The organism is Xanthomonas sp. NCPPB 2864 (assembly GCF_056675615.1).
Genome location: NZ_JBWWVS010000001.1, coordinates 915238 through 971176 on the forward strand (window position 1 = coordinate 915238; position 55939 = coordinate 971176).

Here is a 55939-nt window from a genome sequence, read left to right on the forward strand (position 1 = left end):
TGGACGCGCAGTTGAGCGCGCCGCAGCCATTGCCGATGCTGCCCACCCAGGTGCGCGTGGACGATGCCGGCGCCCTGATCCGTCGCCGCCCCGATGTGCGCAAGGCCGAGCGCGAACTGGCTGCCTCCAGCGCGCAGATCGGCGAGGCGTTGAACGGGTATTTTCCGCAGGTGAGCCTGCTGGGCGGCCTGAGCTGGGTCGCCGGCTCGCCCAGCGATTTCAATTCCGATGCCTTGACCACGCTGGCGGTGCCGATGCTGCGCTGGTCGATCTTCGACTTCGGCCGCACCAAGGCACAGGTGGAGCAGGCGCGTGCCGGCAACGCCGGGCGCGAGGCGGCGTACGAGGGCGCGGTGCTGGCTGCGTTGCAGGATGCCAATTCGGCATTGGCGCGCTTCGGCTCGGCGCGCAAGCAGCTGGTGGTGGCGCGGCAGGCCGAAGCCTCGGCCACGCGTTCGGCCGGCTTGATGCAGCAACGGCGCGATGCCGGTGCCACCTCGTCGATCGATCTGCTCGACGTGCAGCGCCAGCAGCTGTCCGCGCAGGACGCCGCCGCACAGGCACAGGTACAGTTGCTGGTGAACTACGTCGCGCTGCAGAAGAGCCTGGGTCTGGGCTGGAGCGCGCCGGTGCCGGAGCCACGCTGATCGATAGCCGTCGCGGCGGGCGTCGGCGCTCCGGTCGCGCCAGGGTGTCGCTCTGTCGTCGCAGACACTGTGCTGCTTCAGCGCCCGCGCCGGCAGGCGGTCACCCGATGTAGCAGGTCGTCGTCGGCTCGCTGCAGGCGAGACGCCTGGACGCAAATGGACGAGTGCTGATGTCGCACCAAGCACTGGCGGCGCCGGCGTCCTGAGGTGCACAGTCGGTGCCGGGCCACGCTTTGCAATCGAGAGGATCCATGGCAGTTACCGAGGCCGCAGTGGCGCCGCTTTCCCCTGGCGACAACGCCTATCTGAGCATCAGCGAGGTCCGCAAGGAATTCGATGGCGTCGTCGCGGTCGACGAGGTCAGCCTGCAGATCCGCAAGGGCGAGATCTTCGCGCTGCTGGGCGGCTCAGGCAGCGGCAAGTCCACCCTGCTACGCTGTCTGGCCGGCTTCGAGCGGCCGACCAAAGGCCGCATCGTGCTCGATGGCCAGCCGATCGACGGGTTGCCGCCGTACGAGCGCCCGATCAACATGATGTTCCAGTCGTATGCGCTGTTTCCGCACATGAGCGTGGAACAGAACATCGCCTTTGGGCTGAAGCAGGAGGCGCTTTCCAAGCCGGCGATCGCGGCGCGCGTGGGCGAAATGCTGGAGCTTGTGCAGCTTGGCAACCTGGCCAGGCGCAAGCCGCATCAATTGTCCGGCGGGCAGCAGCAACGCGTGGCGTTGGCGCGCTCGCTGGCCAAGCGGCCCAAGCTGCTGCTGCTGGACGAACCGATGGGCGCGCTGGACAAGAAGCTGCGCGCGCAGATGCAGCTGGAACTGGTCAACATCATCGAGACCTCCGGCGTCACCTGCGTCATGGTCACCCATGATCAGGAAGAAGCCATGAGCATGGCCACCCGCATCGCGTTGATGGACCAGGGCTGGATCCAGCAGGTCGGCACCCCGGACGAAATCTACGAACAACCGGCCAACCGGTTCGCTGCCGACTTCATCGGCTCGGTCAATCTGATCGACGCGGTGATCGTCGAGGACAAACCCGACTACGTCGGCCTGAAGGCGCCGGCCTTCGACGCCAATATCCGGATCGGCCACGGCATCACCGGTTTCGAAGGGCAGGCGGTGGCGTTCGCGCTGCGCCCGGAAAAACTCCTCATCGGCAAGGACGAACCGGCCCAGGCCTGCAACAAGGCGCAGGGCGTGATCGAGGACATCGCCTATTTCGGCAGCCATTCGGTCTATCACGTGCGCCTGCCTGGCGGTTTCAAGCTGATGGCCAACTTCGCCAACCGTCAGCGTTGGGCCAGCGAAGCGCTGACCTGGGGCGACACCGTCTGGCTGAACTGGGGCGAGGACGACGGCGTGGTACTCACCGCATGAGGCGCCTGATTCGCGCATTGCCGGGCGCGCGCTGGGGTGTGATCGCCGCACCGTATCTGTGGCTGCTGGTGTTCTTTGCGATCCCGTTCCTGATCGTGCTGAAGATCTCCTTCGCCGAGCGCGCCACCGCGATGCCGCCGTACACGCCGCTGTTCGCCGTTGCGGCCGATGGGGCGGTGAGCCTCAAGCTGCATCTGGGCAATTATCTGGTCATGCTGCGCGACAGCCAATACGTGGCGGCGTATGCGAGTTCGATCAGGATCGCCGCGCTGTCGACCGTGTTTGCGCTGTTGATCGGCTACCCGATGGCCTATGTCATTGCGCGTCTGCCGCTGGCCACGCGCAATGTGGCGATGATGCTGGTGGTGCTGCCGTCATGGACCTCGTTCCTGATCCGCGTCTACGCCTGGATCGGCATCCTCGACGGCAACGGCTTGCTCAATCAGGCGCTGCTGGCGCTTGGAGTGATCCGCCAGCCCCTGCAGTTGCTGTACACACCGCTGGCCGCCTACATCGGCATCGTGTACTGCTATCTGCCGTTCATGGTGCTGCCGTTGTACGCCAATCTGGTCAAGCACGACCAGCGATTGCTCGAAGCCGCCTACGACCTGGGCGCACGGCCGTGGCAGGCCTTCGTGCGCATCACCTTGCCGCTGTCGCGCAACGGGATCGTTGCCGGCTGCATGCTGGTGATGATCCCGGCGGTGGGCGAATTCGTGATTCCGGAAATGCTGGGCGGGCCGGACACCTTGATGATCGGCCGCGTGCTGTGGGGCGAGTTCTTCAATAATCGCGACTGGCCGGTGGCCGCGGCGGTGGCTACGGTGATGTTGCTGCTGTTGCTGGTGCCGATCGTGCTGTTCCACCGTTATCAGCAGCGCGAGCTGGAAGGGCGGCTGACATGATGCGCGCCTCTCCCGGCACGCGCCTGCTGGGCGCTGGCGTGCTCGCGCTGGGCTTCGGCTTTCTGTATCTGCCGATCCTGTTGCTGATGGTCTACTCGTTCAACGCCTCGCGTCTGGCGATGGTGTGGGGCGGCTTTTCCACACGTTGGTACGGCGAATTGCTGCGCGATCGCCAGTTGCTGGAGGCGGCCTGGGTCAGCCTGCAAGTCGCGTTCTGGACCGCCTGTGCATCGACGGTGCTGGGGACGATGGCGGCGCTGGCGATGGTGCGCATGCGGCGTTTTCCCGGCAAGACCCTGTTCGGTGCATTGATCACCGCACCGCTGGTGATGCCGGAAGTGATCATCGGCCTGTCGATCCTGTTGTTGCTGGTTTCGATGGGCGGTGTCCTCGGGATCGCACCGCGTGGCGCGGTGGCGATCTGGGCGGCGCATGTCACCTTCACCGTCTCGTTCGTCACGGTGGTGATTTCCTCGCGCCTGCAGGAACTGGATCGCTCGCTGGAAGAGGCGGCGATGGATCTGGGCGCGACACCGCTGAAGGTGTTCTTCCTGATCACCTTGCCGATCATCGCTCCGGCATTGGTATCGGGCTGGCTGCTCGCGTTCACGCTGTCGCTGGACGACGTGGTGATCGCCAGCTTTCTGGCCGGGCCCAGTTCGACCACCTTGCCGATCAAGGTGTTTGCGTCGGTGCGGCTGGGCATCAGCCCCAAGATCAACGCGTTGGCCACGCTGATGGTGCTGGCGGTGTCGATCGCCGCAGTGATCGGCTGGTGGCTGCTGGCACGCGGCGAAAAACGGCGTCAGCGCGATGCGCAACTGGCGCTGCAAGCTGCTTCCTGAGCAGGCACCAACATGGGGGTGGCGAATGCATCGCCACCAGCGGCGGCCAGACGGCTGCGAACCCCGACGCCACCGACATCCACGATGGTTGCACGCCGATTGCGGACGCCTGATGCGGCCACCGGACGCCGGGCACGGCAGTTGGTTGGGCCGCTGTTACCTGGCCGGAGGCGTGTACCCGCTGTCCCAGGGCTGCGGCTTGGTTAGGTAGCACTGATACTCGGCGCTGATGTCGTAGCCCTGTTGCTCGACCTTGGGTTGTTCGTCGGCGCGATCCTTGTCCTTGTTCTTTCCGTCGTCCTTGGATTTCTGCTTGCTCGGATAGATCGTGACCATGTTCGGCGACGAGTGCGCGGTGACGAATTGGCGGATGGCAGTCGCCGAGCAGGCCCGCAGTGCCTGTTCCTCGCAGGGTTGGCTGGGATTGGGCAGCGTGTTGGTGCAGCTCACGGTGACAAATCCGTTCGGACCCGGACGCGGCCCGTGCAGCATGTCCTGCAGGACGGCGCATCCCGGCAGGCAGGCGCCGATGCCAAGTACAACTAGAACAATCAGATCCCGGCGCATCGTGGTGGTCTTCCGTGAATGGATGAAGCTGCCAAGTGCCGAATGCTAGAGCATTTTTGTGCGGTGGGACGGTCGGGACAGGGCAGGGACGCTTTCGTTAGCCTGGCTGGGTGCGTTGTTCCGGTTGCCAGTGATCCGCGAGCGGTGCGATCGAGGTGCGGCATTGCGTCGCGGCGTGGGTAAACACAGCGTTACAGCGATTTGCCGCGGTTGTGACGCGGCTGCAACTTGCCGGCGACTAGCATGGCGGGCCTGTAACAGGAGACCGTCATGTCCTACGACACCGTCAACCCGGCCAATGGCCAGGTCGAACATACCCAGCACACCCTGGACGCCGCCGCCATCGAGGCGCGTCTGGCTGCTTCCGCCAAGGCATTTCCGCAGTGGGCGGCGCTGCCGCTGGCCGAGCGCGGCGCGCTGCTGCGCCGGGTCGGCGAAGAGCTGACCCGGCGGCGCGACGACCTGCAGTGCATCATGACCGCCGAGATGGGCAAGCTGCGCCACGAGGCGCTGGCCGAGGTGGACAAGTGCGCGCAGGGCTGCGCCTATTACGCCGAACATGCAGCCGACTACCTGGCACCGCGCGATATCCCGACCGAGGCGCAGTCCAGCTATGTGCGCTACGAGCCACTGGGCTGCGTGTTTGCGGTGATGCCATGGAATTTTCCGTTGTGGCAGGCGTTCCGTTTCCTCGCCCCGGGTCTGATGGCCGGCAATGTGGCGCTGCTCAAGCACGCCAGCAATGTGCCGCGCTGCGCCGATGCGATGAAGGAGGTGCTGGATGCCGCCGGTATTCCGCCCGGCGTGTTCGATGTGCTGCATATCGACAATGACCAGGCTGCAGACGTGTTGCGTGACGATCGCATTGCCGCAGTGACGCTGACCGGCAGCGAGCGCGCCGGACGTTCGCTGGCTGCAAATGCGGGCGATCAGTTGAAGAAGTGCGTGATGGAACTCGGCGGCAGCGATGCGTTCGTGGTGCTGGAAGACGCCGACCTGGAGCACACCGTCGCCTCCGCCGTGCAGTCGCGGTTCGACAACAGCGGGCAGACCTGCATCGCCGCCAAGCGCTTCATCGTGGTGGACGCCATCGCCGATCGCTTCATCGAACGCTTCGTTGCCGCTGCCTCCCAGCGCGTGCTCGGCGACCCGCAACAGGAGGACACCACGCTGGCGCCCATGGCCCGCGCGGATCTGCGCGACGAGCTGCACAAGCAGGTGCAACACAGCGTGGAAAAGGGTGCCAAGGTGCTGCTGGGCGGCGAACCGGTACCCGGTTCGCATGCAGGCTATCCGGCCACCATCCTCGATCATGTCGCCCCGGGCATGCCGGCCTACGAGGAGGAGTTTTTCGGCCCGGTTGCATCGGTCATTCGCGTGCGGGATGAAGCAGAAGCAGTACGCGTGGCCAACGACACCAGCTTTGGCCTGGGCGGCAGCGTGTGGACCTCCGATGCCAAGCGCGGCGAGCGCGTTGCGCAGCAATTGCAGTGCGGCGCGGCGTTCGTCAATTCGGTGGTCAAGAGCGACGTGCGGCTACCGTTCGGCGGCATCAAGCGCTCGGGCTTCGGCCGCGAGCTGGCCGAGCACGGCATCCACGAGTTCATGAACATCAAGACGATCTATGTGGCTTGAGTGCGGGGATTGGGGATTCGGGATTGGGGATTCGTAAAAGCAGGCAGCCTTCCTTCTCCCTCTGGGTGAAGGTGCCCGAAGGGCGGATGAGGGTAAGTGCAGCAAGCGAGCAGAAGTCAGTCGTCCTGCTCCAACCAATCCCCAATCCCCACTCCCAAATCCCAGCCGCAAAGCGGCCTAAAGCCACCGCGCTCGCTTGAACAGGCGATACAGCACCAGGCACGAGGCGACCACGCCGGCTACCAGCAGCGGGTAGGCATAAGGTTTGTCGAGTTCTGGCATGTGGGTGAAATTCATGCCGTACCAGCTGGTGATCAGGGTGGGCGCGGCCAGCAGCGCGGCCCAGGCGCCCAGGCGTTTGACGGTTTCGCCCTGGGCCAGGGTCACCATCGACAAGTTGACGCTCAGCGCGGTGCCCAGCATTTCGCGCAAGGTGTCGATGGCGTCGTTGATGCGCACGGCATGGTCGAGCACGTCGCGCAGGTAGATGCCGACCTCGTCGTGGATCAGCGAGCCGGGGTTGCGCTTGAGGTGCGAGAGCACGTCCTGCAATGGCGCCACCACCAACCGCATCTTGTTGAGTTCGCGCTTGAGCTCGTACAGGCGCACCACGGTTTCGCGCTTGTAGTTGTCGGCGAAGATGTCCTTTTCCAGGCCTTCCAGCGTGTCGCGGAACTCGTCCATGATCGGAAGGTAGTTGTCGACCACGAAGTCGAGCACGCCATACAGGCAGAACGAGGCGCCCATGCGCAGCATCGCCGGTTCGCGTTCGACCCGGTGCCGCACCGGCGTGTACGACAGCGATGCGCCATGGCGCACCGTCAACAGAAAGCGCGCGCCCAGAAACGCGTGCGTCTCGCCGTAGCGGATGCGCTCGTTGACCAGTTGTGCGGTGTTGACCACCACGAACAAGGAATTGCCGTAGCTCTCGGCCTTAGGACGTTGGTGCGCCTTGAGCGCATCCTCGATGGCCAAATCGTGCAGGCCGAACTCATCCTGCAGCTTGTGCAGCACCGACTCCTGCGGCTCGTACAGGCCGACCCAGACAAAGCCATCCGGGCGCTGCAGCACGTCGCTGATCTGCTCCAGGCTGATGTCGTGACGCTCGCCCTGGCCGTCGTAATAGGCGCAGGTGATAACGCAGGAGGGGTTGTCCGGATGGCGGCCGTGGTGGTTCATGGGCGCATCCTGGATCAGCGCGTGCGGACGGACAAGTCACGCCGCCGCAACGCGATGGCGAGCGCGGCATGGATCGGCAACAGCAGCAGCACCCACTGCAGGTTGTCCTGCGCCTGGAACGACAGCCAGTGGATCAGCAGCGCCAGCAGTGCCGCGGCGGCCACCACCCAGCGCAGCACATCGAACCAGCGCCCGGGCCGGCGCCCGCGCAGCACGGCGATGCCGCCGATCAACAGCAGCACGCACAGCGGGTTGACCAGCAACAGGTTGCGATTGGCCCAGGCCGACTGATGCGCGGTGAAGCCCCACAGATACACCAGCAAGCCGCCGCCGATCGCGCACAGCAGCCAGTACGGCATGGCCAGGGCGGCCAGCACGCGTTGCCGGCGACCGAGTGCCAGCACGCCGGCAGCGACGATCAGCCCGGTCAGCAGCCATGGCCACCAGTGGCGCTGCTGTTCCGCCGGCTCCGGTGCGATGCGATGCGGCAGCAGGACCTGGGTGGACTGCACCAACGGGCGGCCGGCGCCGTTGTGCACCTGGGTCAGGCTGTCGGCCAGGCGCATCGGCACGAAGGCTTCTTCCCAGCGCGACAGCGGGCGGTCCGCATACGGCCCCAGGCCCAGGTCGAAGCCCAGCCACATCCACGGGGCAGGGGAGGCCAGGCGCACCGCTTCGCTGCGGAAGGTGTTGCCGCGCGAGCGCCCGGCCAGTTGCGATTTCAACGCGCCACCCATGGCGCGGTCCAGCGTGTCGCGGACCATGGTGGCGCAGTTGGCCACGAAGTAATCGTAGTGGTAGCGCGCGTTCTCGGGCTGGCTGCGGATCGCCAGCCCGTCAGCCAGCGCGCGCGCCTGGTCCGGTGGCAGGTCCAGCCACTGGATGCTGACGCCGCGGCCGACCGCACGGTACTGCTGCAGGTCTTCTTCCAGCGGCAACGCGACCAGGTAATACATCATCTCGCCGCGCGCAAAGCGGGGGACGAAATCCGGCTCGCCGGGGTCGAAGAAGCCAAAGTTGTACGAGGTGGCCTGCCCGGTGACGGGATCGACCACCACGATGGCATCGTGGCCGAAGCGCTCGAAGAACACCTCGCCCGGCTGCATGGTGACCACGCCAACCCGCGGTGCCGGCACATTGGGCTGGGCAGGCGCCTGCCCGGTGGCCTGGGCCATGGCGGCAGGTGCCACCAACCACGCCAGCAACAGCAGCAGACACGCTGCCGCCCAGCGCCGGATGCTGCCGCGGGCTGGCGCTGCAGCAGTGACGCGGTACCAACGGTTCAAGCGTCGTCCTGCGGGTCTGGCGGCAGAATGGTCACGTGGAAGGCATGCACGCGCCGCGCATCGGCCTTGGCCACACGGAAGGCAAAGCGCCCCAGCGTCAGCTCTTCGCCGGTTTCCGGCAGGTGGCCGATCGCGTCGGTGACCAGGCCGCCGACGGTGTCGTACTCGTCGTCGGGGAAGTCGGCACCAAAGCGCTCGTTGAAATCTTCGATCGGCGTCAGCGCATCGACCACATAACGGCCGTCGGCCTGGATGGCGATCAGCGAATTCTCGTCTTCGGCATCGTCGTGCTCGTCGTCGATCTGGCCGACGATCTGCTCCAGCACGTCTTCGATGGTGACCAGCCCGGCGACGCCGCCGTACTCGTCCACCACGATCGCCATGTGGTTGCGCGACAGCCGGAATTCCTTCAGCAGCACGTTGAGCTTCTTGGACTCGGGGATCAGCACCGCCGGGCGCAGCAGTTCGCGCACGTTGCCGGGGCCGTTGTCGGCAACCACGCCGCGCAACAAGTCCTTGGCCAGCAGGATGCCGAGCACTTCGTCCTTGTTCTCGCCGTGCACCGGGAAGCGCGAATGGCCGGATTCCACCACCTGCTTCATCAGGTCGATAAAGCGCGCCTCTACCGGCAGCGAGACCATCTGCGAGCGCGAGATCATCACATCGCCCACGGTGAGCTCGGACACGGAGATTGCGCCTTCCATCATGCGCAAGGTGTCTGCAGCGATGAGACCGTCCTGTTCGGCGGTCCGCAGCAGCGCGACCAGTTCGTCGCGGGTATGGGGTTCGCCAGAGAAGGCAGCGCTCAGGCGCTCGAGCCAGCTACGGCGTTTTTCGGGTGTTTCTTGGGATTGGCTACTGTCGTCTTCGGACATCGTGACGTGGGACGGCACCCGGCAAACCAGGCGATAGCCGTCAGTCTAACAGGAAGCCGCTAAGGCGCTGTGGACGGGGCCGGGGTGGGCGCTGCGCTTCAGGGCAGGTCCAGGCTGTAGCCGCAGCCGACCACGGTCTTGCCCGGATGCGACTTCACGTTGGAGACGCTGAGCACGATCGATTCGATCATCGCCTCGCCGGTCTTGGGGTTGGTGGTGTCTTCGCTGACCAGCTCGCGGCCATACATGACCTTGTCGGCGTTATCCACGCCCAGTTCCAGGTTCAGCTGTTTGGCCAGCGGGCGCGGGTCGGGCAGGTCCAGCAGCGCCATGACGCTGGCGCCGGAGAACGCGATGTGGGTGGTGCTGTGGCCGAACACGCTGATCGGCGTGTTGAGCGTGTACTCGGTCATGAACAGGTTGGCCTGGTCCAGCGGCGTCCAGCCCAGCGCCACCGCCTTGAGCGGGTCGGCCAGCACCGGTGCCAGCGCGTTGAAGTCGCCAATGCGCTGGCGGCATTCGATCAGGGCCGGCAGATCGGGGCGTGCCGGCGCGGCCTGCGCCCAGGCGCTGGAGCAGGCCAGCAACAGCAACGCGGTGGCGAGGCAGGCCCGCATCAGCGCTCTCCCGCGTACGGGTCGTCGATGCCGAGATCGGCCAGGATCTCGCGTTCGAGTTGCTCCATCGCATCGGCTTCCTTGTCGTCTTCGTGGTCCCAGCCGAGCAGATGCAGCGTGCCGTGCACGGTCAGATGGGCGTAATGCGCGGCCAGCGACTTGCCTTGTTCGGCCGCCTCGCGCGCCACCACCGGCGCGCAGATCACCAGATCGCCGAGCAGCGGCATCTTGACGCCCTTGGGCAGGCCTTCGGGTAAATCGGCCGGGAAGCTCAGGACATTGGTGGCGTAATCCTTGCCCCGGTAATGATGGTTGAGCGAGCAGCCTTCCTTCTCGTCGACAATCCGCACCGCCAGGTCGGCCTCGCGGATGCGTCCCTTCAGCGCAGCGGCCACCCACTTGCGAAAACTCACCGCCGACGGCAGACCGGCGCGCGGCAGCGCATAACTGACAGCGACGTCGAGGCGGACAGGTCCACGGGTCATGGCGAGAGTTTCCTGGGCAGAGGGTCAGCGCGTGCAGGTGATCAGCAGTAGCAACGCAGGCCCGTTGGCCACGCGGTAGCTCGAACTGCCGATCGGGCCCCGCCCGCAGCCGCGATTGTAATCCCGCACCCGCAAGCTTGAAACGAATCCTGGCTGGTCATGCAGCCAGACCGCAGCGATACCGCTTTCCATGAGTCCGCCGACCAGCGACTGGCTTGAGCGATGCGCGTGCTGGATCGGTGAGCTTTCGCAGCCGCGTGCATCCGTGACCGTTCCCGGTAAATCGAGCAGCCAGCGCGCGCTGCGACCTTGCTGCCAAGCACTAAGTCGTACGCGATCGTTCCCTGCCGGCATATCGCCGCGCCCCTGTTCCGCCAGCCTCTGCAAGTGCGCGGTTGGGATGCTGATGCTGGTTTGTTCGGCGGCCAGCGACACACAGGGGGGCGCCACCTGTGTCGCCGGGATCACATCGCGATCTGCGATCGGGATTCCCGGAAGCAGCGGCGCTTCGGTAGCCCCGAGCGATGCCGCCGCGACCAATCCGCTTGCCAACGTCAGGCTGGCAAGGAATAGCCTCATTCAGCGTTGTTCTTGATCGCAGCGTCCTGCTGATCGCGCTTTTCATAGGCCGTGACGATGCGCTGCACCAGCGGGTGGCGCACCACGTCGCGTGCTTCGAAGAAGGTGAAGCTGGCGCCGTCCACATCGCGCAGCACCTCGATCGCGTCGCGCAGGCCGGACTTGACGTGCTTGGGCAGGTCGATCTGGGTCAGGTCGCCGGTGACCACCGCGGTGGAGCCAAAGCCCAGCCGGGTCAGGAACATCTTCATCTGCTCGATGGTGGTGTTCTGCGCCTCGTCCAGGATCACGTAGGCATCGTTGAGCGTGCGGCCGCGCATATAGGCCAGCGGCGCGATCTCGATGACGTTCTTTTCCAGCAGCTTGACCACTTTTTCCACGCCCAGCATTTCGTAGAGCGCGTCGTAGAGCGGGCGCAGGTACGGGTCCACCTTCTGGCTGAGATCGCCGGGCAGGAAGCCCAGCTTCTCGCCGGCTTCCACCGCCGGGCGCACCAGGATCAGGCGCTGTACGCGTGACTCGTTCAGCGCCTCGACCGCGCTGGCCACCGCCAGGAAGGTCTTGCCGGTGCCGGCCGGGCCAATGCCGAAATTGATATCGTGCGTGGCGATCGCATGCAGGTACTTGGCCTGGTTGGCGCCACGGCCACGCACGGTGCCGCGTTTGACCTTGATCGCCACGTCCTGGGCCACGTAGGAACGATCGACCACCTGCTCGACGTTGGCATCGTTCAGGCGCAGGTGGATGGCGTGGTTGTCGAAGGTGGTGGAGGCGGCTTCATCGTACAGGGCGGTCAGCAGCGTCTGCGCGGCGGTGATCGCCGGCTCCGGGCCGGTGACGCGGAAGACGTTGCCGCGGTTGGCGATCTCCACGCCGAGCTTGAGTTCGATCTGGCGCAGGTGCGCGTCGAACGGGCCGGCCAGGTTGGCCAGGCGCTCGGTGTCGTCGGGGTCCAGGGTGAAGTCGCGATGTGCAGGTGAGTTCATGGTCGGATCGGACCGCGCACGCATGCGCTGGTCGGTTGGGCGGCAGACGAGGGTAGCGCGCAGCGTGTGATCCCACCAACACGCCCGGCTGCCGCAAGCGCGTGGTCATGGCCGGTCCCCGGTGGTGAGCGCGGGTTTTCCACAATCGCTGTGGAGTCACGCATCACCAACCTGTGGATAAAAATCGTGGCGCCTACTCGCACAAGGTCCGGCAGGGACATGGTGAAAAAATCACCACTGCGGTGGCGGTTGTCCACAAGCGGTGTGGATCGAATCCGGCAAAGCCTGTGGGTAAGTACTCGCACGCCTTATGCCGCAAGGTGTTGCAGACAAGTGGTGAAATTTTGATCACTTGCCTTGCGTGCCGTGTGACCAGGGACGTCGGTGTCGTTGCTGTGCGCGATCACGACCATGCCTGGCGTATGCGAGCAATGCGCGCCGTTGTTGACCTAGACCGACCACGGCTTAGTAGCGCGCAGATGCTGGAGCGCCGATCGGCGAATGCAGTGCGGCAAGCAACCAGCTGCGTGCTTGCCGACGATCGAGGTGCGAGGCACGACGCGCGTGACCTCAACGCAATTGCCAGCGTGTTGCACGCATGTACGCAGGCAGCTACGCAAAGCAACGCAACAACGATCGCAGGCAGCCCAGCGTCGCATGCACGGCCGCAGCACTACGGAAGTAGTGACCAACCAACGTGCACCTTCCAGTCAGCACGACGCGATGCATGCCGTGGCGCCACGCGCCCCGGCACCTATGCGGCATCAGCTTTCGCTGTCGTCCACCTGGATAAGACCACGCAGCGAATTGCTCATCGCCTCGGTGATCAGGACATCGACGAACTGCCCGATCAGGCGCGGGTTACCGGGGAAATTCACCGGGCGCATGTTCTCGCTCTTGCCGGTCAATTCGTTCGGATCGCGCCGCGACGGGCCTTCCACCAGCACCCGTTGCACGCTGCCGACCATGGACTGCGAAATGCGTGTGGCGTGCGCGTTGATCTGCGCCTGCAAACGCGCAAGCCGCGCCTGTTTGACGGCTTCCGGGGTGTCGTCCTGCAGGTCCGAGGCCGGCGTGCCGGGACGCCGCGAATACACGAACGAGAAACTCTGGTCGAAGCCCACGTCCTCGATCAGCTTCATGGTCTTTTCGAAATCCGCTTCGGTCTCGCCGGGGAAACCGACGATGAAGTCCGAGCTGATCGAGATATCCGGACGCACCGCGCGCAGCTTGCGGATCTTGGACTTGAATTCCAGCGCGGTGTAGCCACGCTTCATCGCCGACAGGATGCGGTCGCTGCCGGCCTGCACCGGCAGATGCAGATAATTGGCCAGCTGCGGCACATCGCGGTACGCATCCACCAGCGAGTCGGAAAATTCCAGCGGGTGCGAAGTGGTGAAACGGATGCGGCCGATGCCCTCGATCTGCGCGATGGTGCGGATCAACAGGCCCAGATCGGCGTATTGCGCCGCGTCGCCGGCATCGGCGCCGTACGCACCGCGATACGCGTTGACGTTCTGGCCGAGCAGGTTGATCTCACGCACGCCTTGCGCCGCCAGCTGCGCCACCTCCACCAGCACGTCCTCGAACGGCCGGCTGACTTCTTCGCCACGGGTGTAGGGCACCACGCAGAACGAGCAGTACTTGGAGCAGCCTTCCATGATCGACACGAACGCCGACGGACCCTCGGCGCGCGGCTCGGGCAGGCGATCGAACTTCTCGATTTCCGGAAAGCTGATGTCCACCTGCGACTTGCCCGACTCGCGCCGCGCGCGGATCAGCTCCGGCAGGCGATGCAGGGTCTGCGGGCCGAACACCAGATCCACATAGGGCGCGCGCTTGACGATGGCCTCGCCTTCCTGCGAGGCCACGCAGCCGCCCACGCCGATGATCACCGGCTTGCCGCCGGCCTTCAGCGCCTTCCAGCGGCCCAGCTGGCTGAACACCTTTTCCTGCGCCTTCTCGCGGATGGAGCAGGTGTTGACCAGCACCACGTCGGCGTCTTCGGGGTTGTCGGTCAGTTCCAGGCCTTCGGAGGCGGCGAGCACGTCGGCCATCTTGGCCGAGTCGTACTCGTTCATCTGGCACCCGTGGGTCTTGATGTAGAGCTTGCCGCGCACCACGGCAGGCGCCGACGGGCGGGCCACCGGCAGCGGCAACAGGGCGGGTGCGTCCACGGCGGTGGCCGCGGACAGGTCGGAAACGGATGTCCCGGGCATGGCGCTTATTCCAGGCGGGTAGAAGATAGCCGCACAGTTTACCCGCTTGCGCCGGGCCCGTCCGCTTGGTCAGGCCTTGGCGTTGGTGGCCTCGGCGCGTGCGAACGCCGGCCTGTCGGCCATGCGGGCGATGTAGGCGCGGGTGCTGGCAGGTGGGTCGATCAGGCCGAAATCGACCATCCAGCCCAGCGCGCCGCCCCACAGCACATCGGCCGCGCTGCAGCGCTGGCCCAGGAGATAGTCGCCCTTGGCCAGCTGCGTATCGATCACCTGCAGCACCGTGGCGCAGTCGGCGTAGGGCGAGATCGAGCGCGGCGGCGCATCGCGCTTCATCGCGCGGTCGATGATCGCCGGCTCGAACGCCGAGCCGTAGAAGGCCAGCCAGCGCAGGTAGGCGCCGCGGTCGGCATCGCCCGGCGCCGGCGACAGCCCGGCTTCCGGATACAGCTCGGCCAGATACTGGTAGATCGCGCCCTGTTCGGTGACCACGCTGTCGCCATGCCGGATCGCCGGAATCTTGCCCATGGGGTTGATCGCCAGGTACGCGGGCGCGAGTTGCTCGCCTTTTTCCAGGTTGACGATCTGCAGGTCGTAGCTGGCGCCGAGCTCTTCCAGCAGCACCAGCACGCCGCGCGAACGCGAACGGGGATTGTGGAACAGGGTGATGTGGCGCTGGTCGGACATTGCGGTTTCCTTGGTGGATGCGGAAGGCATAAAGAACGAGGTGCCAGGCAATCCTACGCAGCTATTGCGGACAGTTTCCGTCCGCAATACGGTAATGCGATGGCCTCGACCGCTGCCCGCTTGTTGCGTCTGCTTGCGCTGCTGCAGGGCGGCCGCAGCTGGTCCGGCGTGGCGCTGGCCGAGCGGCTGGAACTGCATCCGCGCAGCGTGCGGCGCGCGATCGAGCGCCTGCGCGAGTTGGGTTACCCGGTGCATGCCGTACCCGGCGCCGGTGGCGGCTACCGGCTGGGGCAGGGTGCGGCCGCCCTGCCGCTGTTGTTCGAAGAAGACGAGGCGTTGACGGTGGCGATCGCGCTGCGCGCAGCGGCCCCGGCGATACGCGGCATGGATGCCGCAGCGGCGCGGGTGCTGCGCAAGCTCGATCCGCTGTTGCCGCGGCGCAGCGGCCAGCGTGCCAGTGCCGCGCACGCGGCCACCGCCAGTTTGCCGGTCACCGGGGAGACGGGTGCCCTGGTGGATGCGGCGCTGCTGGCGCAACTGGCCAGCGCCTGCCGCGACCGGGTCACGCTGCGGCTGGACTATCGCCGCCACTCCGGTGCCCCGATTACGCGTTGCGTTGAGCCGGCCCTGCTGGTGAATTACGGGCGGCGCTGGTATCTGCTGGCCTGGGATTGCGAGCGCCAGGACTGGCGCACCTTGCGCGCCGACCGTATCGACCGGGTCGAGACGACTGGCGCGCAATTCGCCGCTCGCGCACTGCCGGAGGAGCCACTGCAACTCCTGCGCAAGGCGATCGGCGAGTCGCCGTTCCCGTGCCGGGCCCGGGTACGCCTGCACGGCGCGCTGGAGGCACTCGCCGCGCGCATCCCGCCCTGGCTGGGCGCGCTGGAAGCCGACGGGCCGGCGCATTGCTGGCTGGGCCTGGGCGCGCCGAGCATGTCGGCGCTGGCGGCCAATCTGCTGCTGCTCGATCTGCCGTTCGATGCGATCTGCCCGGATGCCGTGCGCGTGCCGCTGGCCGAGGCGCTGAACGCGTTGCGGGCGCGGCTGGAGCCGCTGCCCGGATAACCGCAGCGGCCACTTGGCAAGCCCGGGCCAAGCTGGGACACTCCGCCGCATGAAGGGGATGTCAAGATTGCTGGGGCTGTTACTCGTCACGTTGCCGGCAGCGCCGGTCTGCGCGGGCACCTTGTACAAGTGTGTCAGCGGCGACGGAATCACCAGCTACCTGAGCAAGCGCCAGAGCGGGGCGACCTGCAGCGTCATCAGCAGCTACACCCCGGAGCGATCCGCGCGCCGCGCGCCGCCGTCCATGGCTCGCCCGGCGCAGGGTTTGGTCGCTGGCCCTGCGCGCGCCAGTACCTCGATCGACAGCGGCGCGCCGGCCACCATCATCAGCCAGCCGGTTGGCCAGGCGCCACGCCGCGCTGCCGAGGTCGCCTCGGCGGTGATGCCGCGCGCGCTGCCGGTGGCGGAGACCTCGGTCGTGCAGGCACCCGCCGCCGCGGTCAATCCGCGCCGGGTGGTCAGCGGGCAGGTCTATTCGTATATGAAGGACGGCGTGCGTCACTACACCAGTGCGCGCCCGCGTCAGGTCGCCAGCATCGAAGGTCTGCGCACCATCCATTACAGCTTCATCGAAACCTGTTACGCCTGCGCGGCCAAGCCCGGCGTCAATTTCGGTGCGATCCGGCTCAACACCAATGCCTATCAGCAGGAAATCACCGCAGCCGCGCGCGAGTTCGGGGTCGAGGAAGCGATCGTGCGCGCGATCATCCATGCAGAGTCGGCCTACAACCCGCTGGCACTGAGCCGGGCCGGCGCGCAGGGGCTGATGCAGTTGATGCCCGGCACCGCGCGCCGCTTCGGCGTCAGCGATGCCTATGATGCAACGCAAAATATTCGCGGTGGCGTGCAATATCTTTCGTGGTTGCTGAAGCGCTTCAATGGCGATCTCACGCTCGCCGCTGCCGGCTACAACGCCGGCGAGGGCGCGGTGGATCGCTATGGCGGCGTGCCGCCTTACAGCGAGACCCAGCGCTACGTCCAACGCGTCGGCGTGCTGGCCGGACGCTATCGTGGGCAGACCACGGCGGCCAACTGAGCCGTGTGCTTTGCACGCAGCGCCCGCTGCGGCCTGCTTTGACAGTCGCGCGCCGAAACGGACGTCATGCGGCCACCAGGCCGCGCAGGCCGCCGTTGCACCGGCGCGATAGTGCAGCCAACGCGCAGCATGTCTGCAACTGGCGCGGTCTTTTTTGTCAGCACTGGGTCACAGCTGTACTCCTTGTGCAGGCCTGGCGCGTGACGTGATCGAAGCGTGCCTGCATCCAGTGTTTGCACTGCGCCGGTTCGACTGCGTACATTGCGTTGTCTGTGCATTAAGCGTTCCGCTACACTGCGGTCGATTCATCGCGGCTGGACCCCCCGCCAGCCGTTGGCAGCCTCACGCTACCTAATCAAGATCGGAGAGCCGGATGGCCAACGATGGGGTTAACGCACCTGCTGATATCGGGCGTCGTCGGTTCTTGACCGCGACAACGGCCGTGGTCGGTGCGGTCGGAGCAGGATTTGTCGCAGTTCCGTTCGTGAAGTCGTGGAATCCCAGCGCACGCGCCAAGTTGGCCGGTGCCCCGGTGACCGCCGACATCAGCGCCTTGCAGGAAGGGCAACGGCTGGTTCTGGAATGGCGCGGTCAGCCCATCTGGATCGTCAAGCGCTCCAAGGCGATGCTCGACGCACTGCCATCGCTGGATGACCGGCTCAAGGATCCCAAGTCGGAGAACAAGGACCAGCAGCCGGACTATGTGCTGAAGAACCCCGAGTACCGCTCGATCAAGTCCGACATCTCGGTGCTGGTCGGGCTGTGCACGCATCTGGGCTGCTCGCCGGAAATGGTCGCCGAGATCCGCCCCGAGCCCTACGACCCGCAGTGGAAGGGCGGCTACTTCTGCCCCTGCCACAAGTCGCGCTTCGACATGTCCGGCCGCGTCTTCGACGGCGTGCCGGCACCGATCAATCTGCTGGTGCCCCCACACCACTATGTGGACGACAACACCCTGGTGATCGGCGTCGATCCCGACGGTGCCGGTACGTCGGCCAACAGCACGGGGGCTGCCTGATGAGCAATATCCTGGTCCGTACCGCCAACGGTGTGTTCGATTGGGTCAACGAACGCGCGCCCGGGCTGATGCCCATGTACCGCAAGCACGTCAGCGAGTACTACGCGCCGAAGAACTTCAACCTCTGGTACTACTTCGGCTCGCTGGCCATCGTGGTACTGGTCAACCAGATCGTCACCGGCATCTTCCTGACGATGCACTACAAGACCAGCGCGGCCGATGCGTTCGCCTCGATCGAATACATCATGCGCGACGTGGAGTGGGGCTGGCTGATCCGCTACATGCACAGCACCGGCGCCTCGCTGTTCTTCATCGTGGTGTATCTGCACATGTTCCGCGGGCTGATGTACGGCAGCTACCAGAAGCCGCGCGAGCTGGTGTGGATTCTCGGCATGCTGATCTACCTGGTGCTGATGGCCGAAGCCTTTATGGGCTACGTGCTGCCGTGGGGGCAGATGTCGTTCTGGGGCGCGAAGGTGATCATCTCGCTGTTCGGCGCCATCCCGGTAATCGGCAACGGGCTGACCGAATGGATCATGGGCGATTATCTGCCTGGCGATGCCACGCTCAACCGCTTCTTCGCGCTGCACGTGATCGCACTGCCACTGGTGCTGTTGCTGCTGATCGTGCTGCACATCGGCGCGCTGCACGAGGTGGGCTCCAACAATCCCGATGGCGTGGAGATCAAGAAGGGGCCCAAGGGCAACCGCTGGGACGCGCACAAGCCGGCCGACGGCATCCCGTTCCATCCGTACTACACGGTCAAGGATCTGGTCGGGGTCGGCTTCTTGCTGCTGATTGCGGCCTTCATCATCTTCTTCGCGCCGGCGTTCGGCGGTTTGTTCCTGGAGCACGACAACTTCACCGAGGCCAATCGCCTGGTGACCCCGGAGCACATCAAGCCGGTCTGGTACTACACGCCGTACTACGCGATGTTGCGCGTGGTCCCCAACAAGCTCGGCGGCGTGCTGGTGATGTTCTCGGCGATCGCGATCCTGTTCCTGGTGCCATGGCTGGATCGGGCCAAGGTGCGCTCGATCCGCTACCGCGGCTGGATCTCCAAGGTCGCGCTCGGCGTGCTGGTGGTGTGCTTCGTGTGGCTGGGCGTGATCGGGTCCGGTCCTGGCACCGACGCACACGAAACCTATGTCGGGCGCGTGCTGACCTTCCTGTACTTCGCCTTCTTCATCACCATGCCGGTGTGGACGCGGCTGGACAAGACCAAGCCGGTGCCGGAGCGGGTGACCACCCATGACTAATTCCAACATGAGGTCATGGACGTCGCGCGTGGTCGCCCTGCTGTGCGGGCTGACCCTGGCCGCAGGGGCGCTGGCAGCCGAAGGCGGAAAGGTGCAGCAGGCTGGCAACGACCTGAGCGACCGTGCCTCGCTGCAGCGTGGCGCGCAGTTGTTCATGAACTACTGCTCCGGCTGCCACTCGCTGAAGTACCTGCGCTATTCGCGCATGGCCAGCGATCTGGGACTGAGCGAAGAAGAGGTCATGACCAACCTCAACTTCACCGGCGCCAAGATCGGCGAACACATCGAAGGCACCATGCCGCACGATGCGGCCACCAAGTGGTTCGGCAAGGCGCCGCCGGATCTGACCTTGATCGCCCGCGTGCGTGGCACCGACTGGGTCTATACCTATCTCAAGTCGTTCTACCTGGATCAGACCCGCCCCCTGGGCTGGAACAATCAGCTGTTTCCGAATGCCTCCATGCCCAACCCGCTGTGGGAGCTGCAGGGCCTGCAGCAGGCGCAGTTCGGCCCGCCCGACAAGGCGACCGGCGACAAGCCGGTGCAGGCGCTCAAACTCGGTCAGCCAGGGCGACAAACGCCGGTCGAGTTTGATCAGACCGTGCGCGATATCGCCAACTTCCTCGAATACGCCGGCGAACCGGCGGCCTTGAAGCGGCAGAGCATGGGCGTGTGGGTGATCCTGTTCCTGGCCTTGCTCACCTTCATGGCCTACCTGCTGAAGAAGGAATACTGGAAGGACGTGCACTGACCGGTCTGCAGGCCGGTCATCGGCTACAGAGCGCATCGGCCATGCATGCGCAAGTCATGCAACGGCTGCAGCAAACCGACCGCTGAGCCCCTCTCCCCGCGGGAGAGGGGGGCGGTGAGGGTCGGCAAGCAATCACTGCTTCGGTTGACGACAAATCGCCTCTGCCGCTTCCGATGTCGTGCACTAGCTGCCGCGCCGTCACCGCACGCGCACGTGACCGGAAGCTGCATCTCGGCGCAACAAGCGGCCTGTCCGGGCATTAATCGGCCCTATCACTCTTGGCTTTTGCGTGACGTGATTGCACACTCGAAGGACCGTGGTGACGGTCGGCGTTGGGCCGGCCGCGCCGATGCGGCCGGCGGATTCCGGTCGTCGGAGAGCCTTGAATGGCGACGAGTGTGCGTATGCGGAATACCTTGACTTTGTTTTCGTCCAACGACGACGTGTTGTGCCACCGGGTCCGTCTGGTCCTGGCGGCGAAAGGGGTGACCTACGACCTGGTGCCGGTCGACCCGCAAAATCCCCCGGAAGATCTGATCGATCTCAATCCCTACCATTCGGTCCCGACCCTGGTCGAACGCGACCTGGTGCTGTACGCGGCATCGGTGGTCAGCGAATACCTGGACGAGCGCTACCCGCATCCGCCGTTGATGCCGGTCGATCCGCTCTCGCGCGCACGTCTGCGTCTGGCGATGCTGCGGATCGAGCACGACTGGGTGCCGCAGGTGCAGGCCATCCAGCTCGGCAACAAGACCCAGGCCGAGGCCGGCCGCAAGCGCCTGAAGGAACTGCTCACCGCGTCGGTGCCGCTGTTCAAGGCCAGCAAGTTCTTCCTCAATCCGGAAATGAGTCTGGCCGATTGCGCGATGGCGCCGATCATCTGGCGACTGGACGCGTTGGAGATCGGTCTGCCCAAGGACGGCAAGGCGATCGAAGACTACGGCAACCGGATCTTCCGCAATCCCGGCTTCATCCGCAGCCTGACCGATCAGGAAAAGAAACTGCGCGACCTGCCGGGCTGATGCGACGGCTGTATGCCAACAGACCGACGCCCCATCGTGCAGCCGCCGCTGCGGGCCGTGTGCGGGTAAAATGACGTCATGAGCGAAGATTTCCCCCGCATGACCAGCCATCGCCCGTACCTGCTGCGGGCCTTGGTCGAATGGATCAACGACAACGGCATGACCCCGCACGTCCTGGTGGACGCCGGGCTGCCCGGTGTGCAGGTGCCTGCCAGTGCCGTCAAGGACGGCCGTGTGGTGCTGAACATCGCCGAGCGCGCCGTGGTCGGGCTGCAGGTCGACAACGAAAGCGTGCAGTTCACCGCGCGCTTTGGCGGCGTCAGTTATCCGGTGATGGTGCCGATGGCCGCGGTCCTGGCGGTGTATGCACGCGAGACCGGGCAGGGCATGGCCTTGCCGGACGATATCCCCGGCACCAGTACCGAGCCGCCGGATCCGGGTGCACCGCCGCCAAGCGCGCCCACGCCGGACGAGCCGCCGAGCGCGGGCAAGCGTCCACATCTGCGCGTGGTCAAGTAACTGCACGCACGGACGCGCATCGCGCATCCGTGCATTGTTGCGCCATATACGCGTGTGGCTCGCATCGCACGTGTTTCCACCAAATTACGCCGTTGCATGTGTGCATCGGCGTCGTGGATAGCGGCAGCAACGCTGATCTTCAGTCGCGCGGCACTGCATGCAGGCCAAGTGCCTGCAGACGCATATATCGACCCAATCGCGGTCAGTTCAGGCGCTGATGGTCCGGGCTCAACGGCGTCACCGTGGCCACCTGCGGTCCGGTGAAGGCGATCAATTGATCGCCGCGCAGCACCAGGCGGCCGCTATGACGGTCGATGCCGTCGTAGGAATACTCGAACCGGAACGTCCGCTCGAAGCCCAGCCAGCCATTGGGCTTGCGGCAGATGCGGATGTTGGTGGAATGCACGCTCTGATCCAGCCATTGCACATCGGCGGCGCGGCAGGCATTGCGGCCGAGGATATCGGCACGTTCGGCCGCTGCGCGCGAGGAGTTCCAGAACGCGTACAGCGCGGCGCCGGCAATCATGAAGAGGATAAGGCTGGGCATGGCGTCAATGTGCCATGGCCTGCGCCCGATCGACAATCGTCGCGCCGGGCCGCAGCGTTGCGTTGATGGCTGGTGGCTGGCGACCCGATGCGCCGGCCGGCATCCGCCGCTCGTCCAGGCAGCCCTTCGCTTTGCCACCAACGGCTGTCGTCACGTCCCGCGAGTGCTCGGCATTGCGCCCGTTCGAACTGGAGTTGACGGGAAGGTTGCAGCAGGTCGAAGCGGTGCAGCGGACGCACCGGGCTTGGCCGCTGCGCGGTCAGGCCGACAGCCGCTTTAACCATTCACCGCCATTCCCGCGCTCGGCTTGTGTCGGGCGCAGCGCAACCCCATTCATTGGGCTTCGCCCCGTTGAATCCACACGCCGCTCCTGGCCTGGCATCGCGGCCTGCGGCATCGCCTATGCATCCTGTCCTGCAGCAGTTCCATCCTGTCGTGGCTGCGTGGTTCGCGCAGACCTTCGCTGCGCCCACGCCGGCGCAGATTGCCGCGTGGCCGGCGATCCAGGCCGGACGCCACACGCTGGTGGCCGCGCCGACCGGCTCGGGCAAGACGCTGACCGCGTTCTTCGCGGCCATCGATGCGTTGATCCGCGATGGCCTGGCCAATGGCGGCGCGCTGCCGGACGAAACCCGCGTGGTCTACGTCTCGCCGCTGAAGGCGTTGTCCAACGACATCCACCTCAATCTGGATGCTCCGTTACAGGGCATCCGCACGGCGCTGGTCGCGAGCGGTCTGCCGGATGTGGCGGTGCGCACGGCGGTGCGTACCGGCGACACCCCGCAACGCGAGCGCGCACAGGCGCGCCGCACGCCGCCGCATATCCTGGTGACCACGCCGGAGTCGCTGTATGTGCTGTTGGGCTCGGCCTCCGGGCGCACTGCGTTGCGGCATGTGCGCACCGTCATCGTCGATGAGATCCATGCGGTGGCGGCGGACAAGCGCGGTAGTCACTTGGCGCTGACCCTGGAGCGATTGCAGCGGCTGGCCGAGCGCCCGATCACCCGCGTCGGGCTGTCGGCCACGCAGAAGCCGATCGAGACCGTGGCGCAGTTCCTGGTCGGGGCGGGCGATGCCGGCCGGCCGCCGCAGTGCGAGATCGTCGATATCGGCTACACCCGCAGGCGCGATCTGGCCCTGGCCTTGCCGCCGACGCCGCTGAGCGTGGTGATGTCCAACGATCAGTGGCTGCAGGTGTATGCCGATGTCGCCACGCTCGCGCAGCAGCATCGCACCACGCTGGTGTTCGTCAACACGCGGCGCATGGCCGAGCGCGCTGCGCGCCATCTTGGCGATCTGCTCGGCAAGCAGCGCGTCGCCGCGCACCACGGCAGCCTGTCGCGCGAAACGCGTCTGCTGGCGGAGCAGCGACTCAAGGCCGGCGACCTTACCGTGCTGGTGGCCACTGCATCGCTGGAACTCGGCCTGGATATCGGCGATGTGGACCTGGTCTGCCAGCTCGGTTCGCCGCGCTCGATCGCCACCTTCCTGCAGCGTGCCGGACGCTCCGGGCATGCGGTTGGCGGAACCCCGAAGGCGCGCCTGTTTCCGCAGACCCGCGACGAACTGGTCGAATGTGCTGCATTGCTGGACAGCGTGCGCCGCGGTGAGCTGGACGCCTTGCGCATTCCGCTGGCGCCGATCGATGTGCTTGCACAACAGATCGTGGCCGAGGCCGCGTGCGAGGACTGGGACGAAGATGCGCTGTTCGCCTTGGTGCGCCGCGCCTGGCCGTTCGCGCAGTTGAGCCGCGCGCGCTTCGATGACGTGGTGCGCATGCTGTGCGACGGCTTCAGCACACGGCTCGGGCCGCGTGCAGGCTATCTGCATCGCGATGCGGTGCATCGACGCCTGCATGCGCGCCGCGGCGCACGCATGACTGCGCTGACCTCCGGCGGCACCATCCCAGAAACCGGCGACTACAGCGTGGTGCTGGAACCGCAGGCCGAAAAGATCGGCACGGTGAACGAGGATTTTGCGGTCGAAAGTCTTACCGGCGACGTGTTCCAGCTCGGCAATGCCAGCTACCGCATCCTTCGCGTGGATGCCGGGCGCGTCCGGGTGGAGGACGCCAAGGGCGCGCCACCGAATATCCCGTTCTGGCTGGGCGAGGCGCCCGGCCGCAGCGACGAATTGTCGGCGGCGGTGTCACGTCTGCGTGGCGAGATTGCGCTGCGGCTGGATAGCCCGCCACATCAGGCGGCCTGCGACTGGCTGCACACCGTGCTGGATCTCTCGGTGGAAGCGGCACGCCAGCTGGTCGACTATCTCGCCCATGCCTGCACCGCGCTGGGCGCGATGCCGACCCAGCAGTGCCTGGTGATGGAGCGCTTCTTCGATGCCAGCGGCGGCACCCAGCTGGTGATCCACTCGCCGTACGGCAGCCGCATCAATCGTGCCTGGGGGCTGGCGTTGCGCAAGCGCTTCTGCCGCACCTTTAACTTCGAACTGCAGGCCGCCGCGACCGAGGATGCGATCGTGTTGTCGCTGTCCACCAGCCATAGTTTTGCCCTGGAGGAGGTGGCGCGCTACCTGCATTCGTCATCGGCCGAGCATGTGTTGATCCAGGCCTTGCTGGATGCGCCGCTGTTCGGCGTGCGCTGGCGCTGGAATGCGACCAATGCGATGGCGCTGCCGCGCTTTGCCGGTGGCAACAAGGTCGCGCCGCAACTGCAACGGATGAAGTCGGAAGATCTGCTGGCGACCGTGTTCCCCGATCAGGTCGCCTGCGCGGAGAATCTGGTCGGCGAGCGCGAGGTGCCGGATCATCCGTTGGTGGCGCAGACACTGGAAGACTGCCTGCATCAGTCCATGGACAGCGAGGGCTGGTTGCAGGTGCTGCGCGGGCTGGAGTCGGGGGCGATCACGCTGGTCGCGCGCGATCTGGCGGCACCGTCGCCGCTGGCGGCTGAAGCCTTGAATGCGCGTCCGTACGCATTCCTGGACGATGCACCGCTGGAAGAACGCCGCACCCAGGCCGTGCAAAGCCGTCGCTACACCCCGCAGAGCAGCGACGACCTGGGGCAGCTTGATCCCGAGGCGATCGCCTCGGTGCTCGAACAGGCCTGGCCGCAGCCGCGCGATGGCGAAGAAATGCACGAAGCGTTGGTCGGGCTGGGCGTGCTTCCGGTCGATGAAGCGGGCGATGCGCATTGGCAGGCCTGGTTGGCTGCACTTGCAGGCGATGGGCGTGCCAGCTGCCTTGCGTTCGACGGTGTGCCCGCGCTGTGGATCAGTGCCGAGCGCATCGACTGGTTTGCGCCACTGTATGCGCATGCATCCGCACAGCCGCCGCTACAGGCGCCGGCAGATTGCCGCGTTGCCGACTGGCAGCGCGACTGGGCCGTGCGCGAGCTGCTGCGCGGTCGTCTGTCTGCGGTCGGCCCGGCGCAGGTGCCGGCCCTGGCCGGCGCCTTGCGTTTGCCCGAGTCCGAGATCGTGCTTGCCCTGGCCGCCCTGCAGCGCGAGGGCTATGTCATGGCCGGCCATTTCAACGCGCAGGCGCAGGCGGAAGAATGGTGCGAACGTCATCTGCTGGCGCGCATCCATCGCTATACCCTGGGACGGTTGCGCCGGGAGATCGAGCCGGTGGCACAACGCGATTACGCGCGGTTCCTGTTCGAGTGGCAGCACCTCGACAGTGCCAGCCGGGTGGCGGGGCCGGACGCATTGGCCGGCGTGGTCGGGCAGCTGGAAGGCTTCGAGGCACCTGCAGTGCTGTGGGAGAGCGAACTGCTGCCGGCACGCGTGCGCGACTATCAACCGGCCTGGCTGGACGAGCTGTGCACCGCCGGGCGCACCGTGTGGGCGCGACTGCGGCCCGGTGGTGGCCGCAGCGGTGCCGCGTTGCGCAGCACGCCGATCGTGTTGCTGCCGCGTCGCGAGGCGCAGCGCTGGAGCAGCCTGGCACGCGATGCCGACGACGCGCCGCTGGGCTCGCGCGCGCAACGGGTGGCCGAGGTGCTGCAGCAGCAGGGCGCCTTGTTCTTCGACGAGATCGCCGATGCGGCCCGCCTGATGAGCACCGAGCTGGAAGATGCCCTGAGCGAACTGGTGATGCGCGGGCGTGCACATTGCGACAGCTATGCCGGGCTGCGCGCGCTGCTGGTGCCGGCCTCCAAGCGGCCCTCGGCGCTGTCGCGCCACCGGCGCCGCGCCAGCGCGCTGGGCATTCGCGATGCCGGCCGCTGGGCGCCGGTACGCGCGCTGCCGGAGCTGCCGCTGGCCGAAGCCGGCGAGCGCCACCAGGACATGCTCGAACATGTGGCGCATACCTTGTTGCGGCGCTACGGCGTGGTCTGCTGGCGGCTGCTGGAGCGCGAGGCGGCGTGGCTGCCGCCGTGGCGCGAGTTGCTGCGCATGTATCAGCGGCTGGAAGCGCGTGGCGAGATCCGTGGCGGGCGTTTCATCGCCGGGCTGTCCGGCGAGCAGTTCGCGTTGCCGGATGCGATCGCGGCGCTGCGCCGCGTGCGTGCGCAGGCCTTGCCGCAGCAGTGGGTATGCGTCAGTGCGAGCGACCCGAGCAATCTGTTGGGCAGCGTCCTGCCGGGCGAGCGCGTGGCGCGCGTGCCGGGCAACCGTGTGGCGTATCTCGATGGCCTGCCGATGGCGGTGTGGGTGGCAGATCGCTTCCAGCCGCTGCAGGACCTGAGCGACGAACAGGCCGAGCAGGCCCTGCGCCTGCTGCAGCGTGGGCCGGGTGCCGCCGAGCAGACGCCGATGGAGCAATGGCTGGCTCAGTCGCCCGGCAGCACCGCGCGTGCGCCGGTCGCGCGCGGCAGCGGACGCGACAGATAGGGGTTGTCCGGGACCACCCAGCGCCACGGCGCATCCACCGCCTTGCGGATGCCGATGCGCGGCGTCGCCAGCGCTGCGGAGGGCGGCGGCAGGCCGTCGTCCTCGATCCACAGGCGTGCGCCGGCGTCGGTCAGATCCAGCCCGTTGTCCGTCGCGCTCACCGCGAATGCCTGGGCCAGGCGACCGGGACCGGTGGTCAAGCTCTTGAGTGGAGCGGCGTTGCGCGCGGCCTGCATGGTGGCGATCCCGGCCAGCGGTTCGAGCGCGCGGATCAGCACCGCGTGCCCGGGCGCACCACCGCACACCGCGTTGATCGCCCAGTGCATGCCGTAGATGAAATACACATACAGATGCCCCGGTGCGCCGAACATCACCTGCGTGCGCGGGGTCATGCCGCGAAACGAATGCGCGGCCGGATCTTCGCTGCCGCAATACGCCTCGACCTCGGTGATGCGTCCGCGGCGTCCGTCTGCGCTGACCAATACCTTGTTGAGCAAGCGCGGCGCGACCTGGCGGGCATCGTGCGCATAGAAGCTGCGTGGAAGTGCTTGTAATGACATGCGCCCAGCCTAACCGCGCAGTCGTGATGTCCCAGCGGACTGTTCCGGACACGGCAGGAACCAGGGGTAGGAATTTTCCGAACGCGGACCGTACGAGCGCGTGACCGGTCACAAAAGCGCATATCCGATGGTGTGAATACGCGGTTAAGTGCCGTTTGCGTCTCAAGCGCGTTTTGGCCTCGCCGATAGCCATTAGCGATTGGTTAGACAAGCCGCACACAGTGAGCGGCACCCGCACCAGGCCACCGGGCGACCCTGCGACGCAGGTCGCGCATGCACCACCTTCAAGAGAACTCCCCAATGTTAGGCAACTTCAGAATCGGAACCAGGCTGATCGTGGCGTTCCTGATCGTCTCGGCGATCGGCGCATGCATCGGGTGGGTGGGTTATTCCAACTCCGGTCGGATCAGCGACCTGTCGACCTCGCTTTACGAGCGCGAGCTGCTCGGCTTGTCGAACGTCAAGGAGGCCAATATCAATCTGATCTACGCCGGCCGCGCACGTGCCAATCTGTTGCTGGCCAGCAGCGCCGAAGAGCGCCAGTCGCATGTGCAGAACATCGACAAGTACACCGCCAAGGTGGTCGATTACATGACGCGCGCGCGTTCCAGCTTCCAGACCGAGGAAGGCAGGAACAAGCTGGCGCAGTTCGACCGCGCCTGGCAGAAATACCTGGAAGAGCGCGGCCGCTTCATCGACGCCGCCAACCGCGAAGCCTTGCGTGACGCCAACCCGGAACTGGCCGAACTCTCGCGTGCGGTGCGTGCCAGCTCGGATGAAGTCGATACCTTGATGACCGATCTGAGCGGCCTGCGCGAGCGCAGCGCTGCCTCGGCCAATGCCGAGGCCGGCAGCATCCACGCGCGCAGCTCCAAGCTGCTGATGGCCATCATCTGCGGCGGTGTGCTGCTCGGCGCGGTTCTCGGCGTGGTGATCAGCCGCAGCGTCACCGGCCCGATCCGCCGCGCGGTAACGGTGGCCAACGGGCTGTCCGAAGGCGATCTGACCATGCGCATCGACGTGCATGGCCGCGACGAAACCGCGCAGCTGCTCGAAGCGATGCGCACGATGGTGCAGAAGCTGTCGCAGGTGGTCGGCGAGGTCAACACCAGTGCCGAAACCCTGGCCAGCGCGTCGGAAGAAGTCAGCGCCACCGCGCAGTCGTTGTCGCAGGCCGCCAGCGAACAGGCCGCCGGTGTGGAGGAAACCAGCGCCTCGCTGGAGCAGATGACCGCATCGATCAGCCAGAACACCGAAAACGCCCGCATCACCGATGGCATGGCCACGCAGGCCGCGAAGGAGACCATCGAAGGCGGCGAAGCGGTGGTCGCCACCACCCAGGCGATGAAGCAGATCGCGCAGAAGATCGGCATCATCGACGACATCGCATATCAGACCAATCTGCTCGCGCTCAATGCAGCGATCGAAGCGGCGCGCGCCGGCGAACACGGCAAGGGCTTTGCCGTGGTGGCCGCCGAGGTGCGCAAGCTGGCCGAACGCAGCCAGGTGGCCGCGCAGGAGATCGGCGAGGTGGCCAGTTCCAGCGTCGAACTGGCCGATCGCGCCGGCCGTCTGCTCGACACCATCGTGCCCAGCATCAAGCGCACCTCGGACCTGGTGCAGGAGATTTCCGCGGCTTCCGAAGAGCAATCCTCCGGTGTCAGCCAGATCAATTCGGCGGTGGTGCAGCTGAGCCAGACCACCCAGCAGAACGCCAGCGCATCCGAAGAACTGGCCGCCACTGCCGAGGAAATGAGCGCGCAGGCCGAGCAGTTGCAGCAGAGCATGGCGTTCTTCCGCCTGGGCGGGCAGGGGCCGGCGAGCACGCCGCCCAAGCGCGGCAAGGTGGCCGCCGCACGCCCGGCACGTGCGCCCGGTGCGCGCGGCTGGCGCAGCGCCGCGGCACCGGCCTATGCGATGTCCGAGGGCCCGGACGAAGGCCAGTTCGCCCGCTTCTGAGAGACCGATCGATGACTGCACAGACCCCCGATGTGATGCCTGGCGACGCCGATGCGGCGGCCCAGTACCTGACCTTCCAGCTGGATGGCGAAACCTTCGCCATCAGCATTCTTGGCATTCGCGAAATCATCCAGTACCGCGCACCCACGCCGGTGCCGTCGATGCCGGCCTGCGTGCGCGGGGTGATCAACCTGCGCGGTGCGGTGGTGCCGGTGGTGGATCTGCAGTCGCGGCTGGGGCGTGCCGACAGCGCGATCGGCAAGCGCAGCTGCATCGTGATCCTGGCCACCGAGCAGGCGCAGGGAACGCAGGTGATCGGGGTGCTGGTCGATGCGGTCAACGCGGTGATCGAACTGGCCGATCAGGACATCGAAGCGGCGCCATCGTTCGGCACGCATATCCGCCGCGACCTGCTGCGCGGCATGGGCAAGGTGGGCGAGCGCTTCGTGGTGCTGCTGGAGATGGAGCAGGTGCTGCAGGTGGACGAAATCGCCGGCAACGCCGATGCGCTGGCAGCCTGAGCCTGGCCAAGCGCAGCTGGCGATACGGCTGCCGCCTGGCAGCTGATCGCTACACGCGTTAGCCACGCAAGACAGGCGCGCTGGCGGGTGTGTGTGCACTGCGGTCGTAAGTGGAGAGCCTGCAGCCGTACACAGGCATCGATCTAGCGATTCAAGGTTGCGCAGTCGTGTCGATCAGCGCCCTGCTGGCCTACCTCGCCGAGCCCACGCGCGGTCTGCCGCTCAGGCCTGCAGATGCCAGCCATTGAAGCGCTGCACGCGGTTGCGTCCATTGCCGATCGCGCCCTGCAGGGCGTGCCGCGCGCGCGCCAGCAAGGCATTGCTGTCGAGCGAGGCACCGGCTGCCACCTCGACCAGCCCTGCGCTGATCGTCAGTGCGCCGGCTGGCCAGCTTGCCGTGTCGATCGCCTTGCGCACAGCCTCGATCAGCTCCATTGCCTTGGTTGCCGCTGTTTCCGGCAAGGCAATACAGAGTTGATCCCGGCTCAATCGTGCCACCGTGGCGGCATCCGGCAACTGCGCTTCGATCACCCTGGCAGCCTGGATCAGCGTTGCATCCGCCGCCGCGGCGCCCGCCTGCAATCTCAGCCGTTTGAAGCCATCCAGCTCGATCAGCGCCAGGGCGAGCGATGGCGTGGCGGCAGTGGGCGAGCTCTGTGCGTGTGTCTGCAGCGCATGTTCCAGACCGGCGCGGTTCCACATGCCGGTGAGTTCGTCGCGCAGCGCGTCCAGCTCGACCAGCTTGGCCGCACGGCGCAGCTCGATGGTGTCGACGACCTGCCGTGCCAGCGCCTGCAGTGCGTCGCGCTCGGCTGCCGACAGGCGCCGGGGTGTGCGATCCAGCACGCATAGCGTGCCCAGCGCGATCCCATCGGAGGTCAGCAGCGGGGCGCCGGCATAGAAGCGGATCTGCGGCTCGCCGGTGACCAGCGCATTGCCCACGAAGCGCGCATCCTGGTGGGTGTCGCCAACCTCCATCACCTGATCGGGCTCGAGGATCGCGTGCGCACAGAACGACAGTTCGCGCGGGGTTTCGCGTGGCGCCATGCCCAGTTTCGATTTGAACCACTGGCGCTGCGTGTCGATCAGCGAAATCAGGGCCATCGGCGTCCCGCAGACCTCGGCCGCGCTCGAGGCGAAGGCGTCGTAGACCGGCTCCGGTGCAGTGTCCAGCAGCTGGTAGTCCTGCAATGCGGCCAGACGTTCGTCTTCGTTCGCCGGCAGTCGCGCCGCAACGGCGGCGTTGCGCGGCAGCAGCGTCGCGTGAAAGAGGTGCAACGCGGACGCGTCAGGAATCTGCATGGATAGACCACCGGAACAAGGCGCCGTCAGGCGATGGATGTGCGCATGGCGATACCGTGTCTTGGACCGTCGCACGCGTTGGTTGGCGCAGACCTCATCCGCCCCAGCGGATGACGCCCGTCACCGATCTTGCCACATCGGGCAGGGCGGGGCAGCGACGTTACGCTGGCGCGCTGCAGGGCCGCCTTGCCGGGCGCCTCATTCGCCCTGGCCGTCGTTGCCCTTGGGGCGGCGGGTTTGTTCGTCATGGATCTGCATGTCCTTCTGCCCGGGGCGCTGCTTGGCGGCCTCATCCTGTTTGCGATCCTGCTGGCTCTCCGAAACACCGTGCTGATTGTCGGCGGCCTTGTCGGGCTGGCTCTGCTTGTTGCTCATGGCTTGCGTCCGGGATGGTGATGAAACGGACGTTAGCGCGCGCGATGTGATCCTGGCGACATGGCCGTACCGGGGCCTGGCATGCACCAGGCCGACGCGCTGCCGGTGCAGGGGCCCAGAACGGAAAAGCCCCGGGAACATGACGTTTCCGAGGCCTTTACGATTGAAGCAATGGTGGAGCGGAAGGGGATCGAACCCTCGACCTTCGCGATGCGAACGCGACGCTCTCCCAGCTGAGCTACCGCCCCACGTGCCTGGATTCTAACCACATGTCGCGCGATTCGCCAAGCAGTCTGGCGGCCTGGATCGCCGCCCGGGGGCGCGATCCTGCGGCAATCACTCGCGAACCAGCGGGAACTTGAGGTCCGGGTTCTTGGCCTTCCATTCCTTGTACGACACCGAGCCTTCCCAGGCGGCAAAGGCCTTGGGCGTGCGGCCGCGGCCGGACCAGGTCTCGCCGGTGTGCGGCAGTTCGTACTTCGGCTTGACTTCGCTGCGGCCGCTCTTGACCACTTCCTTGCGTGCAGCGGTGGTGCCCAGGTAAGCGGCAATATCGTTGCGCTGCTTGGTATTGAAGTGGCCGGCAAACTGCTCAAGCAGCGAGACGATGGTGGCATGCGCAGAGGATGCCTCGCTCGCGCGCTCGGTCTTTTCCTGTTCTTCCAGCTTCTGCAGCTCGTCCAGCAGCTTGGCTTTGGCTTGTGCAATGGAATCCAGTTTGGAGGTGGTATTGCTCACAGAGGTATGGCCTCGGAATAAGGGGGTGGAGACGTTGCCCAATGGGCGCGCGTCATTATGGCATGTGGCCCGGGGGCGGCCGTTGCGTGTGCCTGCACCTGCACATGACGCGAGCAGGCTATTCACAGGGTCTGGTCGCGGGTTCGCAGTATCCTGGCGAGGTCGCCGAGCGTGCTTGCGCAGGCGGCGACCCCGGCCGTAACGATACAGCAGCAGGCCAGGCGGGATGACATCTCCGTGCAGCGCCGGCCAGAGATTGACTGCATGATGGCCAACCATGTCCGATGGACTGCGCGAGCTTCGATGGCGCGCTGTGCAAGGGCAGATGCGGCGATCGACGGGGATGCTGCTCGAATGGCTGGTCCGATCCATGGCCGGGCGATGTGCAGGCGCAGCTGGCGAACGTCAGCCTGCGCCTTGCCTGCATCGCCACGACCGCGTGGATGTCTGGCCTGGCGACCACTACATCACCTCACTGCGCTGCAGCGTCTTCCAGCAACGGCGTCAGCTGCGCTTCCAGCGCTTCGCGGCGCCATTGCCCCAGCGGTGCGGGCCAGCTGCGCTGTTCGATCAGGGTTTCCAGATGCCGGCGCGAGGCCAGGATGCCGTCGGGCAATCCCAGCTCGCGGCTGCGCTGGGCCACCGCGTCCTGCAGGCGCTTGAGCACGGCCTTGTTGCCGTCGGTGGCGGCCTGCGCCAGCGGTGCATGGTCCTCGTCGGGCAACGGCGTGTTGAGCGCTTCCCATACTGCGGCGGCGAGCTTGCGCGGCGCCTTGGGAAACTTGTCGAACTGGCGCAGCAAGGCGTCCAAATCGGCGGGCGGAAACCGCGCCAGCTGGCTGGCCAGTTCGTTGTCCAAAATCCAGCTGCGCGGGCGATCGCTCTGGCGCGCCTGCAGGTCGCGCCAGCGCAACAGGCGCAACAGGCGGCGCTGCGCTGCAGGCTCAAGAAACTGCGCGGTGCGCAGGCTCACATGCGGCCAGCGCTCGCCATCGTCATGCTCCACCGTGGCGAGCAGGCGCTCGGCGTCCTCGGCCAGCCAGCCCAGGCGATTCTGCTCGGTCAGGCGGCGGGTGAGTTCGTCGTGGATGGCGAACAGATAACGCACATCGTCGGCGGCGTACTCCAGCTGCGCAGGCGACAGCGGGCGACGCATCCAGTCCGAGCGGGTCTCGCCCTTGGTCAGCAAGGTGCCGGTCACTTCCTGCACCAGTTTCTGGTAGCCCATGCCACCCCCCACACCTGCCAGCGCGGCGGCGATCTGGGTATCGAACAATGGCCGCGGCAATACCCCGCACGCACATTTGAAGGTGACCAGATCCTCGCTGGCGCTATGCATTACCTTGACGATGTCGGTGGCGGTCAACCATTCCCTGAGCGCCTCGTTCATGCCCGGGATCAGCGGGTCGATCAGCAGGATCTCCTCGCCGATGGCCATCTGCACCAGCGCCAGTTGCGGCCAGTAGGTGCGTTCGCGAATGAATTCGGTATCCAGGCCAATGCGGGACGGACGCGATGCCTGCAGGCGTTCGCTCAGCTCGGAGGGGTGGGTGATCCAATGGGGCACGTGATTTCCGTCGACAGCAAGGGTTTGCGCAGAACGCGCAGAATAGCCTAACGTCGCGATCGCCTGTCGTGCGGCAGAGCACTGGAAGGAGCAGGTGGTGGGTGAGTGCGGTAACCGGATCGCAGCGTGGGCATTGGTTGCGCTAAGCGTGTGCGCCTGTTCGCGGACACCGACGCCAGCGCCTGCCGCTGCGCCGCAACCTGCCGCCGTCGCCGCGGTGCCGAGCAAGCCGAATGTGTCCATCGGTGGCGAAGAATCCGCCGAAACCGTGACGCAATGGCAGCCGCCGCCAGTGGACCTGGGCGATGAGCCGCTGGCGCAGGTGCGCAAGCGCGCCGACCAGGCATTGAAGGACGATCGGCTCTATCGCGACGCCGACGATGCGATTCCGCTGTATCTGGCAATCCAGCAACGCGCCGACGGCAAGGACGCGGCCAGCCGGCGCGGGCTGGAGCAGGCGCGGCGCCGGTTGATCGAGCGCGGCCAGGCGCTGATCGCGCAGACCGACCGTCAGGACAGCGCGCTGGAACAGGCGCGTGAGCTGGCCATCGTGGCGCTGGCGCTCGCTCCGCAGGACCCGAAGGTGCGCGCACTGCAGCGCGCAGTGGAAACTGCGCAGCGGGTGCTGAGCTTCAACCGTGCCGGCGAGGAGGATCTGCGTGGCGGCCGCCTGGGCGAAGACGGCAACGGGGCGCTGGTGAACTTTCGCGATGCGGCGCAGCTGGATCCGGACAACCCGCGCACGCGCCAGGGGCTGGCTGCAGTGGAAAGCGGCCTGCTGGCACGCGCCGAGCAGGCGGCCGAGGCGAGCGACTTCATCGGCGCACGCTACTGGTTGCAGATGGCCGGGCAGGTGCGTGAGCGCGCACCGACCATTGCCGATGCACGTGCGCGCATCGAGCGCATGCGTCGTGCCCAGATCGCCGCCCTGCACGACGCCGGCCTGCACGATCTCACCTCGCCCCGCGGCCTCAAGGCGGCTGGCGAAACACTGGCCGAGGTGCTGCGCATCGCCGACCCGGGCGATGCGGTGGCTGGCGATCTGCGCCGGCGGCTGGAACTGGCCACCCATTACGGCAGCTTCCGCCCCGGGCAGGTGTTCACCGACGGGCTCAAGGTCGGCGGGCGCGGTCCGCAGATGATCGTGGTGCCGCATGGCGCGTTCCAGATGGGCGCCGGCGATGCCGAGCCCGGCGCCTCCGACAACGAGCGCCCGGCGCATTACGTGCGTTTCGCGCGCGGCTTTGCGTTGTCGATCACCGAAGTGACGGTTGCCGAGTTCCGCCAGTTCGTCGAGGCGACCGGCGCGCGCCCGCGTGCCACCCGGCGCGGGCACTCGGTGGTGTACGACGAGCGCAGCGGCAACTTCATCCGCCGCAGCGGGGTGGATTGGCAGTCCGACTACAACGGCGCGCAGGCCGCGCCCAACAGCCCGGTGATGCACGTCAGCATCCGCGACGCCGAAGCCTATGCGAGCTGGCTGTCGGAACAGACCGGCCGCCACTACCACGTGCCCAGCGAGGCCGAGTTCGAATACGCGGTGCGCGCCGGCACCAGCGGGCGCTATCCCTGGGGCAATGCCGGCTCGCCGCCGCTGGATGCGGGCAACTTTACCGGCGGCAACGATGTCTCGCGCAGCGGCCGGCACTGGAACAACGGCTTTGTCGGCTACGGCGACGGCTTCTGGGGCCCGGCGCCGGTCGGCAGCTTTCGCGCCAATGCCTGGGGGCTGCACGACATGGGCGGCAACCTGAGCGAATGGGTGGCCGACTGCTGGCATGCCAGCTACCGACGCGCGCCGGCCGACGGTGCCGCCTGGTTCAATCCCGGCTGCCGGCAGCGCATGATCCGCGGCGGCAGCTGGGCCAACTCGCCGCAGCAGACGCGTGCGGCCTGGCGGCAGTCGCAGGACTCGGACAGCACCAGCGCACGGATCGGCTTCCGGGTGGCGCGCGGGATCTAGCAGGTGTAGTCAGTAATTAAGTGCGCATGCGCGTTTTGCGCCGGCACGCAGATCGATCGCCGTGCCGTCCGGGTGTGGCTTGCGCCCCCCGCAGTGCCCGTCGGCCGCAACGCACTAGGCAGGGCCTAGCCTTTACCGCCGCAGGACCAGGACGCGCAGGCTTAACCGCAGCGAACGCTGCCCGCAATCGCCATGGAACCGGCCGCCTCGGCCGCGGTCCAAGCGCCAGCGCTTGCGAGGATTGCGGTGATGGACTGGGGAATCAAGGTGTTTCGTTGGGTCATCGCGGCACTGCTGATCGGCGGCAGTGGCTACGCCGTAGCGCGTCATCTGCAGGACGGAAATACTGCCGGGCATTACCGCTCGGTGGAGGTGCTACGTCCGGAAGGCACGCCGAAGGCCATGGTGGTGCTGTTGCCCGATAGCGGCCATGCGCAGGACGGCCAGCGGCTTGCCGAGATGCTGAGCAACGACGGCGCGCTGGTCGCGGTGGTCGATACCGCCAGCTATCGCGAACGGGTGCGCGCGCATCACGCAGCCTGCAGCTCCCTGGCCGACGATGCCGAGCGATTGGGCAAGAAGTTGCTGCGCGCCGAGCATGTCGACGCGTTCCTGCCGCCGGTGCTGGTGGGGCAGGGCGATGGCGCGGTGCTGGCGCGGCAGGCGCTGGCCTCGGCCGCGCCCGACGTGCTGGGTGGCGCGGTTGTCGCCGATGGCGACGCCAGCGATGGTGGCCTGGCCTGCTCGCGCGACGTGCCCGATGCCAATCAAGGCTTCCTTGACGACCTGGTCGACGCTGCCAGCCCCATGCAGATCGCTGCGGCCACCCGGGGCCATTTCCTGACGGCCCAGGCGCAGGGCGTGGGCGATCTGCCGCTGGTCGAACTGCATGCGCCCGGCAGCGACCGCATGGTGGTCATGCTGTCCGGCGACGGCGGCTGGCGCGAACTCGATAAGGGCATTGCCGCGCAATTGCAGCAGCAGGGCGTGTCGGTGGTGGGCTGGAACAGCCTGCGCTACTTCTGGGCCAGCCGCACGCCGCAGCAGGTCGGGGCGGACCTGGATCGGGTGATTGCGACCTATCAACAGCGTTGGCATATCCACCATGTCGCGCTGGTGGGCTACTCGTTCGGCGCCGATGTGCTGCCGTTTGCCTATCCCGAGCTGTCGCCGCAGCAGCGCGCATCGGTGCAGTTTGTCAGCCTGCTCGGCCTTGCCCATCAAGCCGATTTCAAGGTGCGTGTCGGTGGCTGGCTGGGCTGGCATAACGATGCCGAGCGCGATGTGGAGCCGGCGATCCAGTCGCTGGACGCGCATCGCCTGCAATGCATCTATGGCGATCAGGAAAAGGACACGCTGTGCCCGGAGTTGCGTGCGCGTGGCGTGCAGGTGGTGGCGCGTCCGGGCGGGCATCACTTCGACCACGATCCGGTGGTGCTGGCCGGGCTGCTGCTGCAGGGCTGGCAGCAGGCCGCGCAGACGCCCAGTCATGGTTAGAGAGCCGGTGATGCCCTCTGATCTGCACGCGGAGCGGTCAGCGGCGCGTTGAAGGGTTGATCCAGGCTTGGCCCGCCTGGGCGAATTGGATAGCGCCACCCAGGCGCGCCCTCTGTGCCAATCCACGGCGCTGCTCGGGCGACCGCCCTTCAGCTCATCGTTATCGCGACAAAGCGATGCGTGCGCGCTTGCTGGTCGCCCACGGCAACCAGGCAAGCGTGGTTACCGCCGTCAGTCGTCGTTGCCTGGTTCGACCCGCACCTGGATGCTGCCATCGGCCAGCTGCGCACGCAGGCGCTCGCCGGCGCTGACCTCGGCGGCGCTGCGCACCACGCTGCCATCGGCGGGGCGGGTCACGATGGCATAGCCACGCGCGACGGTGGCGAGCGGGCTGACCGCTTCCAGCGAGCGTGCCAGGCTGCGCAGCCGCAGTTGGTCATGCTGCAGGCGCCGCTGCATCGCTGCCTGCGGATGCAGTGCGCGCAGTCGTTGCTGCAGCCTGGCCAGATCACGTTGCGGGTTGTGCGCGTGCAGGCGCGCCTGCGTCCGTTGCAGGCGTGCCTGCAGACGCTCCAGCACCTGGGTCATGCGCGCGCGCAGCTGGCGGCCGGCGTCCTGCTGCCGGCGTTGCAGCAATTGCAGCCGCGCCTGCGGGCTGTGCGCACGCAGGCGCAGGGCGAGCCGGTCGGCGCGCTGCATTGCATTGCCCAGCGCGTGCTGCTGCAGCTGGGCCATGCGGGCATGCGCACGCCGCACGCGCGCGACCAGCTCGCGCTGATCGGGCACCAGTAGTTCTGCCGCCACCGAGGGCGTGGGCGCGCGCACATCGGCCACGAAATCGCTGAGGCTGAAGTCGGTCTCGTGCCCGACCGCCGACACCACCGGCGTGTGCGCGGCGGCAATCGCGCGGGCCAGGCGTTCGTCGTTGAAGGCCCACAGGTCTTCCAGCGAGCCGCCGCCGCGGGTGATCAGAATGACGTCGTAGCGCCCGGAGGCATCGGCGCGCTGCAGCAGCGAGGTGATCTGCGCCGCGGCGCTGTCGCCCTGCACCAGCGAGGGCAGCAGGTCCACTTCCAGCAATGGAAAGCGGCGCGCCAGGACGCTGAGCACGTCGCGCACCGCCGCACCGCTGGGCGAGGTGATCACTGCCAGCCGCCGCACATGCGCCGGCAACGGCTGCTTGCGCTCGGCGTCGAACAGACCCTCGGCGGCCAGGCGTGCACGCAGTTCGTCGAAGGCCCGGCGCAGGGCGCCTTCGCCGGCCTCTTCCATGTGGTCGAGTACCAGCTGGTAGTCGCCGCGCGCTTCATACAGCGTGAGACGTCCGCGCGCGAGCACGCGCAGCCCTTCGCGCGGCTGGAACTTCAGCCAGGTGCTCTTGGGCTTGAACATCGCGCAACGGATCTGCGCGCGCGCGTCCTTGAGCGTGAAGTACAGATGGCCCGAGGAGGGGCGCGTGACGCTACTCAGCTCTGCCTCCACCCAGACCAGCGGAAAGCTGCCTTCCAGCAGGTCGCGTGCCAGCGTATTGAGCTGGCTGGGGGTGAGGATCTGTTCGTTGCGGTCGGCCATCGCCGCATTATCCCGCAGCGGCGATGCGCATGCGTGAGCGCATCGGGCGGGACCTCACAAGCCGTGTTGCGCCAGCGCCCAACCCACGTGTTCGCGCACCAGCTCCGAGGCGTCGTGGCGGCGCGCTTCCAGCGCCGCCAACACCTCCGGCGTACCGGGCGCATTGCCCAGGCCGACCGCGATGTTGCGCAGCCAGCGTTGATGGCCGCTGCGACGGATCGGGCTGCCTTCGGTGCGGCGCAGGAACTCGTCTTCGTCCCAGGCGAACAGCTGCGGCAGCGTCGCCACATCCAGCTCGTTGCGGGCGCGGAAATCGGCTTCGTCGGTGCGCTGGGCGAACTTGTTCCAGGGGCAGACCAGCTGGCAGTCGTCGCAACCGAAGATGCGGTTGCCGATCGGCTTGCGCATCTGCTCGGGAATCGCGCCGTCGTGTTCGATGGTGAGATAGGCGATGCAGCGGCGCGCATCCAGCCGGTACGGGGCGATGATGGCCTGGGTCGGGCAGACGTCGATGCAGCGCGTGCAGGTGCCGCAATGCGCAGTGGCCGGGGTGTCGATGGGCAAGGGCAGATCGAGGTAGATCTCGCCCAGGAAGAACCATGAGCCGCCATTGCGATCGATCAGGCAGGTGTGTTTGCCGATCCAGCCCAGCCCGGCATTTCGCGCCAGTGCGCGCTCCAGCACCGGTGCCGAATCCACGAAGACCCGATAGCCGAACGCGCCGACTTCGCCCTGGATACGCTCGGCCAGTTTCTGCAGCCGGTTGCGCATCAGCTTGTGGTAATCGCGCCCCAGTGCGTAGCGCGCCACGTAGGCGCGGCGGCCGTCGTGCAAGGTGTTCCAGGCCTCAGTGTCGTCCTTGCGGCCGTAGTCCATGCCGACCGACAGCACGCGCAAGGTGCCCGGCACCAGCTCCTGCGGGCGCGAACGCTTGTCGCCGTGCTGGGCCATCCAGTGCATGGTCCCGTACAGGCCTTCTTCCAGCCAGCTGCGCAGATGCGCCTCGTCTTCGCCGAGCTCGATGCCGGTGATGCCGCAGCGTTGGAAGCCGGCCTCGCGCGCGAGCGCGCGGATGCGCGCGGCAGCGTCGGTGGGGTCGGGGCGGGCAAGGACGGCAGACATGGCGACAAGTATAGAATTCCCGGCATGTACGCACCGCTCGATCTTTACGACACCGCCGCCGCGCGAAGGCTGGACACGCAGGCCACCACGCTGCTCGGCGGCGACGGTTACATCTTGATGCAGCGCGCCGGGCAGGCCGCCTGGCAGCATCTGCTGGAGCGCTGGCCGCGGGCGCGCCGCATCGTGGTGGTCTGCGGCACCGGCAACAATGGTGGCGATGGCTATGTGCTGGCACGCCTGGCGCAGCGGGCCGGGCGCCAGGTGCAGGTGGTGCATCTCCCCGAGCACGGCCCGGCATCGCCGCTGGCGCAACGCGCCTGTACCGACTATCTGGGCGTGGGCGGCGCGATCGAGCTGTTTCCCTCGTCGCTGGCGCAGGCCGATGTGATCGTCGATGCGCTGTTCGGCATCGGCCTCAACCGCGCGCCCGACGCCGAGACCACCGCCTTGATCGACGCCATCAACGCCGCCGGTGTGCCGGTGCTCGCACTGGATGTGCCCAGCGGCATCGATGCCGATCATGGCGTGGCCTTCGGTGCCGCGGTGCGCGCGCAGGCCACCTTGCAGTTCATCGTGCCGCACCTGGGGCTCTATACCGGCGATGCGCTGGAGCATGCCGGCACGCGCGCAACCGCGTCGCTGGACGTGCCGGATGCCGCGTTCGACGGCCTGGCGCCGGCCGCGCACAGCTGGAACATCGACGCCCTGGCCGCGCAGTTGCGCCCGCGGCGACGCAATACGCACAAGGGCGAGTCCGGTCGCGTGCTGTGCGTCGGCGGCAACCTCGGCAGCGGCGGCGCGATCATGCTCACCGCCGAAGCGGCCCTGCGCAGCGGGGCAGGGCTGGTGCAGGTCGCCACCCGCGCCGAGCACGTCGCACCGCTGCTGGCGCGCTGCCCGGAAGCGATGGTGCGTGCGGTGCAGGCCGACGACGACATCGCCGCGTTGGCTGACGCCGCCGACGTGGTCGCGCTGGGTCCGGGCCTGGGGCAGGACGCCTGGGCGCAGCAGTTGTGGCGCGCGGTGCTGGCCTCGGACAGCGCCGTGGTCATCGATGCCGATGGCCTGAATCTGCTGGCTGCCAACCCGGTTCCGGCGCGCGGCCCGCGCGTGTTGACCCCGCATCCCGGCGAGGCTGGACGTCTGCTGGGGATGTCGACCAGGCAGGTTCAGCAGGATCGACTGGCTGCCGCAGACGCATTGGCCAAACGTTTCGATGCAGTGGTGGTGCTCAAGGGCGCCGGCAGCGTGATCGCCGCGCCGCACGCAGTGCCGCGCATCATCGATGCCGGCAATCCGGGCATGGCGGTCGGCGGCATGGGCGACCTGCTGACTGGCGTGATCGCGGCCTTGCTGGCCCAGGGCTGGTCGCCCTTCGATGCCGCCAGCTTGGGCGCCTTGTTGCATGCCTGTGCCGGCGATGCAGCGGCGCGCGCGGGCGAGCGCGGCCTGCTGCCGACCGATCTGCTGCCCGAACTGCGCCGCCTCGCCAATACCGGAGCCATTGCATGAGCCAACTCAGCGCACACCTGGTCGATGCGCAGGCCACCGAAACCCTGGGACAGGCCCTGGCCGCGGTGCGGCCCACCCGCGCGATGGTGCAACTGCATGGCGATCTCGGCGCCGGCAAATCCACATTGGCGCGCGCCCTGCTGCGCGCACTCGGCGTCACCGGGCCGATTCGCAGCCCCACCTACACGCTGGTGGAGCGTTATCCGCTCGGCACTGGCGACGAGGCCTGGCACCTGGATCTGTACCGCATCGGGCAGGCCGGGGAACTGGATTTTCTCGGGCTCGACGAAGGCAGCGCCAGCCTGTGGCTGGTCGAATGGCCGGAACGTGGCGCTGGTGCATTGCCGCCTGTGGATCTGGACGTGGAACTGGCAGTCGACGGCGAGGGGCGCAGCGTGACGTTGCTGGGCCGCAGCGAAACCGGCCGCGACTGGCTGAGGCAGCTGTCGGACTTGCCTCAGTTGCAGTCCCTTTGTGCCAGCTCACAGGAAGAATGAACGCCAGGTTGTGGATTATTAAGGGAAATCACCTTGCAATTCCCACGTTTGGGTGATTGAATCCAGCGCCATGACACCGGGGTTCCGCCAGTTCTGTGTTTCCACCGTGACCGCCAGCCTCAGCCTGGCGGTTTTTGCTGCGTGGGCCGGCGAAATCAAGGGCGTAGGCGTCAGCACCGGTGCCACCGGCACGCGTGCGGAGATCCAGCTCGCCGGTAGCGGCGGATTCAAGACGCTGTCGCTGGCCAACCCCAATCGGCTGGTGGTGGACTTTCCTGATTCCTCGGGTGTGCGTGGCCTGAAGCTGCCGCCGGCTGCCGGCCTGGTGACGTCGGTGCGTACCGGTCAGCCGGTGCCGGGCACCTTTCGGGTGGTATTCGAGCTGGCAACGCCGGTGACGCCGTTGAAGCCGCAGATGCAGACGCTGGGTAGTACATCCACCCTGGTGATCGAGTGGCCGGGCGATCCGCCGGCTGCCGGCACGGTGGCCACCACCGCCGCGCCTGCCGCGCCGCCGCCGCGCCCGGCCAATGCACAATCGGAAGCCGCCCGCGCAACCGCTGCGTTGGCGGCGTCTGCGCAGCGCGCGTCGGTGGTGCCGCCTGCTCCGGCGCCCGCACCGTATGTGCCTGCGTCGGCCATGCCCAGCGTGACTCCGGCACCGGTACCGACCACGGTCGCCACCGGCGTGCCGACACCGCGTCCAGGCACCGCCACGACCGCGGTGACGACCAGCACGGCCACGCCCGCAAGCACCGCCGGCAATCCGAACCGCGTCACCGTCTCCACCGCCGGTGCCGCGCCCGGCTCGGCGCTGCCAGGCAACGCCGCATCGCCAGCTGCGATCTTGAATGGCGGCAACGCGCCGCTGGGTGCTGCATCCGCCAATGCCATGGCTGCCATGCCGAATGCGGCTGCCGGCAGTATGGCCTCGGCGGACAGCGATGACCTGCCGCCGCGTCCGGTGCTGCCCAGCGAGGCCTCGCGGATCAAGATGGCACCGGGCATGCGGCCGCTGATCGTCGCCATCGATCCGGGACACGGCGGCCAGGATCCTGGCGCCATGGGTCCCACTGGCAAGCGCGAAAAAGACGTCACCCTGGCAGTCGGCCGCGAACTGGCGCGCCAGATCAATGCCACGCCCGGCATGAAGGCCTACCTGACGCGCGATACCGACGTGTTCATTCCGCTGCCGATGCGCGCGCAGAAGGCACGCGCCGCCAAGGCCGACATCTTCATCTCCATCCACGCCGACGCTGCCGAAAACCGCAGTGCGACTGGCTCGTCGGTCTATGTACTGTCGACCAAGGGCGCCTCCTCGCAGCGCGCGCGCTGGCTGGCCGACAAGGAAAATGCCGCCGACCTGGTCGGCGGGGTGCGTCTGCAGCAGACCGAAAGCACGCTGGCCAACGTGTTGCTGGACCTGGCGCAGAGTGGCCACATGAAGGCCTCCGAAGATGCGGCAGGGCACGTGCTCGGCGGCCTCAAGCGGATCGGCAACAATCACAAGCCGCAGCTGGAGCGCGCCAACTTTGCGGTGCTGCGCACCTCCGACATGCCGGCGATGCTGGTGGAAACCGCCTTCATTTCCAATCCGGACGAAGAGCGCCGGCTGATCGACCCGGCCTACCAGCGCAAGATCGCCTCGGCCGTGCTGGATGGCATCGATACCTTCTTCACCCGCCAGCCGCCGCCGGGCACCCTGTTTGCCGCGCGCGCACAAGCCGAAGCCGATGCCAGCGCTGGCACCGTGGCCGGCGGCAGCCGCTGAGCCGCTCGGCTATCATTCCGCACTGATTCCTTGATGACGGCGCCTGCGCGCCGCCGGATTGCCGTGCCGACCTCTGTCTTGCCTGTGACACCCCCGATGCGCTCTGCAGTCTGCGTCCAGTGCGAGCGCCTGTGCTGATGGCGATCCGTCAGCTCCCCGAGATCCTGATCAACCAGATTGCTGCCGGCGAAGTCGTCGAGCGGCCTGCGTCGGTGGTCAAGGAACTGGTCGAAAACGCACTCGATGCTGGCGCCACCCGCGTGGATATCGAGCTGGAAGAGGGCGGCGTGCGGCTGATCCGTATCCGCGACAACGGTGGCGGCATTGCCCCCGACGAACTGCCGCTGGCGGTGTCGCGGCATGCCACCAGCAAGATCGCATCGCTGGACGATCTGGAGACCGTGGCCACGCTCGGATTCCGCGGCGAAGCCCTGCCGTCGATCGCCTCGGTCAGCCGTTTCACGCTGATCTCGCGGCGCCACGATGCCGAACATGGCTCCGCACTGGAGATCGATGGCGGGCGCCTGAGCGAGGTGATGCCACGCGCGCATGCGCCCGGCACCACGGTCGAAGTGCGCGAGCTGTTCTTCAACGTGCCGGCGCGGCGCAAGTTCCTGCGTGCCGAGCGCACCGAGCTGGGGCATATCGAAGAATGGCTGCGCTCGTTGGCGTTGGCGCGCCCGGACGTGGAATTGCGGGTCTCGCACAACGGCAAACCGTCGCGTCGCTACAAGCCGGGCGATCTGTATTCGGATGCGCGGCTGGGCGAAACCCTGGGCGAGGATTTCGCGCGGCAGGCCTTGCGCGTCGATCACAGTGGCGCCGGCCTGCGGCTGCATGGCTGGGTCGCGCAGCCGCATTACTCGCGCGCCAGTACCGACCAGCAGTATCTCTACGTCAATGGCCGCTCGGTGCGCGATCGCAGCGTCGCGCACGCGGTCAAGATGGCCTATGGCGATGTGCTGTTCCATGGTCGCCAGCCGGCCTACGTGCTGTTCCTGGAACTGGATCCGACGCGCGTGGACGTCAACGTGCATCCGGCCAAGCACGAGGTGCGTTTCCGTGAGGCGCGGCTGATCCACGACTTCGTCTACCGCACCTTGCAGGACGCGCTGGCGCATACGCGCGCCGGTGCGATGCCCAACAGCCTCGGCATGGAGGGCGCCAGCGACGCGGTTGCGGCGCCGGGCGGCATGCTCGACCGACCAAACTACGGAGGCGGTGGCGGCGGTGCCGGCTACGGTCAGTGGACGCCATCGCAGACTCCGCTGGGCCTGCGCGTGGACGAGGCGCGTGCGGCCTACAGCGCGCTGTATGCGCCGCCGTCCAGTGGCACACAGCAGCAGTCTGCCGCCTTGCCGGAGGGCGCCGGGATGGGCTTGCCGGCGACTGCCGCGGACAGTGGCGTGCCGCCGCTGGGGTATGCCGTCGCGCAGTTGCACGGCATCTACATCCTGGCCGAGAACGCCGAAGGCCTGATCGTGGTGGACATGCATGCCGCGCACGAACGCATCGGCTACGAGCGGCTGAAGAACGCGCACGACAGCATCGGCCTGCACGCACAACCGCTGCTGGTGCCGATGACGCTGGCGGTAGGCGAGCGCGAGGCCGACACCGCCGAGCGCGAAGCCGACACGCTGGCCAGCCTGGGCTTCGAGATCACCCGCGCCGGCCCGCAGTCGCTGCATGTGCGCAGCATTCCCGCGCTGCTTGCCAATGCCGAACCGGAGGCGTTGTTGCGCGATGTGCTCGGCGATCTGCGCGAGCATGGCCAGAGCCGGCGCATTGCCAGTGCGCGCGACGAACTGCTCTCCACGATGGCGTGCCACGGCGCGGTGCGCGCGAACCGGCGCCTGACCGTGCCGGAAATGAACGCACTGCTGCGCGATATGGAAGTCACCGAGCGCTCGGGCCAATGCAACCATGGCCGACCGACCTGGGCACGGTTTACGCTGGGCGAAATCGATCGCTGGTTCCTGAGGGGGCGCTGATGGCTGTATTGCACAAGGGGAACCGCTGGCTGCTCGGCATGCTGGTGTGTGCGGCGCTGGCCGGCTGCGGCAAGGATGCATCGCCACCGGCAGCGCCGGCCGCACTCGACAACGCCTTCCTGGCCGACAACGCGGCCTGGCGCGAAGCGCGCCTGACCGAGTTGCGCGCGCCCGATGGCTGGACCAGCCTGGTCGGCCTGCACTGGCTGTCGCTGAAGGCGCATTACATCGGCAGCAGTGCCGACAGCGGCATCAGGCTGGCGGTCGGGCCACCCAAGATGGGCATGGTCGCGACCGAGGCCGATACGGTCTGGTTCGTGCCCGAGCGCGGCGCAGCATTGACCGTCGACGGCAAGCCGCTGACCGGCAGGATCCGCTTCCAGTCCGATCGCGACCCGCAGCCGACCTTCATCCATTTCGATGACGGCAAGGGCGTGTTGAGCCTGATCCATCGCGGCGACCGCAACGCGCTGCGGGTCAAGCATGCCGACGCGCCATCGCGCAGCCACTTCGCCGGTCTGGACTACTGGCCGGTCGATCCGTCCTGGCGCATCAGTGCGCGCTATGTGCCCAATGATGTCGGCAAGACCATTCCGATCGTGGACATCGTCGGCATCATCAGCGAGCAACCCAACGCCGGGGCAATCACCTTCGAGCGCGATGGCAAGGCGTATCGGCTGGAGACCATTGGCGAACCCGGGCGGCCGATGTTCGTGGTGTTCGCCGACCGCACCAGTGGGCACGGCAGCTATCCGGCCGGGCGCTTTCTCGACCTGGACGTGCCCGACGCCTCCGGGCATGTGGTCGTCGATTTCAACCGTGCCTACAACCCGCCGTGCGCGTTCACCCCCTTTGCGACCTGTCCGCTGCCGCCACCGGAAAACCGCATCGACCTGGCGGTGTCGGCCGGCGAGAAGACCTACAAGGTGCCGCACTGACGTGGAGACCAACGTGGTGAAGGCAAGCATGCGCGCCCGGTTGATAGCCTGGTCCAACAGTGCGGTCATCGCTCTGGCGTTATGGAGCGGAGCGGTCGCGCCGACCTGGGCGCGCGCCGGCAGCGATGCGCCGGTGCCGCTGTTGTGGAAGGTGGATGGCAAGGGCGGCACGCTGTATCTGCTGGGTTCGTTCCATGTGCTCAAGCCCAGCGATTACCCGTTGTCGCCGGATGTGATGCAGGCCTTCGCCAAGGCCGACCGGCTGGTGTTCGAACTGCCGCCCTCCGATGCGCAATCGCCCGAGCTGGCCGGCCGCATGCTGCAGGCGGCGCAGCGCAGCGACGGGCGTCGCCTGCAGGACGTACTGGATCCGAAGACCTGGCAGGCGCTGACCACCTATGCCCGCAAACACGGGATGCCGGTGGACAGCTTGCAGACCCTGGAACCCTGGTTCGTGGCGCTGACGATCAGCCTGGCGGAGATGAGCCGGCAAGGCATGGACCCGAACGCCGGTCTGGACCATTACCTGATGGCGCAGGCACAGGCCGGTGGCAAACCGGCCGATGGGCTGGAGCGTGCCGAAGAGCAGATTGCCTTGCTCGATGGCATGTCGCCCACCGAACAGCATCAGCTGCTGGAGGAATCGCTGGACGATGCCGGCGCCAACGATCAGCTACGTGAGCTGCACGCGGCCTGGCGCAGTGGCGATGTGCGTACCCTGTCCATGCAGATGGCCGAAGAAATGCGGCAGCACTACCCGGCGCTGTACCAGGACATCAATGTCGAGCGCAATGCGCGCTGGGTGCCGCGGCTGGAGCAGCGGCTGGGCAAGGGCAGCGGGACCACGCTGGTGGTGGTCGGTGCGCTGCACCTGCTGGGAAGCGATGGCGTGGTGGAGCGTCTGCGCGCACGGGGCTATCACGTGGAGCGGATCTGCTCGGCCTGCGCGGGGCAGGCAAGCCGCTGATCGGTGGCGCCGCGGAGCGTGTCAGGGCTCCCGGCGCCGCGCGTGGGTTACCCGCGGTTGCGGGCCTTGCCGGCGCTGCCGGCAGTGCCGTGCGTGCCGGTGCCCATCGGGCCGCTGCCCATGCCGCTGGCACCCGGCGGGGTCGGCGGCGTGCCGGGGCCGCCAGGACGGCCGAAGCCGGCGCCGAAGTTGCGCTGGAACTCCTGCCACAACTCCAGGTTGCGCTCGGTCAGCTGGTTCATCATCGCCCACGGGGTCTGCCCGAGCAGGTTGCCCATCTGTTGGCGGAACTGCTGCTGCTGATCCAGGAACACCTGCATGCTGCGCTCCAGGTAGTTGCCCATGAAGCCCTGCAGCGAGTCGCCGTAGAAACGGATGATCTGACTCAGCAACTGGGTCGACAGCATCGGCTCGCCGTCCTGCTCGCGGTCGGCAATGATCTGCAGCAAGACCGCGCGGCTGAGGTCTTCGCCGCTCTTGGCGTCGCGTACCTCGAATTCTTCGCCGTCGATGATGAGCTGACGCACATCCTCGATGGTGATGTAGCTGGAAATTTCCGTGTCGTAGAGACGGCGATTGGGATACTTCTTGATGATGCGAAGTCCGGCCATGGAACGTTCACTCACAACGATAGTGCGCGCAGGATGGCGCACCGCAGCAGCCCTTGCAACCGCCACAAGGCCTTATTTTCTTAAGTAGACACATAAAAAATGTTGCGCAGCATGATTTTCAAGGCTTTTTTATGCTGCATCGCAAAGTTGCAGCAAAGCTCACCAGCCCATGTGGTGGCCGCCGTTGATATCCAGGTTGGAGCCGGTAATCCAGGCGGCCTCTTCCGCAACCAGGAATGCCACCGCATAGGCGATTTCTTCCGGCCGGCCCAGGCGGCCGGTGGGGATGTCGGCAACGATCTTGGCGCGCACCTCTTCCGGGACCGCCATCACCATGTCGGTGGCCACATACCCCGGCGACACGGTATTGACGGTCACTCCGAACGCGGCATTTTCGCGTGCCAGCGAAATGGTGAAGCCATGCATGCCAGCCTTGGCGGCCGCGTAATTGGCCTGCCCGTACTGGCCCTTCAGGCCATTGATCGAACTGATCTGGATCACCCGTCCCCAGCCGCGCTGGCGCATGCCTTCGATCACCGGGCGGGTGACGTTGAACACCGAGTTGAGATTGGTGTTGATGACGTCATGCCATTGCTCGGCAGTCATGCGATGGAAGGTGGTGTCGCGGGTGATGCCGGCGTTGTTGACCAGTATTTCGATCGGCCCCAGCGCTGCCTGGACGTCTTCGACCAGGCTGCGCGCATGTTCGGAGGACGCCACATCGCCGTGGAACAGGGCGATGTCGTAGCCCTGGGTCTGCATGCGCTGCTGCCACGCCTGGGCCTTTTCGGCGTTGCGGAAGTTGCTGGCCACCCGGTGGCCCTGGTCGGCCAGGCGCTTGCAGATGGCGGTGCCGATACCGCCGGTGCCGCCGGTGACCAATACGACGCGAGATGTCATGACGACTCCAATGGACAGGTAAGACTGGGGGCGGGCGGGGCACAGGCGCGCTGCCTGGCCCGACGCCGGTGCCGGGGCGCAATTCTAGTCACGCCGGGGCTGCGATGCGCGTCCGTTCGCGTCCAGATGCAGGTGCCGGGGCAAGCGCTGTGGCGAAAAATGCTGCACCGCATGCTGCAGCAAGGTGTCCAGCGCCGCCCGGCGCGGCAAGGCTGCCGGCTGCTGTCCCAGCACGGCCCAGGCGGCGCGCAGGGTCGGTTGCGGATCGGCATCGTCCAGCGCAGGCGCAGCGTGCGACTTGGACAGCTTGCGGCCGGTGTGATCCAGGATCAGCGGCAGGTGCAGGTAGCGCGGTTGCGGCAGGCCCAGTGCGCGCTGCAGCAACAACTGGCGCGGGGTGGAGTCGAGCAGGTCGGCGCCGCGCACGACATCGGTGATGGCCTGCGCGGCATCGTCGACCACCACCGCCAGCTGGTACGCCCAGTAGCCATCGGCGCGGCGCAGCACCACGTCGCCGACCTCGGCATGCACGTCCTGCACCACGTGGCCCTGCAGCGCGTCGTCGAAGCTGACCGGCGGCTGTGGCGGCACCCGCAGGCGCACCGCACGGCGAGCGCCCAGCGGCGCCACGCAGGCGTGGTGGATGCCGCCCATGCCGGCAAGGTCGGCCCGGCTGCAGCTGCATTCGAACGCCAGTCCCGCCTCCAGCAAGGTGGTGACGGCGGCGTCGTACTGTGCGTGGCGCTCGGATTGATACAGCACCGGCAAGTCCGAGTGCAGGCCGAAGGCGGCCAGCGTGCGCAGTTGGCGTGCGGAGGCGCCGGGTTCGGCACGTGGCGGATCGATGTCTTCGATGCGCACACACCACTGACCGCCGGCATGCCGCGCCAGCAGCCAGCTGCCGAATGCCGCTAGCAGGGAGCCGAAGTGCAGCGGGCCGGTCGGGGAGGGTGCGAAGCGGCCGCGGTAGGGGAGAGCTGGCATGATCGGCTGAATCGTCGGTCAGGTGATCGCTTGATTTCAAGCGCTGACGACCGCAGATCCGCTGCAGTCCATCCTGCTCGCGTGGAGTCGTCGCACCATGTTCAACCGCATTTTCCTGTTCCTGCTGACTAATTTTGCGGTGCTGATGCTGGCCGGCATCGTGATGTCCGTGCTGGGCGTCAATCCCGCGCAGATGAGCGGCCTGCTGGTGATGGCGGCCGTGTTCGGGTTCGGCGGCTCGTTCATCTCGTTGCTGCTGTCCAAGTTCATGGCCAAGCGCAGCACCGGCGCGCAGGTGATCAGCGAGCCGCGCACGCCAACCGAGCGCTGGCTGCTGGCGACGGTGCGGCGCCAGGCCGAGGCGGCCGGCATCGGCATGCCGGAAGTGGCGGTCTACGACGGCCCGGAGATCAATGCCTTCGCCACCGGCGCCAACCGCAACAACGCGCTGGTGGCGGTGTCCACCGGGCTGCTGCAGAACATGAGCCAGGACGAGGCCGAGGCGGTGCTGGGCCATGAAATCGCGCATGTCGCCAATGGCGACATGGTCACCATGGCCTTGCTGCAGGGCGTGCTCAATACCTTCGTGATCGTGCTGGCGCGCGTGGTCGGCGGCGTCATCGACAGCGCCATGTCGGGCAACCGCGACGGTGGCCGCGGCTTTGCCTACTACATCATCGTGTTCGTGCTGGAGATGGTGTTCGGCCTGTTCGCGACGATGATCGCGATGTGGTTCTCGCGGCGCCGCGAATTCCGCGCCGATGCCGGTGGCGCGCAACTGGCGGGCCGCGGCAAGATGATCGCCGCATTGGAGCGCCTGTCGCTCAACCATGGCCAGAATAGCCTGCCTTCGCAGGTGCAGGCGTTCGGCATTTCCGGCGGTGGTGGCGATGGGTTGCGCCGGCTGTTCCTGAGCCACCCGCCGCTGTCCGAGCGTATCGCCGCGCTGCGCGCCGCCAACGGTGCGGCGATGTAAGACGGTAGCGCCAACCGATGCGTGCCGCCCAACAAAAAACCCGCGTCCTGCGGGTTTTTTGTTGGCTGGAGCGCGGCGGCAGTGATGCGCTACGGCTGCAGGTCTCAGCCGAACTCGTAGTTCATCAACGGCCCGGTCGGGGCGACGAAATCGCCTTGCACATAGTCCACCCCGGCGCTGAAGAAAGTGCTCATCGACTGCGCATCGGCCACGAACTCGGCCACGGTGAGGATGCCGGCCGGCTGCGCGCGCGAGGTGATCTCGCGGATCTTCTCCTGGCTTTCGCGCGCCGAGGCCACCTCGCCGGTGATGCCGCGATCGAGCTTGAGGAAGGCCGGCTGGAAATGCGCCAGCAGCTGGAACGAGTCCAGGCCCGAGCCGAACTGTTCCAACCCGACCTTGCAGCCCATCGCCGACACCGCCGCCAGGAACTGCTGGGCATTGCGCAGATGGGTGAACACCTTCGATTCCGGCGTCTGCAGCCACAGCCGTTCGCCCGGCACGCCGTACACGGCCAGCTGCTCGCGGATGATGTCGATCATCTGCGGATCGGAGAACGAGTTGGGCCCGATGCGTACCAGCAGGTGCGTCCTGTGTCCCGCACGTTGCCGCTCGCCGAGCTGGCGGATCGCGCGTGCCACCACCCAGCGGTCGATCTCGGTGATCAGATCGTGTTCTTCGGCGATCGCCATGAAGGCGTTCGGCGACATCATCTCGCCGTTGCGCTCCAGCCGCAGGAAGGCCTGGTACAGCTCCAGCGGCTCGCCCTGCAGGTTGAGCACCGGCTGGTAATGCAGCAGGAAGCCGTCGCCGACCAGCGCCTCGCGCAGTTGCTGCACCCAGCGCTCGATGCGTTCCTCTTCAGCCCGGTCGGCTGCTGCCGGGTCGTAGATGCTGACCGCATTGCCGCCGAGCTCGGCGGTGGTGCGCACCGCCTCGGTGCCGCGGTTGAGCACCTGGCCGATGCTGGCGATCTTCTCGCCGATCTGCACGCCGCCGATGCTCACCGTCACCGTGGCCGAACGCGCGCCGATGCTGAAGACGTGCTGCGCAAAGGCGTCGCGTACCAGCTCCGCCAGTGCATGCGTGCGCGCGTAATTGCCGTCCATCAACAACGCAAAGCTGTGCTCGCCGAAACGTGCGGCGACCACGCTGTCATCGCTCACGCTGGCCACGTGCGCGGCCAGCGCGGCGATCAGCGCATCGGCCGAATCCAGGCCGATCTCGGGCAGCAGGCGCGCGTAGTGGTCGGGCTCGATCAGCAGGAAGCCGGACTGGCCTTCGCTGCGGCCGGCGCGCGCCACCGCCTGTTCCAGCGCCACCATGAAGGTGGGGCGGTTGAGCAGGCCGGTGACCTGGTCGCGCTGGCGCAGGTCCTCGACCTCGCGCGCCAGCTCCGGGTCGAATTCCTCGCGACGGCGGAACACCACCTGGATGCACGGCTCGCCTTCGTAGGTCGCGGTGGCGAACTCCATCGTCGCCGGGAAGGTGTCGCCTTCGAGCCGGCGCGCGTCGACCTTGTACTGCGCCGGCGGCGGCTCACCCTTGGACATGGCCTTGAGCAGCTGCTTGAAATCGTCGACGTACTGGGCGGCAATCATGTCCAGCAGCGACACGCCCTCGACATCGTCGAACGACTCGAAGCCGAACATGTCCAGATACGCCTCGTTGGCGCGGATGTGCATGCCTTCGTGCACGTAGGCGATCGGGTCGCGCGAGGAGGCGATCAGGGCGTCGCAGCGCCGCTCGGTCTCGCGCATCTGTGCCTCGATGCGGCGCAGGCCACGGCGTGCCTGCAGGTCGGCCCATTCCGAGCGCACCAGCGACAGCAGGTGTTCGGGGCGATGACGCAGCGCGATGGCGCGAATGCCATGTGCCGCGGCCTCGACCAGCGCGTTTTCCTCGATCCGCTCGGCCAGCAGGATGATCGGAATATCCTTGCCGCTGCCGGCGATCTGCTGCCGCAACGCGCTCATCGGGATCTGCAGCGCCTGCCCGTGCAGGGCCAGGTCGATCTGTCCCGACAGCATGCTGGCGAGCTCTTCCGGTGTCTGCGGCCGCGACGGACGCACTGCGATGCCGCCGTTGCGCAGCGCGGTCACGATCGCCTCCGCGCTTTCGACACTGTCGTCGACGATCATCAGGCGGAGGGTGAGATCTTTGCCTTTTTGCATGCGCGTTTCCCTAGCGACGGGCTTTAATACACGAAGGAACTCGGCTGCGTCCATGTCTGTGGACACGGCCGCATCCGGGGTGAGACTCAGGCCACGTTTCAATGTGTCCAAGCTGACATCAGGCCACGCTCCCGGCGGCATGGCCGGATGCCCATGCCCACTGAAAGTTGTAGCCGCCCAACCAGCCGGTCACATCAAGCACCTCGCCGACGAAGTACAGGCCGGCCACCAGGCGCGACTCCATGCTCGCACTGGAGACCTGGTTGGTATCGACACCTCCCAGCGTTACTTCAGCGGTGCGATAGCCCTCGGTTCCACTGGCGATCAGCGGGAAGCCGGCCAGCAGGTCGGCTGCGGCCTGCAACTGCGGTGGGTCGAGCTGGCGGACCGGCTTGTCCGGCAACCACACTTCGCACAGGCGCTGGGCGAACCGCCGCGGCAGCACGTCGGCCAGCACGTTGCGCAGTTCGGTGGCGCCACGCTGATTTTTCTGGTCGCGCAGCCACGCCGCGGCATCCTGGCCGGGCAGCAGGTCCAGGCGCAGGTCGTCGCCGGGCTGCCAGTACGAGGAGATCTGCAGGATGGCCGGGCCGCTGACGCCGCGGTGGGTGACCAGCATGAAGTTGCGGAAGCTGACCCCGTTGCACTGCGCCTGGACCGGTAGCGCCAGCCCGGACAGGTCCTGCAGCCGTTCCTGGTGCTTGCCGCTCAGGGTCAGCGGCACCAGCCCGGCACGCGTCGGCAACAGCGTGTGGCCGAACTGCTGGGCCAGCGTGTAGCCGAAGCCGCTGGCGCCCATGCTCGGAATCGACAGCCCGCCGGTTGCCACGATCAGCGACTGCGCCTGCACGCGTCCCTGGCTGGTCTCCACGCTGAAGCCGTCGCTGCCGCGCTGCACCGATTGCACCTTGCAGTCGGTACGCACCTGCACGCCCGCCGCCTCGCACTCGTCCAGCAGCATGCGCACGATCTGCTTGGACGAGATGTCGCAGAACAGCTGGCCCAGCTCTTTCTCGTGATAGGCGATGCCGTGGCGCTCGACCATCTCCACGAAATCCAGCGGGCTGTAGCGGGCGAGGGCGGACTTGCAGAAGTGGCGGTTGGCCGAAAGGAAGTTGCCCGGCGTGGTGCCGGTATTGGTGAAGTTGCAGCGGCCGCCACCGGACATCAGGATCTTCTTGCCGACCTTGTTGGCATGGTCGATCACCAGCACCTGGCGGCCGCGCCGGCCCGCGGTGAAGGCGCTCATCAGGCCGGCCGCGCCGGCACCGATGACCAGCACATCGCAACGCATGCTCATTCGGTGGGGGCTTGCCGCACCATCGGGGTCAGGGTGACGCTGCCGTGGTCGGCCAGCATCTGCACCTCGCCGTCCTGGATGATCACGTCGAAGCGCATGCCGCGCTGGATCAGCGCGCCCAGCGCTTCGGTGGCCTGCGAGTCCAGCTCGATCACGCGCAGGTTGCGCTGGCGGCTAAGCGCGTTGGCCTGCTTCTTCCACCAGGTTTCGGTGGCCTGGCCGCCATAGCCGATCACCACCGCCTCGCGCGACCGATTGCAGGCCTTGCGCACCCGGCTTTCGTCCGGCTGGCCGAGGTCGATCCACAGGTCCGGGTCGCCGGTGTAGTCGCGCCGCCACAGGTCGGGTTCGTCCTCGTTGCTGAGGCCGCGACCGAATTCCAGGCGGTCGTCGGCGAACAGCGCGAACGCCAGCAGCCGCACCATCAGGCGCTCGTCGGTTTCGGAGGGATGCTGGGCCAGGGTCAACGAATGGTTGGCGTAGTAGCCACGGTCCATGTCGCTGATCTGGAGTTCCGCCCTGCGGACGGTGGCGGTAAGGGCCATCAGGATGCCGGTTGCAAAGGGCACTTATGATACGCCCCCGTTGCAATGCCGGCGTGTTGCGGTCAGCGCCGCGCCATCTCGGCCAGCCAACGGTCCAACTGGGCAGCAAATGCCTGGCGGTCGCGCGGGTGCAGGGCCGCGGACCCGCCGGTGACCACGCCGGCGCCGCGCAGTTCCTCCAAAAAGCCGCGGACCGACAGGCGCTCGTTGATGCTGTCGCGGGTAAACGGCTCGCCACGCGGGCTGACGGCGGCCGCTCCCGCCTCCAGTACGCGAGCGGCCAGCGGAATGTCCTGGGTGACGACCAGGTCGCCTGCGGCCACCCCTGCGGCAATGGCATCGTCGGCCGCGTCCGCGCCTCCAGGCACCTGCAGCGCTCGCACGTGGGCCAGGCGAGGGGTGGGCAGGAAATGATTGGCGACCAGCGTTACCGCCGTGCCGGTACGTGCGGCAGCGCGGAAAAGGATGTCGCGGATGACTGCGGGGCAGGCATCGGCATCGACCCAGATATGCGGGCGGGACGGCAGGGGAGGCGTATTCATGTGCTGAAATCGACAGGGAAGGGGCCTGACAGGTGGTCGGATTGGGCCTGACAGTAAAAAATTTGACGCAAGGTGTCGCTTTTTGCTGGGAACGCGAGTACTGTGCACGCACTGTGTTTGCAAGGGTCACCGTGAATCGTGGCCTGA

At 67.0% G+C, this 55939-nt stretch carries 48 protein-coding genes, 1 tRNA gene and 1 pseudogene (1 of these 50 cut by a window edge); 24 read left to right on the plus strand and 26 right to left on the minus strand.

From position 1 onward, the window contains the following. The 4 genes from AC1KVE_RS03780 to AC1KVE_RS03795 form a co-directional block, all read left to right on the plus strand. Positions 1-647 carry the 3' portion of an efflux transporter outer membrane subunit gene (locus AC1KVE_RS03780; protein ID WP_481091890.1) on the plus strand. It extends 844 nt beyond the left edge of the window, so 647 of the gene's 1491 nt are visible here — the last part of the coding sequence; the start codon falls outside the window, past its left edge; it ends in the stop codon at positions 645-647. Between the two features lie 251 nt (positions 648-898). Next, positions 899-2029: an ABC transporter ATP-binding protein gene (locus AC1KVE_RS03785; protein WP_481091889.1), complete on the plus strand. Its 1131-nt coding sequence runs from the start codon at positions 899-901 to the stop codon at positions 2027-2029. Continuing rightward, the gene (locus AC1KVE_RS03790) at positions 2026-2934 is read left to right on the plus strand and encodes an ABC transporter permease subunit (protein ID WP_024940504.1); all 909 of its coding nucleotides are present in this window, start codon (positions 2026-2028) and stop codon (positions 2932-2934) included. The genes AC1KVE_RS03785 and AC1KVE_RS03790 overlap by 4 nt, the downstream gene beginning before the upstream one ends. Further along, positions 2931-3779, plus strand: coding sequence for an ABC transporter permease subunit (locus AC1KVE_RS03795; RefSeq protein ID WP_102251861.1), 849 nt, complete (start codon positions 2931-2933; stop codon positions 3777-3779). Before AC1KVE_RS03790 ends, AC1KVE_RS03795 begins: the two co-directional genes overlap by 4 nt. Positions 3780-3935: 156 nt before the next feature. Here AC1KVE_RS03795 and AC1KVE_RS03800 read toward each other — a convergent pair whose 3' ends face one another. Beyond that, positions 3936-4346 (minus strand): hypothetical protein, encoded by a 411-nt coding sequence (locus AC1KVE_RS03800; RefSeq protein WP_481091888.1) that lies wholly within the window; start codon positions 4344-4346, stop codon positions 3936-3938. 270 nt (positions 4347-4616) lie between these two features. Here AC1KVE_RS03800 and AC1KVE_RS03805 point away from each other — a divergent pair, with 270 nt between their 5' ends. After that, on the plus strand, positions 4617-5981 hold the full coding sequence (locus tag AC1KVE_RS03805) for an NAD-dependent succinate-semialdehyde dehydrogenase (protein WP_481091887.1): 1365 nt from the start codon (positions 4617-4619) through the stop codon (positions 5979-5981). Positions 5982-6158: 177 nt separating this feature from the next. Here AC1KVE_RS03805 and AC1KVE_RS03810 read toward each other — a convergent pair whose 3' ends face one another. The 9 genes and pseudogenes from AC1KVE_RS03810 to AC1KVE_RS03850 form a co-directional block, all read right to left on the minus strand. Next, a complete protein-coding gene (locus tag AC1KVE_RS03810) occupies positions 6159-7160 on the minus strand; it encodes a magnesium and cobalt transport protein CorA (RefSeq protein ID WP_016901627.1) in 1002 nt (333 codons plus the stop codon). 14 nt (positions 7161-7174) lie between these two features. After that, positions 7175-8446 (minus strand): lipoprotein N-acyltransferase Lnb domain-containing protein, encoded by a 1272-nt coding sequence (locus AC1KVE_RS03815; protein ID WP_481091886.1) that lies wholly within the window; start codon positions 8444-8446, stop codon positions 7175-7177. Then, positions 8443-9321: an HlyC/CorC family transporter gene (locus tag AC1KVE_RS03820; protein ID WP_024939270.1), complete on the minus strand. Its 879-nt coding sequence runs from the start codon at positions 9319-9321 to the stop codon at positions 8443-8445. Before AC1KVE_RS03820 ends, AC1KVE_RS03815 begins: the two co-directional genes overlap by 4 nt. A gap of 98 nt (positions 9322-9419) precedes the next feature. After that, positions 9420-9938, minus strand: coding sequence for a hypothetical protein (locus AC1KVE_RS03825; protein WP_039521973.1), 519 nt, complete (start codon positions 9936-9938; stop codon positions 9420-9422). Next, a complete protein-coding gene (gene ybeY / locus AC1KVE_RS03830) occupies positions 9938-10423 on the minus strand; it encodes an rRNA maturation RNase YbeY (protein WP_016901623.1) in 486 nt (161 codons plus the stop codon). The genes AC1KVE_RS03825 and ybeY overlap by 1 nt, the downstream gene beginning before the upstream one ends. Positions 10424-10447: 24 nt before the next feature. Then, entirely contained in the window at positions 10448-11002 is a 555-nt protein-coding gene (locus tag AC1KVE_RS03835; RefSeq protein WP_184518812.1) for a hypothetical protein, read from the minus strand. Beyond that, positions 10999-11988 carry a PhoH family protein gene (locus AC1KVE_RS03840; RefSeq protein WP_481091885.1) on the minus strand — a complete coding sequence of 330 codons (990 nt, stop codon included), beginning with the start codon at positions 11986-11988 and terminating at the stop codon, positions 10999-11001. The genes AC1KVE_RS03835 and AC1KVE_RS03840 overlap by 4 nt, the downstream gene beginning before the upstream one ends. A 764-nt stretch (positions 11989-12752) precedes the next feature. Then, positions 12753-14207 carry a tRNA (N6-isopentenyl adenosine(37)-C2)-methylthiotransferase MiaB gene (gene miaB / locus AC1KVE_RS03845; protein ID WP_026064129.1) on the minus strand — a complete coding sequence of 485 codons (1455 nt, stop codon included), beginning with the start codon at positions 14205-14207 and terminating at the stop codon, positions 12753-12755. A 38-nt stretch (positions 14208-14245) separates the two neighbouring features. Continuing rightward, a pseudogene (locus AC1KVE_RS03850) lies at positions 14246-14834 on the minus strand (glutathione S-transferase family protein). A gap of 156 nt (positions 14835-14990) precedes the next feature. On the opposite strand from AC1KVE_RS03850, the gene AC1KVE_RS03855 reads away from it, so the two are divergent. From AC1KVE_RS03855 to AC1KVE_RS03885, 7 genes are all read left to right on the plus strand, one after another. Continuing rightward, entirely contained in the window at positions 14991-15959 is a 969-nt protein-coding gene (locus tag AC1KVE_RS03855) for a helix-turn-helix transcriptional regulator (protein ID WP_184456128.1), read from the plus strand. Between the two features lie 49 nt (positions 15960-16008). Next, positions 16009-16995 carry a lytic transglycosylase domain-containing protein gene (locus tag AC1KVE_RS03860; protein ID WP_184431326.1) on the plus strand — a complete coding sequence of 329 codons (987 nt, stop codon included), beginning with the start codon at positions 16009-16011 and terminating at the stop codon, positions 16993-16995. 373 nt (positions 16996-17368) lie between these two features. Continuing rightward, positions 17369-18013, plus strand: a complete 645-nt coding sequence (gene petA, locus AC1KVE_RS03865) for a ubiquinol-cytochrome c reductase iron-sulfur subunit (RefSeq protein ID WP_026064126.1) — start codon at positions 17369-17371, stop codon at positions 18011-18013. Beyond that, positions 18013-19272 (plus strand): cytochrome b, encoded by a 1260-nt coding sequence (locus AC1KVE_RS03870; protein ID WP_024939276.1) that lies wholly within the window; start codon positions 18013-18015, stop codon positions 19270-19272. The genes petA and AC1KVE_RS03870 overlap by 1 nt, the downstream gene beginning before the upstream one ends. Continuing rightward, the gene (locus tag AC1KVE_RS03875) at positions 19265-20023 is read left to right on the plus strand and encodes a cytochrome c1 (RefSeq protein WP_172454219.1); all 759 of its coding nucleotides are present in this window, start codon (positions 19265-19267) and stop codon (positions 20021-20023) included. Before AC1KVE_RS03870 ends, AC1KVE_RS03875 begins: the two co-directional genes overlap by 8 nt. Before the next feature lie 386 nt (positions 20024-20409). Beyond that, positions 20410-21045 carry a glutathione S-transferase N-terminal domain-containing protein gene (locus AC1KVE_RS03880; protein WP_024939278.1) on the plus strand — a complete coding sequence of 212 codons (636 nt, stop codon included), beginning with the start codon at positions 20410-20412 and terminating at the stop codon, positions 21043-21045. Between the two features lie 78 nt (positions 21046-21123). Continuing rightward, a complete protein-coding gene (locus AC1KVE_RS03885) occupies positions 21124-21564 on the plus strand; it encodes a ClpXP protease specificity-enhancing factor (protein ID WP_016901612.1) in 441 nt (146 codons plus the stop codon). Positions 21565-21766: 202 nt separating this feature from the next. Here the strand turns inward: AC1KVE_RS03885 and AC1KVE_RS03890 are convergent, their stop codons facing one another. Further along, complete coding sequence (locus AC1KVE_RS03890; RefSeq protein ID WP_039516191.1) at positions 21767-22147, minus strand: DUF3301 domain-containing protein; 381 nt, start codon at positions 22145-22147, stop codon at positions 21767-21769. A gap of 366 nt (positions 22148-22513) precedes the next feature. Between AC1KVE_RS03890 and AC1KVE_RS03895 the strand changes: the two genes are divergently transcribed. Continuing rightward, on the plus strand, positions 22514-26908 hold the full coding sequence (locus tag AC1KVE_RS03895; protein ID WP_104607956.1) for a DEAD/DEAH box helicase: 4395 nt from the start codon (positions 22514-22516) through the stop codon (positions 26906-26908). Here the strand turns inward: AC1KVE_RS03895 and AC1KVE_RS03900 are convergent. After that, entirely contained in the window at positions 26848-27468 is a 621-nt protein-coding gene (locus tag AC1KVE_RS03900) for a DNA-3-methyladenine glycosylase (protein WP_104607957.1), read from the minus strand. The genes AC1KVE_RS03895 and AC1KVE_RS03900 overlap by 61 nt on opposite strands. Positions 27469-27768: 300 nt before the next feature. Between AC1KVE_RS03900 and AC1KVE_RS03905 the strand changes: the two genes are divergently transcribed. Then, positions 27769-29427: a methyl-accepting chemotaxis protein gene (locus AC1KVE_RS03905; RefSeq protein WP_039813729.1), complete on the plus strand. Its 1659-nt coding sequence runs from the start codon at positions 27769-27771 to the stop codon at positions 29425-29427. 11 nt (positions 29428-29438) lie between these two features. Next, positions 29439-29948: a chemotaxis protein CheW gene (locus AC1KVE_RS03910; RefSeq protein ID WP_184431320.1), complete on the plus strand. Its 510-nt coding sequence runs from the start codon at positions 29439-29441 to the stop codon at positions 29946-29948. 222 nt (positions 29949-30170) lie between these two features. Here the strand turns inward: AC1KVE_RS03910 and AC1KVE_RS03915 are convergent, their stop codons facing one another. The 5 genes from AC1KVE_RS03915 to rnd all read right to left on the minus strand — a co-directional run bounded on the left by AC1KVE_RS03915 (position 30171) and on the right by rnd (position 33930). Next, complete coding sequence (locus tag AC1KVE_RS03915) at positions 30171-31250, minus strand: sensor domain-containing diguanylate cyclase (RefSeq protein ID WP_184431318.1); 1080 nt, start codon at positions 31248-31250, stop codon at positions 30171-30173. Between the two features lie 198 nt (positions 31251-31448). Further along, entirely contained in the window at positions 31449-31625 is a 177-nt protein-coding gene (locus AC1KVE_RS03920) for a hypothetical protein (RefSeq protein WP_162839012.1), read from the minus strand. 172 nt (positions 31626-31797) lie between these two features. Beyond that, positions 31798-31873 (minus strand) — tRNA-Ala (locus AC1KVE_RS03925). Positions 31874-31961: 88 nt separating this feature from the next. After that, a complete protein-coding gene (locus tag AC1KVE_RS03930) occupies positions 31962-32363 on the minus strand; it encodes an H-NS histone family protein (protein ID WP_039516171.1) in 402 nt (133 codons plus the stop codon). A 472-nt stretch (positions 32364-32835) separates the two neighbouring features. Continuing rightward, the gene (gene rnd, locus AC1KVE_RS03935; RefSeq protein ID WP_481091884.1) at positions 32836-33930 is read right to left on the minus strand and encodes a ribonuclease D; all 1095 of its coding nucleotides are present in this window, start codon (positions 33928-33930) and stop codon (positions 32836-32838) included. 97 nt (positions 33931-34027) lie between these two features. On the opposite strand from rnd, the gene AC1KVE_RS03940 reads away from it, so the two are divergent. Together AC1KVE_RS03940 and AC1KVE_RS03945 are read left to right on the plus strand one after the other, a co-directional pair. Continuing rightward, positions 34028-35893, plus strand: coding sequence for a formylglycine-generating enzyme family protein (locus AC1KVE_RS03940; protein WP_184456119.1), 1866 nt, complete (start codon positions 34028-34030; stop codon positions 35891-35893). A 249-nt stretch (positions 35894-36142) separates the two neighbouring features. After that, on the plus strand, positions 36143-37390 hold the full coding sequence (locus AC1KVE_RS03945; protein ID WP_039529874.1) for a virulence factor: 1248 nt from the start codon (positions 36143-36145) through the stop codon (positions 37388-37390). 231 nt (positions 37391-37621) lie between these two features. Here AC1KVE_RS03945 and xseA read toward each other — a convergent pair whose 3' ends face one another. Together xseA and queG are read right to left on the minus strand one after the other, a co-directional pair. Then, positions 37622-38962 carry an exodeoxyribonuclease VII large subunit gene (gene xseA, locus AC1KVE_RS03950; RefSeq protein WP_054592734.1) on the minus strand — a complete coding sequence of 447 codons (1341 nt, stop codon included), beginning with the start codon at positions 38960-38962 and terminating at the stop codon, positions 37622-37624. A gap of 54 nt (positions 38963-39016) precedes the next feature. After that, positions 39017-40084, minus strand: coding sequence for a tRNA epoxyqueuosine(34) reductase QueG (queG, locus tag AC1KVE_RS03955; protein ID WP_024939290.1), 1068 nt, complete (start codon positions 40082-40084; stop codon positions 39017-39019). A gap of 24 nt (positions 40085-40108) precedes the next feature. Between queG and AC1KVE_RS03960 the strand changes: the two genes are divergently transcribed. The 6 genes from AC1KVE_RS03960 (at position 40109) to AC1KVE_RS03985 (ending at position 47760) form a co-directional block, all read left to right on the plus strand. Next, complete coding sequence (locus tag AC1KVE_RS03960) at positions 40109-41596, plus strand: NAD(P)H-hydrate dehydratase (RefSeq protein ID WP_481091883.1); 1488 nt, start codon at positions 40109-40111, stop codon at positions 41594-41596. Further along, positions 41593-42093, plus strand: coding sequence for a tRNA (adenosine(37)-N6)-threonylcarbamoyltransferase complex ATPase subunit type 1 TsaE (gene tsaE / locus AC1KVE_RS03965; RefSeq protein ID WP_440584009.1), 501 nt, complete (start codon positions 41593-41595; stop codon positions 42091-42093). Before AC1KVE_RS03960 ends, tsaE begins: the two co-directional genes overlap by 4 nt. A gap of 70 nt (positions 42094-42163) precedes the next feature. Next, positions 42164-43864 (plus strand): N-acetylmuramoyl-L-alanine amidase, encoded by a 1701-nt coding sequence (locus tag AC1KVE_RS03970; protein WP_481091882.1) that lies wholly within the window; start codon positions 42164-42166, stop codon positions 43862-43864. A 137-nt stretch (positions 43865-44001) separates the two neighbouring features. Then, positions 44002-45855, plus strand: coding sequence for a DNA mismatch repair endonuclease MutL (gene mutL, locus AC1KVE_RS03975; protein WP_481091881.1), 1854 nt, complete (start codon positions 44002-44004; stop codon positions 45853-45855). Next, a complete protein-coding gene (locus AC1KVE_RS03980; protein ID WP_481091880.1) occupies positions 45855-46793 on the plus strand; it encodes a DUF1684 domain-containing protein in 939 nt (312 codons plus the stop codon). Before mutL ends, AC1KVE_RS03980 begins: the two co-directional genes overlap by 1 nt. Before the next feature lie 28 nt (positions 46794-46821). Further along, positions 46822-47760: a TraB/GumN family protein gene (locus tag AC1KVE_RS03985; RefSeq protein WP_184456111.1), complete on the plus strand. Its 939-nt coding sequence runs from the start codon at positions 46822-46824 to the stop codon at positions 47758-47760. Between the two features lie 47 nt (positions 47761-47807). Here the strand turns inward: AC1KVE_RS03985 and phaR are convergent, their stop codons facing one another. The 3 genes from phaR to gluQRS form a co-directional block, all read right to left on the minus strand. Next, positions 47808-48371, minus strand: a complete 564-nt coding sequence (gene phaR / locus AC1KVE_RS03990) for a polyhydroxyalkanoate synthesis repressor PhaR (protein WP_024939296.1) — start codon at positions 48369-48371, stop codon at positions 47808-47810. A gap of 159 nt (positions 48372-48530) precedes the next feature. Further along, positions 48531-49271, minus strand: coding sequence for a beta-ketoacyl-ACP reductase (gene phbB / locus AC1KVE_RS03995; protein ID WP_184456109.1), 741 nt, complete (start codon positions 49269-49271; stop codon positions 48531-48533). 84 nt (positions 49272-49355) lie between these two features. Continuing rightward, on the minus strand, positions 49356-50255 hold the full coding sequence (gluQRS, locus tag AC1KVE_RS04000; RefSeq protein ID WP_184456108.1) for a tRNA glutamyl-Q(34) synthetase GluQRS: 900 nt from the start codon (positions 50253-50255) through the stop codon (positions 49356-49358). Between the two features lie 97 nt (positions 50256-50352). On the opposite strand from gluQRS, the gene htpX reads away from it, so the two are divergent. Then, entirely contained in the window at positions 50353-51231 is an 879-nt protein-coding gene (htpX, locus tag AC1KVE_RS04005; protein ID WP_039516150.1) for a protease HtpX, read from the plus strand. Between the two features lie 104 nt (positions 51232-51335). Here the strand turns inward: htpX and AC1KVE_RS04010 are convergent, their stop codons facing one another. The 4 genes from AC1KVE_RS04010 to AC1KVE_RS04025 form a co-directional block, all read right to left on the minus strand. Then, positions 51336-53405: a GGDEF/EAL domain-containing response regulator gene (locus AC1KVE_RS04010; protein ID WP_046343058.1), complete on the minus strand. Its 2070-nt coding sequence runs from the start codon at positions 53403-53405 to the stop codon at positions 51336-51338. Positions 53406-53523: 118 nt separating this feature from the next. After that, positions 53524-54705: a BaiN/RdsA family NAD(P)/FAD-dependent oxidoreductase gene (locus AC1KVE_RS04015; RefSeq protein WP_481091879.1), complete on the minus strand. Its 1182-nt coding sequence runs from the start codon at positions 54703-54705 to the stop codon at positions 53524-53526. After that, positions 54702-55250: a YaeQ family protein gene (locus AC1KVE_RS04020; protein ID WP_054592759.1), complete on the minus strand. Its 549-nt coding sequence runs from the start codon at positions 55248-55250 to the stop codon at positions 54702-54704. The genes AC1KVE_RS04015 and AC1KVE_RS04020 overlap by 4 nt, the downstream gene beginning before the upstream one ends. Before the next feature lie 62 nt (positions 55251-55312). Beyond that, entirely contained in the window at positions 55313-55792 is a 480-nt protein-coding gene (locus AC1KVE_RS04025) for a YaiI/YqxD family protein (RefSeq protein ID WP_481091878.1), read from the minus strand. Positions 55793-55939: the final 147 nt, after the last annotated feature.

What these genes read in the sequence shown, in the direction of transcription:
- AC1KVE_RS03785 (WP_481091889.1), top strand. Translation starts at nt 899, where the DNA reads ATGGCAGTTACCGAGGCCGCAGTGGCGCCGCTTTCCCCTGGCGACAAC.
- AC1KVE_RS03860 (WP_184431326.1), top strand. Translation starts at nt 16,009, where the DNA reads ATGAAGGGGATGTCAAGATTGCTGGGGCTGTTACTCGTCACGTTGCCG.
- xseA (WP_054592734.1), bottom strand. Translation starts at nt 38,962, where the DNA reads ATGGCCGACCGCAACGAACAGATCCTCACCCCCAGCCAGCTCAATACG.
- AC1KVE_RS04015 (WP_481091879.1), bottom strand. Translation starts at nt 54,705, where the DNA reads ATGAGCATGCGTTGCGATGTGCTGGTCATCGGTGCCGGCGCGGCCGGC.
- AC1KVE_RS03795 (WP_102251861.1), top strand. Translation starts at nt 2,931, where the DNA reads ATGATGCGCGCCTCTCCCGGCACGCGCCTGCTGGGCGCTGGCGTGCTC.
- htpX (WP_039516150.1), top strand. Translation starts at nt 50,353, where the DNA reads ATGTTCAACCGCATTTTCCTGTTCCTGCTGACTAATTTTGCGGTGCTG.
- phbB (WP_184456109.1), bottom strand. Translation starts at nt 49,271, where the DNA reads ATGACATCTCGCGTCGTATTGGTCACCGGCGGCACCGGCGGTATCGGC.
- tsaE (WP_440584009.1), top strand. Translation starts at nt 41,593, where the DNA reads ATGAGCCAACTCAGCGCACACCTGGTCGATGCGCAGGCCACCGAAACC.
- AC1KVE_RS03835 (WP_184518812.1), bottom strand. Translation starts at nt 11,002, where the DNA reads ATGAGGCTATTCCTTGCCAGCCTGACGTTGGCAAGCGGATTGGTCGCG.
- ybeY (WP_016901623.1), bottom strand. Translation starts at nt 10,423, where the DNA reads ATGACCCGTGGACCTGTCCGCCTCGACGTCGCTGTCAGTTATGCGCTG.
- AC1KVE_RS03895 (WP_104607956.1), top strand. Translation starts at nt 22,514, where the DNA reads ATGCATCCTGTCCTGCAGCAGTTCCATCCTGTCGTGGCTGCGTGGTTC.
- AC1KVE_RS03790 (WP_024940504.1), top strand. Translation starts at nt 2,026, where the DNA reads ATGAGGCGCCTGATTCGCGCATTGCCGGGCGCGCGCTGGGGTGTGATC.
- petA (WP_026064126.1), top strand. Translation starts at nt 17,369, where the DNA reads ATGGCCAACGATGGGGTTAACGCACCTGCTGATATCGGGCGTCGTCGG.
- AC1KVE_RS03915 (WP_184431318.1), bottom strand. Translation starts at nt 31,250, where the DNA reads ATGCAGATTCCTGACGCGTCCGCGTTGCACCTCTTTCACGCGACGCTG.
- miaB (WP_026064129.1), bottom strand. Translation starts at nt 14,207, where the DNA reads ATGCCCGGGACATCCGTTTCCGACCTGTCCGCGGCCACCGCCGTGGAC.
- phaR (WP_024939296.1), bottom strand. Translation starts at nt 48,371, where the DNA reads ATGGCCGGACTTCGCATCATCAAGAAGTATCCCAATCGCCGTCTCTAC.
- AC1KVE_RS03805 (WP_481091887.1), top strand. Translation starts at nt 4,617, where the DNA reads ATGTCCTACGACACCGTCAACCCGGCCAATGGCCAGGTCGAACATACC.
- AC1KVE_RS03870 (WP_024939276.1), top strand. Translation starts at nt 18,013, where the DNA reads ATGAGCAATATCCTGGTCCGTACCGCCAACGGTGTGTTCGATTGGGTC.
- AC1KVE_RS03910 (WP_184431320.1), top strand. Translation starts at nt 29,439, where the DNA reads ATGACTGCACAGACCCCCGATGTGATGCCTGGCGACGCCGATGCGGCG.
- AC1KVE_RS03970 (WP_481091882.1), top strand. Translation starts at nt 42,164, where the DNA reads ATGACACCGGGGTTCCGCCAGTTCTGTGTTTCCACCGTGACCGCCAGC.
- AC1KVE_RS03900 (WP_104607957.1), bottom strand. Translation starts at nt 27,468, where the DNA reads ATGTCATTACAAGCACTTCCACGCAGCTTCTATGCGCACGATGCCCGC.
- gluQRS (WP_184456108.1), bottom strand. Translation starts at nt 50,255, where the DNA reads ATGCCAGCTCTCCCCTACCGCGGCCGCTTCGCACCCTCCCCGACCGGC.
- AC1KVE_RS03855 (WP_184456128.1), top strand. Translation starts at nt 14,991, where the DNA reads ATGGCCTCGACCGCTGCCCGCTTGTTGCGTCTGCTTGCGCTGCTGCAG.
- AC1KVE_RS03985 (WP_184456111.1), top strand. Translation starts at nt 46,822, where the DNA reads ATGCGCGCCCGGTTGATAGCCTGGTCCAACAGTGCGGTCATCGCTCTG.
- AC1KVE_RS03960 (WP_481091883.1), top strand. Translation starts at nt 40,109, where the DNA reads ATGTACGCACCGCTCGATCTTTACGACACCGCCGCCGCGCGAAGGCTG.
- AC1KVE_RS04020 (WP_054592759.1), bottom strand. Translation starts at nt 55,250, where the DNA reads ATGGCCCTTACCGCCACCGTCCGCAGGGCGGAACTCCAGATCAGCGAC.
- AC1KVE_RS04010 (WP_046343058.1), bottom strand. Translation starts at nt 53,405, where the DNA reads ATGCAAAAAGGCAAAGATCTCACCCTCCGCCTGATGATCGTCGACGAC.
- AC1KVE_RS03885 (WP_016901612.1), top strand. Translation starts at nt 21,124, where the DNA reads ATGAGCGAAGATTTCCCCCGCATGACCAGCCATCGCCCGTACCTGCTG.
- AC1KVE_RS03825 (WP_039521973.1), bottom strand. Translation starts at nt 9,938, where the DNA reads ATGCGGGCCTGCCTCGCCACCGCGTTGCTGTTGCTGGCCTGCTCCAGC.
- AC1KVE_RS03880 (WP_024939278.1), top strand. Translation starts at nt 20,410, where the DNA reads ATGGCGACGAGTGTGCGTATGCGGAATACCTTGACTTTGTTTTCGTCC.
- AC1KVE_RS03800 (WP_481091888.1), bottom strand. Translation starts at nt 4,346, where the DNA reads ATGCGCCGGGATCTGATTGTTCTAGTTGTACTTGGCATCGGCGCCTGC.
- AC1KVE_RS03820 (WP_024939270.1), bottom strand. Translation starts at nt 9,321, where the DNA reads ATGTCCGAAGACGACAGTAGCCAATCCCAAGAAACACCCGAAAAACGC.
- AC1KVE_RS04025 (WP_481091878.1), bottom strand. Translation starts at nt 55,792, where the DNA reads ATGAATACGCCTCCCCTGCCGTCCCGCCCGCATATCTGGGTCGATGCC.
- queG (WP_024939290.1), bottom strand. Translation starts at nt 40,084, where the DNA reads ATGTCTGCCGTCCTTGCCCGCCCCGACCCCACCGACGCTGCCGCGCGC.
- AC1KVE_RS03840 (WP_481091885.1), bottom strand. Translation starts at nt 11,988, where the DNA reads ATGAACTCACCTGCACATCGCGACTTCACCCTGGACCCCGACGACACC.
- mutL (WP_481091881.1), top strand. Translation starts at nt 44,002, where the DNA reads ATGGCGATCCGTCAGCTCCCCGAGATCCTGATCAACCAGATTGCTGCC.
- AC1KVE_RS03810 (WP_016901627.1), bottom strand. Translation starts at nt 7,160, where the DNA reads ATGAACCACCACGGCCGCCATCCGGACAACCCCTCCTGCGTTATCACC.
- AC1KVE_RS03905 (WP_039813729.1), top strand. Translation starts at nt 27,769, where the DNA reads ATGTTAGGCAACTTCAGAATCGGAACCAGGCTGATCGTGGCGTTCCTG.
- AC1KVE_RS03980 (WP_481091880.1), top strand. Translation starts at nt 45,855, where the DNA reads ATGGCTGTATTGCACAAGGGGAACCGCTGGCTGCTCGGCATGCTGGTG.
- AC1KVE_RS03875 (WP_172454219.1), top strand. Translation starts at nt 19,265, where the DNA reads ATGACTAATTCCAACATGAGGTCATGGACGTCGCGCGTGGTCGCCCTG.
- AC1KVE_RS03945 (WP_039529874.1), top strand. Translation starts at nt 36,143, where the DNA reads ATGGACTGGGGAATCAAGGTGTTTCGTTGGGTCATCGCGGCACTGCTG.
- AC1KVE_RS03920 (WP_162839012.1), bottom strand. Translation starts at nt 31,625, where the DNA reads ATGAGCAACAAGCAGAGCCAGCCCGACAAGGCCGCCGACAATCAGCAC.